The 51,277-nt window shown below is 69.7% G+C and carries 53 protein-coding genes and 2 pseudogenes (1 of these 55 running past the window's edge); 27 read left to right on the forward strand and 28 right to left on the reverse strand.

What is annotated here, in order from left to right:
- The 8 genes from VEB62_RS10710 to VEB62_RS10745 form a co-directional block, all read left to right on the forward strand.
- On the forward strand, positions 1 to 390 hold the 3' portion of the coding sequence (locus tag VEB62_RS10710) for an SRPBCC family protein (RefSeq protein WP_324799150.1). It extends 90 nt beyond the left edge of the window; the window shows 390 of its 480 coding nt (coding positions 91–480); its start codon lies beyond the left edge, outside the window; the stop codon is at positions 388 to 390.
- Positions 387 to 758 carry a hypothetical protein gene (locus VEB62_RS10715; RefSeq protein WP_324799152.1) on the forward strand — a complete coding sequence of 124 codons (372 nt, stop codon included), beginning with the start codon at positions 387 to 389 and terminating at the stop codon, positions 756 to 758. Before VEB62_RS10710 ends, VEB62_RS10715 begins: the two co-directional genes overlap by 4 nt.
- A 93-nt stretch (positions 759 to 851) precedes the next feature.
- Complete coding sequence (locus VEB62_RS10720) at positions 852 to 1,283, forward strand: VOC family protein (protein WP_324799155.1); 432 nt, start codon at positions 852 to 854, stop codon at positions 1,281 to 1,283.
- Complete coding sequence (locus VEB62_RS10725) at positions 1,280 to 1,447, forward strand: hypothetical protein (protein WP_324799157.1); 168 nt, start codon at positions 1,280 to 1,282, stop codon at positions 1,445 to 1,447. The genes VEB62_RS10720 and VEB62_RS10725 overlap by 4 nt, the downstream gene beginning before the upstream one ends.
- Positions 1,444 to 1,935, forward strand: a complete 492-nt coding sequence (locus VEB62_RS10730) for an SRPBCC family protein (RefSeq protein WP_324799160.1) — start codon at positions 1,444 to 1,446, stop codon at positions 1,933 to 1,935. Before VEB62_RS10725 ends, VEB62_RS10730 begins: the two co-directional genes overlap by 4 nt.
- A 1-nt stretch (position 1,936) precedes the next feature.
- On the forward strand, positions 1,937 to 2,350 hold the full coding sequence (locus VEB62_RS10735) for a DUF1801 domain-containing protein (protein ID WP_324799162.1): 414 nt from the start codon (positions 1,937 to 1,939) through the stop codon (positions 2,348 to 2,350).
- Positions 2,350 to 3,330, forward strand: a complete 981-nt coding sequence (locus tag VEB62_RS10740; RefSeq protein ID WP_324799165.1) for an alpha/beta fold hydrolase — start codon at positions 2,350 to 2,352, stop codon at positions 3,328 to 3,330. Before VEB62_RS10735 ends, VEB62_RS10740 begins: the two co-directional genes overlap by 1 nt.
- Positions 3,331 to 3,341: 11 nt before the next feature.
- Positions 3,342 to 4,001 (forward strand): dihydrofolate reductase family protein, encoded by a 660-nt coding sequence (locus tag VEB62_RS10745; protein ID WP_324799167.1) that lies wholly within the window; start codon positions 3,342 to 3,344, stop codon positions 3,999 to 4,001.
- A 3-nt stretch (positions 4,002 to 4,004) separates the two neighbouring features.
- On the opposite strand, the gene VEB62_RS10750 is transcribed toward VEB62_RS10745, so the two are convergent.
- The 12 genes from VEB62_RS10750 to folK form a co-directional block, all read right to left on the reverse strand.
- Entirely contained in the window at positions 4,005 to 5,231 is a 1,227-nt protein-coding gene (locus VEB62_RS10750; RefSeq protein ID WP_324799170.1) for a serine hydrolase domain-containing protein, read from the reverse strand.
- A 4-nt stretch (positions 5,232 to 5,235) separates the two neighbouring features.
- Positions 5,236 to 6,183: a GTPase Era gene (gene era / locus VEB62_RS10755; protein WP_324799173.1), complete on the reverse strand. Its 948-nt coding sequence runs from the start codon at positions 6,181 to 6,183 to the stop codon at positions 5,236 to 5,238.
- Positions 6,180 to 6,896: a ribonuclease III gene (gene rnc, locus VEB62_RS10760; protein ID WP_324799176.1), complete on the reverse strand. Its 717-nt coding sequence runs from the start codon at positions 6,894 to 6,896 to the stop codon at positions 6,180 to 6,182. The genes era and rnc overlap by 4 nt, the downstream gene beginning before the upstream one ends.
- A complete protein-coding gene (lepB, locus tag VEB62_RS10765; protein WP_324799301.1) occupies positions 6,896 to 7,612 on the reverse strand; it encodes a signal peptidase I in 717 nt (238 codons plus the stop codon). The genes rnc and lepB overlap by 1 nt, the downstream gene beginning before the upstream one ends.
- A gap of 560 nt (positions 7,613 to 8,172) precedes the next feature.
- A complete protein-coding gene (acpS, locus tag VEB62_RS10770; RefSeq protein WP_324799178.1) occupies positions 8,173 to 8,574 on the reverse strand; it encodes a holo-ACP synthase in 402 nt (133 codons plus the stop codon).
- The gene (locus tag VEB62_RS10775) at positions 8,571 to 9,308 is read right to left on the reverse strand and encodes a pyridoxine 5'-phosphate synthase (RefSeq protein WP_324799181.1); all 738 of its coding nucleotides are present in this window, start codon (positions 9,306 to 9,308) and stop codon (positions 8,571 to 8,573) included. Before VEB62_RS10775 ends, acpS begins: the two co-directional genes overlap by 4 nt.
- A gap of 11 nt (positions 9,309 to 9,319) precedes the next feature.
- Positions 9,320 to 9,904, reverse strand: a complete 585-nt coding sequence (pyrE, locus tag VEB62_RS10780) for an orotate phosphoribosyltransferase (RefSeq protein ID WP_324799184.1) — start codon at positions 9,902 to 9,904, stop codon at positions 9,320 to 9,322.
- Positions 9,901 to 10,725, reverse strand: coding sequence for an LOG family protein (locus tag VEB62_RS10785; RefSeq protein ID WP_324799187.1), 825 nt, complete (start codon positions 10,723 to 10,725; stop codon positions 9,901 to 9,903). The genes pyrE and VEB62_RS10785 overlap by 4 nt, the downstream gene beginning before the upstream one ends.
- Before the next feature lie 86 nt (positions 10,726 to 10,811).
- Entirely contained in the window at positions 10,812 to 12,968 is a 2,157-nt protein-coding gene (locus tag VEB62_RS10790; RefSeq protein WP_324799190.1) for a RelA/SpoT family protein, read from the reverse strand.
- Positions 12,969 to 13,105: 137 nt separating this feature from the next.
- Entirely contained in the window at positions 13,106 to 13,465 is a 360-nt protein-coding gene (gene rpoZ / locus VEB62_RS10795; RefSeq protein WP_324799192.1) for a DNA-directed RNA polymerase subunit omega, read from the reverse strand.
- A gap of 97 nt (positions 13,466 to 13,562) precedes the next feature.
- A complete protein-coding gene (locus tag VEB62_RS10800; RefSeq protein ID WP_324799195.1) occupies positions 13,563 to 13,994 on the reverse strand; it encodes a hypothetical protein in 432 nt (143 codons plus the stop codon).
- A gap of 56 nt (positions 13,995 to 14,050) precedes the next feature.
- On the reverse strand, positions 14,051 to 14,611 hold the full coding sequence (folK, locus tag VEB62_RS10805; RefSeq protein WP_324799197.1) for a 2-amino-4-hydroxy-6-hydroxymethyldihydropteridine diphosphokinase: 561 nt from the start codon (positions 14,609 to 14,611) through the stop codon (positions 14,051 to 14,053).
- Between folK and VEB62_RS10810 the strand changes: the two genes are divergently transcribed.
- The 3 genes from VEB62_RS10810 (at position 14,610) to VEB62_RS10820 (ending at position 16,156) form a co-directional block, all read left to right on the forward strand.
- Complete coding sequence (locus tag VEB62_RS10810) at positions 14,610 to 15,179, forward strand: LabA-like NYN domain-containing protein (RefSeq protein WP_324799199.1); 570 nt, start codon at positions 14,610 to 14,612, stop codon at positions 15,177 to 15,179. The genes folK and VEB62_RS10810 overlap by 2 nt on opposite strands.
- A complete protein-coding gene (locus tag VEB62_RS10815; RefSeq protein ID WP_324799202.1) occupies positions 15,176 to 15,817 on the forward strand; it encodes a uracil-DNA glycosylase in 642 nt (213 codons plus the stop codon). Before VEB62_RS10810 ends, VEB62_RS10815 begins: the two co-directional genes overlap by 4 nt.
- Positions 15,818 to 15,949: 132 nt before the next feature.
- Complete coding sequence (locus tag VEB62_RS10820; protein ID WP_324799204.1) at positions 15,950 to 16,156, forward strand: hypothetical protein; 207 nt, start codon at positions 15,950 to 15,952, stop codon at positions 16,154 to 16,156.
- Here VEB62_RS10820 and smpB read toward each other — a convergent pair.
- Positions 16,153 to 16,623, reverse strand: coding sequence for an SsrA-binding protein SmpB (smpB, locus tag VEB62_RS10825; protein ID WP_324799207.1), 471 nt, complete (start codon positions 16,621 to 16,623; stop codon positions 16,153 to 16,155). The two genes, VEB62_RS10820 and smpB, sit on opposite strands and share 4 nt — an antisense overlap.
- Positions 16,623 to 17,510, reverse strand: a complete 888-nt coding sequence (gene dapA / locus VEB62_RS10830) for a 4-hydroxy-tetrahydrodipicolinate synthase (RefSeq protein ID WP_324799209.1) — start codon at positions 17,508 to 17,510, stop codon at positions 16,623 to 16,625. The genes smpB and dapA overlap by 1 nt, the downstream gene beginning before the upstream one ends.
- A 111-nt stretch (positions 17,511 to 17,621) precedes the next feature.
- Between dapA and VEB62_RS10835 the strand changes: the two genes are divergently transcribed.
- Positions 17,622 to 19,691 carry a lytic transglycosylase domain-containing protein gene (locus VEB62_RS10835; protein WP_324799211.1) on the forward strand — a complete coding sequence of 690 codons (2,070 nt, stop codon included), beginning with the start codon at positions 17,622 to 17,624 and terminating at the stop codon, positions 19,689 to 19,691.
- On the opposite strand, the gene VEB62_RS10840 is transcribed toward VEB62_RS10835, so the two are convergent.
- From VEB62_RS10840 to VEB62_RS10855, 4 genes are read right to left on the reverse strand one after another with little or no spacing between them, the layout of a single operon-like run.
- Positions 19,646 to 20,440: an ABC transporter ATP-binding protein gene (locus VEB62_RS10840; protein ID WP_324799304.1), complete on the reverse strand. Its 795-nt coding sequence runs from the start codon at positions 20,438 to 20,440 to the stop codon at positions 19,646 to 19,648. The genes VEB62_RS10835 and VEB62_RS10840 overlap by 46 nt on opposite strands.
- Positions 20,437 to 21,399: a FecCD family ABC transporter permease gene (locus VEB62_RS10845; RefSeq protein WP_414642032.1), complete on the reverse strand. Its 963-nt coding sequence runs from the start codon at positions 21,397 to 21,399 to the stop codon at positions 20,437 to 20,439. Before VEB62_RS10845 ends, VEB62_RS10840 begins: the two co-directional genes overlap by 4 nt.
- Positions 21,400 to 21,425: 26 nt before the next feature.
- Complete coding sequence (locus VEB62_RS10850; protein WP_324799213.1) at positions 21,426 to 22,193, reverse strand: ABC transporter substrate-binding protein; 768 nt, start codon at positions 22,191 to 22,193, stop codon at positions 21,426 to 21,428.
- 50 nt (positions 22,194 to 22,243) lie between these two features.
- A complete protein-coding gene (locus tag VEB62_RS10855) occupies positions 22,244 to 22,876 on the reverse strand; it encodes a TetR/AcrR family transcriptional regulator (protein WP_324799217.1) in 633 nt (210 codons plus the stop codon).
- A gap of 97 nt (positions 22,877 to 22,973) precedes the next feature.
- On the opposite strand from VEB62_RS10855, the gene VEB62_RS10860 reads away from it, so the two are divergent.
- Positions 22,974 to 24,041: a glycosyltransferase gene (locus VEB62_RS10860; protein ID WP_324799220.1), complete on the forward strand. Its 1,068-nt coding sequence runs from the start codon at positions 22,974 to 22,976 to the stop codon at positions 24,039 to 24,041.
- A 182-nt stretch (positions 24,042 to 24,223) separates the two neighbouring features.
- Positions 24,224 to 24,502: pseudogene (locus VEB62_RS10865) on the forward strand (transposase); the annotation flags it as partial.
- A gap of 547 nt (positions 24,503 to 25,049) precedes the next feature.
- Here VEB62_RS10865 and VEB62_RS10870 read toward each other — a convergent pair.
- From VEB62_RS10870 to VEB62_RS16755, 3 genes and pseudogenes are all read right to left on the reverse strand, one after another.
- Positions 25,050 to 25,358 (reverse strand): hypothetical protein, encoded by a 309-nt coding sequence (locus tag VEB62_RS10870; RefSeq protein ID WP_324799224.1) that lies wholly within the window; start codon positions 25,356 to 25,358, stop codon positions 25,050 to 25,052.
- On the reverse strand, positions 25,355 to 31,168 hold the full coding sequence (locus VEB62_RS10875) for an RHS repeat domain-containing protein (protein ID WP_324799226.1): 5,814 nt from the start codon (positions 31,166 to 31,168) through the stop codon (positions 25,355 to 25,357). Before VEB62_RS10875 ends, VEB62_RS10870 begins: the two co-directional genes overlap by 4 nt.
- Positions 31,169 to 31,753: 585 nt before the next feature.
- Positions 31,754 to 32,257, reverse strand: a pseudogene (locus tag VEB62_RS16755) (transglutaminase domain-containing protein); the annotation flags it as partial.
- Positions 32,258 to 32,616: 359 nt separating this feature from the next.
- Between VEB62_RS16755 and VEB62_RS10880 the strand changes: the two are divergent.
- Positions 32,617 to 33,000, forward strand: a complete 384-nt coding sequence (locus tag VEB62_RS10880) for a hypothetical protein (RefSeq protein ID WP_324799228.1) — start codon at positions 32,617 to 32,619, stop codon at positions 32,998 to 33,000.
- Complete coding sequence (locus VEB62_RS10885; protein ID WP_324799230.1) at positions 32,997 to 33,818, forward strand: Ig-like domain-containing protein; 822 nt, start codon at positions 32,997 to 32,999, stop codon at positions 33,816 to 33,818. The genes VEB62_RS10880 and VEB62_RS10885 overlap by 4 nt, the downstream gene beginning before the upstream one ends.
- A gap of 59 nt (positions 33,819 to 33,877) precedes the next feature.
- Here VEB62_RS10885 and VEB62_RS10890 read toward each other — a convergent pair whose 3' ends face one another.
- The 3 genes from VEB62_RS10890 to gspG are packed head-to-tail and all read right to left on the reverse strand — an operon-like array spanning position 33,878 to position 37,015.
- Positions 33,878 to 34,519 (reverse strand): hypothetical protein, encoded by a 642-nt coding sequence (locus tag VEB62_RS10890; RefSeq protein ID WP_324799232.1) that lies wholly within the window; start codon positions 34,517 to 34,519, stop codon positions 33,878 to 33,880.
- 22 nt (positions 34,520 to 34,541) lie between these two features.
- Positions 34,542 to 36,560, reverse strand: a complete 2,019-nt coding sequence (gene gspD, locus VEB62_RS10895; RefSeq protein WP_324799235.1) for a type II secretion system secretin GspD — start codon at positions 36,558 to 36,560, stop codon at positions 34,542 to 34,544.
- Positions 36,557 to 37,015, reverse strand: coding sequence for a type II secretion system major pseudopilin GspG (gene gspG, locus VEB62_RS10900; RefSeq protein WP_324799238.1), 459 nt, complete (start codon positions 37,013 to 37,015; stop codon positions 36,557 to 36,559). Before gspG ends, gspD begins: the two co-directional genes overlap by 4 nt.
- A 71-nt stretch (positions 37,016 to 37,086) precedes the next feature.
- Between gspG and VEB62_RS10905 the strand changes: the two genes are divergently transcribed.
- Genes VEB62_RS10905 through VEB62_RS10940 form a run of 8 tightly spaced genes read left to right on the forward strand, consistent with a single transcriptional unit; the run spans position 37,087 to position 43,060 of the window.
- Entirely contained in the window at positions 37,087 to 38,781 is a 1,695-nt protein-coding gene (locus tag VEB62_RS10905; RefSeq protein ID WP_324799241.1) for a GspE/PulE family protein, read from the forward strand.
- Positions 38,778 to 39,968 carry a type II secretion system F family protein gene (locus VEB62_RS10910; RefSeq protein ID WP_324799244.1) on the forward strand — a complete coding sequence of 397 codons (1,191 nt, stop codon included), beginning with the start codon at positions 38,778 to 38,780 and terminating at the stop codon, positions 39,966 to 39,968. The genes VEB62_RS10905 and VEB62_RS10910 overlap by 4 nt, the downstream gene beginning before the upstream one ends.
- The gene (locus tag VEB62_RS10915) at positions 39,958 to 40,344 is read left to right on the forward strand and encodes a hypothetical protein (RefSeq protein ID WP_324799247.1); all 387 of its coding nucleotides are present in this window, start codon (positions 39,958 to 39,960) and stop codon (positions 40,342 to 40,344) included. Before VEB62_RS10910 ends, VEB62_RS10915 begins: the two co-directional genes overlap by 11 nt.
- Positions 40,344 to 40,604, forward strand: a complete 261-nt coding sequence (locus VEB62_RS10920; protein WP_324799250.1) for a hypothetical protein — start codon at positions 40,344 to 40,346, stop codon at positions 40,602 to 40,604. Before VEB62_RS10915 ends, VEB62_RS10920 begins: the two co-directional genes overlap by 1 nt.
- Positions 40,574 to 41,356 carry a hypothetical protein gene (locus tag VEB62_RS10925; RefSeq protein WP_324799253.1) on the forward strand — a complete coding sequence of 261 codons (783 nt, stop codon included), beginning with the start codon at positions 40,574 to 40,576 and terminating at the stop codon, positions 41,354 to 41,356. The genes VEB62_RS10920 and VEB62_RS10925 overlap by 31 nt, the downstream gene beginning before the upstream one ends.
- Complete coding sequence (locus tag VEB62_RS10930; RefSeq protein ID WP_324799255.1) at positions 41,353 to 41,835, forward strand: hypothetical protein; 483 nt, start codon at positions 41,353 to 41,355, stop codon at positions 41,833 to 41,835. The genes VEB62_RS10925 and VEB62_RS10930 overlap by 4 nt, the downstream gene beginning before the upstream one ends.
- On the forward strand, positions 41,832 to 42,320 hold the full coding sequence (locus tag VEB62_RS10935; RefSeq protein ID WP_324799258.1) for a hypothetical protein: 489 nt from the start codon (positions 41,832 to 41,834) through the stop codon (positions 42,318 to 42,320). The genes VEB62_RS10930 and VEB62_RS10935 overlap by 4 nt, the downstream gene beginning before the upstream one ends.
- Positions 42,317 to 43,060: a prepilin peptidase gene (locus tag VEB62_RS10940; protein ID WP_324799261.1), complete on the forward strand. Its 744-nt coding sequence runs from the start codon at positions 42,317 to 42,319 to the stop codon at positions 43,058 to 43,060. Before VEB62_RS10935 ends, VEB62_RS10940 begins: the two co-directional genes overlap by 4 nt.
- A gap of 19 nt (positions 43,061 to 43,079) precedes the next feature.
- On the opposite strand, the gene VEB62_RS10945 is transcribed toward VEB62_RS10940, so the two are convergent.
- The 3 genes from VEB62_RS10945 to VEB62_RS10955 are packed head-to-tail and all read right to left on the reverse strand — an operon-like array spanning position 43,080 to position 46,443.
- Positions 43,080 to 45,740, reverse strand: a complete 2,661-nt coding sequence (locus VEB62_RS10945) for a type IV secretory system conjugative DNA transfer family protein (protein ID WP_324799263.1) — start codon at positions 45,738 to 45,740, stop codon at positions 43,080 to 43,082.
- A 3-nt stretch (positions 45,741 to 45,743) separates the two neighbouring features.
- Positions 45,744 to 46,118, reverse strand: coding sequence for a hypothetical protein (locus tag VEB62_RS10950; RefSeq protein ID WP_324799266.1), 375 nt, complete (start codon positions 46,116 to 46,118; stop codon positions 45,744 to 45,746).
- Between the two features lie 31 nt (positions 46,119 to 46,149).
- On the reverse strand, positions 46,150 to 46,443 hold the full coding sequence (locus VEB62_RS10955) for a DUF3761 domain-containing protein (RefSeq protein WP_324799270.1): 294 nt from the start codon (positions 46,441 to 46,443) through the stop codon (positions 46,150 to 46,152).
- 707 nt (positions 46,444 to 47,150) lie between these two features.
- Here VEB62_RS10955 and VEB62_RS10960 point away from each other — a divergent pair.
- The 3 genes from VEB62_RS10960 (at position 47,151) to VEB62_RS10970 (ending at position 50,695) form a co-directional block, all read left to right on the forward strand.
- Positions 47,151 to 47,855, forward strand: a complete 705-nt coding sequence (locus VEB62_RS10960; RefSeq protein ID WP_324799273.1) for a response regulator transcription factor — start codon at positions 47,151 to 47,153, stop codon at positions 47,853 to 47,855.
- A gap of 20 nt (positions 47,856 to 47,875) precedes the next feature.
- Complete coding sequence (locus VEB62_RS10965; RefSeq protein ID WP_324799276.1) at positions 47,876 to 49,189, forward strand: sensor histidine kinase; 1,314 nt, start codon at positions 47,876 to 47,878, stop codon at positions 49,187 to 49,189.
- Between the two features lie 132 nt (positions 49,190 to 49,321).
- Entirely contained in the window at positions 49,322 to 50,695 is a 1,374-nt protein-coding gene (locus tag VEB62_RS10970; protein ID WP_324799279.1) for a serine hydrolase, read from the forward strand.
- Between the two features lie 335 nt (positions 50,696 to 51,030).
- Here the strand turns inward: VEB62_RS10970 and VEB62_RS10975 are convergent.
- Positions 51,031 to 51,277, reverse strand: a 247-nt coding sequence (locus VEB62_RS10975; protein ID WP_324799281.1) for a hypothetical protein, incomplete at its 5' end; no start/stop codon positions are given.

Raw genomic sequence — 51,277 nt, forward strand, 5'->3', positions numbered from 1 at the left:
ACGAACCCCGAGGTCATGGTGCTGTGGCTGGGTCCGGTCGAGTGGCCGGCGGTCAGCGCTTCGCAGGACCTGAGGGTCGGGGGCGAATGGCGGGCCTGTCTGCGTTCGCCCGACACCGGCCAGGATCTGTGGCAGGGCGGGGTCTATCGCGAGATCGTCCCGAACGAGCGGCTGGTCTTCACCTTCAAATGGGACGAGTCGCACGAGGACGGCCCGCCGGCCGACACCCTGGTGACCGTCCAGCTCAGCGACGCGCCCGGCGGCGGCACCCTGATGGACTTCACCCACGAGGGGCTGAAGTCGGAGGCCAGCCTGATCGGCCACAGACACGGCTGGACCAGCACCTTCGAGCGGCTGGAGGCCTTCCTCGCCAGGGATCGGGAGCCATGAGGACCTCGCCCTTCGTCTGGTCCGGCCGCGTGCTGAGCGGCGTGGTCGTGGCCTTCCTCGGTCTCGACGCAGCGCTGAAGCTGGCGGGGCGGGCCGATCTGCTGCAGGCCGGCATCGCGGTGGACGCGCCGCCGGCCTTGCTGGGCGGCGCGCTGCTGGTCGCGACCACGCTGTACGCCCTGCCCCGCACCGCCGTCTGGGGCGCGCTGGCGCTGAGCCTGGCGCTGGGCGGCTCGGCCGCCTCCCAGGCCGCCGCCGGGGATCCGGCCCAGCTGTTGTTCGCCGTCTATGTCGCGGTTCTGATGTGGATCGGCCTTATCCTGCGCAAGCCGGGCTTCGGCCCGATCCTGCTGCGCGCCGTCCGATAACCGCCCCGCAGGGAGCCGTGCGGCTCCGGGGTGAATCTGTAGTGACGCCGATGGCGTCCCGCGTTTGTTCAATCGATCACAGGAGCGACGACCATGAAAATCGTGACCAGCCTCAGCTTCCGCGGCCAGTGCCGCGAGGCGTTCGAGTTCTATGCGAAAGTGCTGGGCGGAGAGATCACCGCCGCCATGGCCTATGGCGACGCTCCGCCCGACATGCCGATCAGCGATCCCAAGTACAAGGACTGGCTGATGCATTGCTGGCTGCAGGTCGGCGACCAGGCGATCATGGGCGCCGACATGGATGTCGACTGGGCCCCGAACGTCGACAAGCCGAAGAACGGCTTCGACGTCACCCTGCACACCGACGACAAGGCGGAGGCGAAACGCTGGTTCGACGCCCTGTCCGAGGGCGGCAAGGTGGGCATGCCCTTCGCCGAGACCTTCTGGTCCCCGGGATTCGGCTCCCTGACGGACAAGTTCGGCGTGCCGTGGATGGTCAACACCAATCCGGAAATGCCGAAGTGAAGGCGTCTCCGGCCGTGTGGACGGGCCGGGTGCTGACCGGCCTGTTCACCCGCTTCATGCCCGGCGCCTCGGACTTCCCGAAGCTCGCCGGACTGTGGCTGCGCGATCCCGCCCTGCGCGCGGTCTTCCCGTTCCGACGCGGATCTGCGGAGGCGATCTCGTGACCGTCGCCGCCGCCAGCCCTGAGCAGCTGAGACGGGTCAGCATCGTCCGGAGCTTCGACGCCCCGCGCGCCCTGGTGTGGAAGATGTGGACCGATCCGGCCCACGTCGGGGTGTGGTTCAGTCCCGAGCATTTCACCACGCCGGTCGTCCGGATGGACGTGCGGCCCGGCGGGGCCATTCACATGGTGATGCGGGCGCCGGACGGGAGCGACCATCCCTTCGACGGCCGGTTCGTCGAACTGGACGAGCCCGGGCGGCTGGTCATGCGGACCTGGATCACCCTGCCGGACGGCGCGATCTGGTTCGAGGTCGAGCATACCGCCCGGTTCGAGGAGGCCGACGGCCGCACCGTCATGCAGTTCGAGGCCGTGGTTATTCAGGCCCGCGAGGACGCCATCGGCCCGCTCAGCGGCATGGAGACGGGCTGGTCGCAGAGCCTCGACAAACTGGCGGCGCATATCCGCGCCGTCACGGCCGCGGGAGGCTGAGATGCAGACGGGACCGGCCGCGGCGAATCCCGACGCCTATGTGGCCGGTCTCGACGGATGGCGGCGTGACAGGGTCGAGGCCCTGCGCGCCGCCGTGCGGGCCGTCGGCGGCCTGACGGAGGTGATCAAATGGGGTCACCTCGTCTACCTGTCGAACGGCCCCGCCCTGCTGATCCGCGCCGAAGACCGGCGTGTCCTGCTGGGCTTCTGGCGCGGCCAGCGGCTGCGCGACCTCGAGCCGCGCCTGAAGCCGGGCGGCCAGTACGAGATGGCGACCCTCAGCCTGACGGACGGCGAGGCCGTCGGCGCGGACACCGTGACCGTCCTGACCCGCGCCGCCATCGCTCTGAACGCCGAACTCGGCGACCCCACCAGGGCCCTGAAGCCAAAGGCCCCGAAGAAGGAGAAGACCTGATGACCCGACCGTCTCCCCACCGCTTCGCCATTCTGGCTGTCGCCTCTGTGCTGGCCATGGCCGCGGGTTCGCCAGCGCTTGCCCAGACCCCCGCCCCCGCCCCGGCCGCGGCGAGCGTCACGGCCCGGGCGGCTCCCCGCGCGGACGCCGCCACGGTCGAGGGCGGCGAGGTCCGCTACTTCGTCCACGGCGACCTGAACTCCGGCAAACGGCCGGTGCTGGTGCTGCACGGCGCCTTCATGTCGTCGGACTCGATGAAGCCGCTGACCGACCTGATCACCGACCGTCCCCTGATCGTCGTCGACCAGCGCGGCCATGCCCGCACCGGCGACCTGCCCGGCCCGATCACCTACGAGTCCCTCGCCGACGACGCCGCCGCCGTGCTGGCCGACGCGGGCGTCGGGAAGGCCGATGTGATCGGCTATTCGATGGGCGCGGGCGCGGCCCTGCAGCTGGCGCTGCGCCACCCGGAGCGGGTCGACCATCTCGTCATCGCCTCGGTCAGCTTCAACGAGGCGGGCAACCTGCCCGGTTTCAGCGCGATGATGGAGGGCATCACGCCCGAGATGTTCGCCGGAACGCCGATGGAGGCGGAGTTCAGGCGGTTGTCGCCCAACCCCGACGCCTTCGCCTCGGTGGTCAACAAGATCAAGGTCATGGACCAGGGCCAGGACTGGCCGGCGGAGCATATCCGCGCCCTGACCTCGCCGACCTTCATCATCGTCGGCGACCACGACATCGTGCGGCCCGAGCACGCGGTCGAGCTGTACCGGCTGCGCGGCGGCGGCGACACGGCGCGGGCGTCCCAGCCGTTCCTGACCGAGCCCCCGCCCGCACGGCTGGCCATCCTGCCCGGGGCCTCGCACGTCGATGTGTTCGGCGACCCGACCCTGCTGGCGGCGATGATCCTGCCGTTCCTGGACGACCAGACCCGCCCGCCGCCGGGAGGGTTGTTCGACGATATCCCCGGAAGCGAGTGAGGAGAGGCGCCATGCGCACGATCAGAACCGCCACCTTCGTCTCGCTGGACGGCGTCATGCAGGCCCCCGGCGGGCCCGCCGAGGACACGACCGGCGGCTTCCAGTTCGGCGGCTGGGTCTTTCCGTTCTTCGACGAGACGCTGGGCGGGCTGATGGACCGCGCCATGGGCGAGGACTACGACCTGCTGCTGGGTCGCCGCACCTACGAGATCTTCGCCGCCTACTGGCCGCACCAGGACGACGAGATCGGCCGCACCTTCAACGCCGTGAACAAATACGTCGCCGCCGGCCCGGACACGCCGCTGGACTGGGCTCACAGCCACCGGCTGGAGGGCGATCTGGCCGGGGCGGTGCGGGCGCTGAAGGCGACCGAGGGGCGAGACCTGCTGATCCAGGGGTCGAGCGAGGTCATCCACACCCTTCTGGCCCACGACCTGATCGATCAGCTGACGATCCTGACCTTCCCGATCGTGCTGGGTCGGGGCAAGCGGCTGTTCGACGACGGGTCGCGCCCGCACGCCTGGACGCGGGTGGACGGCGAGCTGACGACCAGGGGCGTCATGGTCGGGACCTACCGCCGCGACGGGGACGTGCCCACCGGCTCGTTCGGTGAGGATAGTCCGGGCGCGGCGGAACTGGAGCGCCGGGAGCGCTGGGCGCGGGATGGCTGAGCGTCAGCGCGCCATGGCGGTCGGGAACGGCCGGCCCAGCGCCTCGGCCATGCCCTGCTGGGACAGCAGGAAGACCGCTTCGCGCTGGTGGAAATTGTTCGACAGCACGATCACCGTGACGTCCCCGTCCGGCTGGTGGGCGATCAGGTTACGGAAGCCGGACCAACTGCCGGTGTGATAGATCTGGCGGTCCGGGAAGCCCGGGCTGACCCGGCGTCCGAGGCTGTTGGTGAACAGGCCGTAGCCCCAGTCGCGGCGGGGCCGGCCGCGCTCGTCCGGCGTATCGGCGGGGGCGTGGTCGCCGATCATTTGCGCATAGCTGCGCGGGCTCAGCAGGCCGCCGCCGTGCAGGGCGCGCTGCCAGACCAGCAGATCGTCCAGCGTCGAATACAGGGCGCCGGCGCCGAAGATGATGCTGACGTTATGGTCCGGCTGCGGCGTAGGACCGCCGGCCAGATTGGCGTAGCCCATGACCACGCCGGAGGCGTCGTCCTCAAAGCCGGTGTCGGCCATGCCCAGCGGCACGAAGAAGGCGTCGCGCAGATAGTCCTGAAGCGGCAGGCCGCTGGCCTTCTGGACGACGTAACCGAGCAGATTATAGCCGGCATTGTCGTAGCGAACCTTCGTTCCCGGTGGGAATTGAAGACCGTACCGCGCTGAGTCTGCTGTCAATTCTTCCGGCGTGGCGGACGTCACGCGGCGGACGCCCCAGCCGGGACGGGCCATCAGGTCGGGAATGCCCGAGGTATGGGACAACAGGTGGTGCAGCCGAACCGGCGCCCAGGCGGCGGGACACGGATCGACCCAGCGGCACACGGGGTCGTCGACCGACAGCCGGCCCTCGTCCTGCAGGCGCAGGATGGCGGCGGCGGTGAATTGCTTGCTGACCGAGGCGAGGCGGAAGCGGGAATCCAGCTCAAGCGGCTTGCCGAGGTTGCGGTCGGCGTAGCCGTAGACCTGGCGGAACAGCACCTGGTCGCCCCTGGCCACCAGCACGCCGCCGGTGAAGGCGCCGGAGCCGCCCCAGCGCTCGAGTTGTTCCGTCAGTTGCGGCAGGTCCTGAACGACCACGGCCGGCGGCCGGGGCGGCGCCGGCTCGGGGGCTGACCTCGCCGGCAGGGGCCGCACCGTCGCCCAGGCGATCAGGCCGGCGGCGAGAACGAACAGCAGGGCGAGAAACGCCGCCGCCAGTCGCGGATGACCGCCGGCATGTCTGGGAACCTGGAACACCGGCCTAGACGTCGTAGTCCAGCCCGAACTGGGCGTAGAGGGCGCGCGAATCCTGCCATTTCGGGTCGACCTTGACCGTCAGGAACAGGTGCACGGGGCGGTCCAGCAGCTCGATGAGCTCCTCGCGCGACTTCTGGCCGATCCATTTCAGGGTCTGGCCGCCCTTGCCCAGCACGATCGGCCGCTGGCTCTCGCGCTCGACGTAGATGGTCTGTTCGATACGGGCCGAGCCGTCGGGCCGGTCCTCGAAGGCGGTGGTCTCGACCGCCGCCGAATAGGGCAGTTCCTCGTGGACGCGCAGATAGACCTTCTCACGGGTGATCTCGGCGGCCAGCACGCGCATCGGGACGTCGGCGGACTGGTCCTCGGGATAGAGCCACGGTCCCGGCGGCATGGCGCGGGCCAGCCGCTGCTTGAGGTCGTCGACCCCGTCGCCGCTGAGCGCCGAGATCATATAGACCTCGGAATAGACGCCGGTTTCGAACATGGCGTGAGACAGGGCCAGCAGGGTGTCGCGGCGCATGCCGTCGATCTTGTTCAGCGCCAGGATGACCTGTTTTCCCGCGGCCTTGAGGGCCGCGATGATGGTCTCGGTGTCCTCGGCCGAGCGGCGGTCGGCCGCCTGGCCTTCCTTGCCTTCCGAGGCGATGTGCGAGGCGGCGTCAACCAGGTGGACGACCACGTCGGCGTCGTCGGCTCCGCCCCAGGCCGAGGCGACCATGGCGCGGTCCAGCCGGCGGCGCGGCGTGAAGATGCCGGGCGTGTCGACGAGCACGATCTGGGCGTCGCCCTCCATGGCGATGCCGCGCACGGGGAAGCGGGTGGTCTGGACCTTCTGGGTGACGATCGAGACCTTGGTCCCGGTCAGGCGATTGACCAGCGTCGACTTGCCGGCGTTGGGCGCGCCGATGATGGCGGCGAAGCCGGCACGCTGGTTTTGGGGTTCGGTCAAATCACGCCTTCACGCTGCAGCAGGCCGATCGCGGCCGCCTTCTCCGCGTCCTGACGCGAACGGCCCTGCGCGGTCAAGGGTGCATATCCGGCCACGCTTGCTTCAACGGTGAATGTCGGGGCGTGATCCGAGCCTGTCCGTTCGACAATGCGGTAGGTGGGGAGCGGCTTGCCCTGCCCGAGCGCCCATTCCTGCAGGGCGGATTTCGGGTTGGTCAGCGACTTGCGGGCGGGCGCGGCCAGTTCGTCGGCCCAGACGCGTTCGAACACGGCGCGGGCCGCGTCCATGCCGCCGTCCAGCCAGACCGCCGCCAGGATGGCCTCCATGGCGTCGCCGAGCATGCCCTCGCGGCGGCGGCCGCCCTGTTTGGCCTCGCCGGGCGACAGCCGGATGGCGTCGCCGACCCCCAGCGCCTCGGCGGCGCGGGCGCAGGTCGCCTTGTCGACCAGGGCGTGCAGGCGCGACGACATCTCGCCCTCGTCGGCCGTCGGCAGGTCGCGCATCAGCCGGTCGGCGACCAGAAGGCCGAGGACCCGGTCGCCGAGGAACTCCATCCGCTGGTTGTCGAGGAAGGGCCGGCCGCGGGCGTCGCGCTCCGCCCCCTCGCCCACGCTGGCGTGGGTCAGGGCCTGATCGAGCAGGGACGGGTCGCGGAAGTCATGGCCGAGTCTGGACGCAAGCGCCGCGACCGCCTCGGCCCGCCGGTCAGCCATCAGTGCAGGACGGTGAAGAACCGGCTCGGACGGACCTTCGAGAACCAGCTGACGGGGTTCCACAGGGACGCGCCCGGCGACCACGAGAACAGGATGATCTCGGCCTTGCCGATCAGGTTCTCGGCCGGAACATAGCCGACGCCCTCGGCGATATCGAAGCGGCTGTCCTGCGAGTTGTCGCGGTTGTCGCCGATCATGAAGTAGTGGCCGGCCGGCACCTCGAACACCGGCGTGTTGTCGGAGACGTTGTTCGGGCCCCAGTCCTGGACATTGAACTCCCGCCCTTCCGGCAGGGTTTCGCGCAGCTGGATCGTCGGCTGGGCGCCGTAGAGGTTCTGCACGTCCTGCCGGCTCAGTTCGACGTCCTTCACGGCCGTGCCGTTGATGAAGAGCACGTTGTTGATCATCTGGAGGCGGTCGCCGGGCAGGCCCATGAGACGCTTGATGTAATCGGTCTTGTTGTCGCGCGGCAGCTTGAACACCACGATGTCGCCGCGCTTCGGCTCCCGCGCGAACAGACGGCCCTCGAACAGCGGCGGGCTGAACGGGATGGCGTGTTTCGAATAGCCGTAGCTCCACTTCGACACGACGATGTAGTCGCCCTCGTAGAGGTTGGGCTCCATCGAGGCCGACGGAATGGTGAAGGGCTGGAACAGCAGCACCCGCAGGACGAAGGCGATCAGCAGGGCGAAGAAGATCGTCTTGATGATCTCCACGGTCTCGTTGCCGCCGCCCGACCTGCCCTTCTTGCGGCCCTTGCCGCGGGCGTAGACGGGGGTGGCGTCGACGTCCTCGAACGGGGCGTCGCCGGAATCGCTCCAGACCGGCTGTTTCGCCGACGCGGCGGCGGCGGCGCTCCCGGCGGCAACCGCCTCGGCCGGCGTCACGGGGTCATGGGCGTGGCCGTCATCGCCATGGTCGACCCCGGAGGCGGGCGCTTCATGGGCCGGCGCCGCTTCGGCGGCGGGGTGGTCGTGGCCGGCCTCGTCGTGCGCGTGCCCGTCAGCGGCCGGCGCGGCGGCGTCATGACCGTGATCATCGTGGCCATGGTCGTCATGGCCATGATCGTCATGGACCGGTTCAGGGGCGTGCGCGTGGGCGTCCGCGACGTGGAGCGCGGCCTCGTCATGAGCCGGCGCGGCGGGCGCGGGGTCGTCGTGACCGTGCCCGGCGTCGTGGCCGTGGTCGTCGTGCGGCTTGTTCTCGTCGCTCATATTGACCCTATTCCCCCAGCCGCTGTTCGCGGTCTTTCAGCGGCAAAACCGGTATAACGTGATTAAGCTATCGGCAAGGCTTCGATCACCACGAAGGCGAGTGCGTAGGGGTGTTCGTCGCTGAGCGTCAGATGTATCCGCGGTTTGTGACCGGGAGGCGTCAGCCTGGCCAGGTGTTCGGCGGCGTGGCCGGTCAGCTGCAGGGTCGGCTGGCCCGAGGGCAGGTTGGCCACCCCCATGTCGCGCCAGTAGACGTCGGCCCGCATGCCGGTGCCGAGGGCCTTGGCGCAGGCTTCCTTGGCCGCGAACCGCTTGGCGTAGCTCCAGGCGGGTTCGGGTTTGCGGTCCGAGCGCGCGCGTTCGAGGTCGGTGAAGCAGCGCGCCTTGAACCGGTCGCCGAAGCGATCCAGCGAGTTCTGGATGCGCCGGATGTCCGACAGGTCCGCGCCGACGCCGATGATCACGACGCGGCGTCCATGGCGGCGCGCATCCGGTGGATGGCGTGGGTCAGGCCGACGAACACCGCCTCGCCGATCAGGAAATGGCCGATGTTGAGCTCGCGCACCTCGGGGATGGCCAGCATGTCCGCGGCCGTCTCGTAGTCCAGCCCGTGCCCGGCGTGGACCTCCAGGCCGAGGTCGGCGGCGCGGGAGGCGGCGGCCTGGAGCCGGGCGAACTCGACGGCGCGACCGTCGCCGGACAGGTGGCAGTAGCGGCCGGTGTGGAACTCGACCACCTGGGCGCCGACGGCGTGGGCGGCCTCGACCTGCTCCAGCGCCGGCTCGATGAACAGGGAGACCCGCACGCCGGCGGCGGACAGGGCCTTCGCGACGGGCGCGATCCGGGCCTCCTGGCCGGCGACGGCGAGGCCGCCCTCGGTGGTCACCTCCTCGCGCCGCTCGGGCACCAGGCAGGCGGCGTGCGGCCGGTGGCGCAGGGCGATGGTCAACATCTCATCGGTGACCGCCATCTCGAGGTTCAGCGGCCGGCCGGCGACGGCGCACAGTTCGCTCAGCGCCTCGATATCGGTGTCGGTGATGTGGCGCCGGTCCTCGCGCAGGTGGGCGGTGATGCCGTCGGCCCCGGCCGCCAGGGCCTCGCGCGCGGCGCGGACCGGATCGGGATGGACGCCGCCCCGGGCGTTCCGGACCGTCGCCACATGGTCGATGTTGACCCCCAGACGCACCGGCGAGACCATCGTCGCTCTCCCTATTTCGCCAGCCGCCGGCTGCCCGGATCCTCGACCGGCAAGGCGGCCAGGTCGGGCGGCAGGGCGTCGGCGGGCCAGGCCGGCACGTCCAGCGTCGCCAGCGCGACCAGCGGCACGCCGACGTCGGCGCGCCCGCCGGAGCGGTCAACGATGCAGGCCGCCGCCACGACGTCGCCGCCCGCCGCCCGGATAGCGGCGATGCATTCGCGCGAGCTGAGGCCGGTGGTGACGATATCCTCGACCATGACCACCCTCTGGCCCGGCTCGACGTGGAAGCCGCGGCGCAGTCTGAACTCGCCGCCCTCGCGCTCGACGTACATCGACGGCACGCCCAGCCAGCGGGCGGTCTCGTAGCCCGGAATGATGCCGCCGACGGCGGGCGAGATGGCCACGTCGACCGGGCCGACGGCGGCGGTGATCTTCTCCGCCAGCGCCTTGCACAGACGGGCGCAGCGGGCCGCGTCCATGAACACCAGGTTCTTCTGGAGGAAGACCGGGCTGTGCAGGCCGGAGGACAGCACGAAATGGCCTTCGCGCAGGGCGCCGGCGTCGCGGAATTCGGTGAGAACGTCTTCGGAGGTCATATGTCCCGCTTAGCCGCCAGCTTGGTGTGGGACAATGCCGGCTTTTCGATACTCTCGCCCGGCTTGAGCCCGCCGGCGAGCAGCGCGGTCCACACCCCCTCGGCGTCGTCGGCGAAGGCGAACAGCTCCATGTCCGACGCCCTGACCATGCCGTGCTCGATCAGCGCATCGAAATGGATGACCGAGCGCCAGTAGGCCTCGTCAAACAGGACGATGGGAATGGCCGGCGCCTTTCCGGTCTGGCGAAGGGTCAGGATTTCAAACAGTTCGTCGAGCGTCCCAAACCCGCCCGGGAATACAATCAGGGCGTTGGCGCGCATGGCGAGGTGCATCTTGCGCATGGCGAAGTAGTGGAACTGGAAGGTCAGCTCCGGCGTCGACCATGGATTGGGAAACTGCTCGTGCGGCAGGGTGACGTTGAACCCGATCGAGGGCGCTCCGGCCTCGAACGCCCCCTGGTTGGCCGCCTGCATGATTCCGGGCCCGCCGCCGGTGGCGATGACATTGTCGCGTGGCTGGCCGACCTCGCCGCGAATGGCGCCGCCCCGCTCGGACGCCAGCTTTCCGAACTTGCGCGCCTCCTCGTACCAGTAGGCGTGCCGCCCCGCGCCGTCCGCGCCGATGCGGGCGCTGCCGAACACCACCAGGGTCGAACGCACGCCCCAAGCCTGAAGCGCGCTTTCCGTTTTTTCGTATTCCAGCAGGAAACGGACGCCGCGCAACGGTTCGCTGAGCAGGAAGTCCCGATCAAGGGCGGCGATACGGTAGGAGGGCGAGGCCAGCTGCGCCGCGTTGGCCCGTTCCTGTTCTTCGGGAGTCATCTCACGCCTTGAAACACCGCGCGATCAACCGCGCATCATGCGGATCGTTGCATCCGACGCATGCCGGGAGAATACCCGATCGACCGTCATCCCCGCGCCCGCTCGACCGTGTCGACGGAAGGGTTGGTGCGCAGGGCGGCCATGATGGCGGTGGCGTGTTTGGCGTCCTCGACCTCGAGATCGATATCGACGTCGAAGAAGTCCTGCTGCCGGTGACTCATCACCAGGTTGAGGATGTTGCCGCCGGCTTCGCCGATGATCGTGGCGACCTGGCCGAGCACGCCCGGGGCGTTCTTTATCGTGGCGCGGATACGGGCGGCGGCGACGGCCCCCTGCTCCGCCTGGGGCGTCCATTGCAGGTCCTGCCAGACCGAATCGTCGTCGGCGAATTCCTCCAGCCGCTGGCAATCGATGGTGTGCACCGTCAGGCCGGCCTCGGGCTCGAGGATGCCGACGATGCGGTCGCCCGGCACCGGAGAGCAGCAGTGGCCGAAATGTACGCTGACGCCGGGCGTCAGGCCGCCGCCGCGGACAAACAGCCGGCCCTGGTCGTCGCCGATGCGCTTGCGGTCCGGCCCGGCCTTGAGCCGCCCCTTCAGGGCCGGGAACAGGATCTCGCCGATCCTGGCGGCGGACACGCGGCCGCGGCCGATGGCTTCGTAGAGGTCGTCGTCGTGGGCGAAGCCCAGCTGCTCCAGCGCCGGGCGCAGCGTCACCTCCGCGTCCGTCTTGCCGGCCCGGGTCAGGGTCTGCTCAAGGGTGGCGCGGCCCAGTTTCTGGAACTCGCCGCGCTCGGAGGTCCGGATGTGGCGGCGGATGGCGGAGCGCGCCCGGCCCGTCACCGTCAGCGAGCGCCAGTCGACCGGAATCTCGCGTTTGGCGCCGCGGATGATCTCGACCACGTCGCCGTTCTGCAGCTGGGTCCGCATCGGCTTGAGTTCGCCATTGATCTTGGCCCCGACCGCCGTGTCGCCGACCTCGGTGTGCACGGCGTAGGCGAAGTCGAGCGGCATGCCGCCGCGCGGCAGGGTGATCAGGGCGCCCTTCGGCGTGAACACGAACACCTGGTCGAGATACATCTCGAGCTTGGCGTGCTCGACCCAGTCCTCGCCGCCCTCGCCGTGCTCGATGACCTGCACGAGGTGGCGCAGGTTCTGCAGCGGGTCCCGCCCGCCGTCCCGCTCCATGGCCTCCTTGTCGAAGCCGTAGGACTTGTTCTTGTAGGCCCAGTGCGCCGCCACGCCGTCCTCGGCGACCCGGTCCATGGCGTCGGTGCGGATCTGCATCTCGATGCGCAGGCCGGACGGGCCGACCACGGTGGTGTGCAGCGAACGGTAGTTGTTCGACTTGGGCGTCGAGATGAAGTCCTTGAACCGCTCCGGCACCATCGGCCAGGCGCGGTGGATCACGCCCAGGGCGCGGTAGCAGTCGTCCTCGGCCTCGACGATGACCCGGAAGCCGTAGATGTCGGACAGGGACGAGAAGCCGACCGACTTGCGCTGCAGCTTGCGCCAGATCGAATAGGGCGTCTTCTGCCGACCGAAAACCTTGGCGTGGACGCCCGCCTCCTCCAGCACGCGCTCGACCTCGCGGGAGACGCCGTCGATGGCGCGGCCATGCTCCAGCTTGAGCGCCTCCAGCCGTCGCTCGATGGCGGTTCGGGCGGTGGGGTTCAGGTGCTCGAAGGCCAGTTCTTCCAGCTCGGACGCGATCGAATGGATGCCGATCGAGCGCCCGAGCGGGGCGTAGACCTCCAGCGTCTCGCGGCTGATCCGCTCGCGCTTGTCCGGCTTGACGTATTTGAGTGTCCGCATGTTGTGCAGACGGTCCGCCAGCTTGACCAGCAGGACGCGCACGTCCTTCGAGATGGCGAGAATGAATTTGCGCAGGTTCTCGGCCTGGCGCGTGTGCTCGGCCTGCAACTCCAGCCGCGACAGCTTGGTGACGCCCTCGACGAGCGAGGCGATCTCCTCGCCGAACATCGCGGCGATGTCGTCACGGGTGGCCGATGTGTCCTCGACCACGTCATGCAGCAGGGCGGTGACGATGGTGGCCGTGTCCAGCCGGTAGTCGGTCAGGATGCCGGCGACCTGGATCGGGTGGGCGAAATAGGGATCGCCCGAGGCCCGCAGCTGCGAGCCATGCATCTTCATCGCATAGACGTAGGCGCGGTTGAGCAACGCCTCGTCGGCCGTCGGATCGTAGGCCCTGACCGCCTCGACCAGCTCGAATTGCCGAAGCACCCGGGCCTTCGAGGGCTCGGGCGCCTCGGCCGGCGGGCGATCGCCCTCCGGGTCGTTGAGATTGGCAGCTTTCAGAGGCGGCGCGGGCTGCGAGGTCCGCGCCGGCAGGATGGTGATACCGTTGGCGGGTTCAGCCGTCAGTACCGCTCCTCCTGCCCGCCGTCGCGATCGCTTTGCAGCGCGCGGATCAGCTCGGCTTCCGCCATGTTCATGTGCTGCGGCTCGGCCAGCAGGGCGACGACCTCGGCCTCGTCCTCGGCTTCGGTGCGCTCATCGACCCGCTGCAGGGTGACGATGATGTTTTCCTGCAGTTCGTCCGGGTTGACGGTGTCCTCCGCCAGTTCCCGCAAGGCGACGACCGGATTCTTGTCGTTGTCGCGGTCGAGCGTCAGCGCCGCGCCGTTGGCGATGGAGCGGGCGCGGTGCCCGGCCAGCAGGACCAGACCGAAACGGTTCGGCACCTTCTCGATGCAGTCTTCGACAGTGACGCGGGCCATGAAATTCCTCGAGCGCGGGGGAGAACCGCACAAAATATAGGGTTGGACGTCATTGTGCAACGCCGCATGGGCCGGAATGAGGCGGATAAGCTTCGCGTCAGGGCCGGGAGACCACGGCCTCGACGGTCAGGGTGTCGCCCGGTCGTGGGCCGCCTTCGCCGAGTTGCAGACGCATCGCCTGCACGCCGGAGCGCGCGGAACGATGGCTTAACCGGCGCGGCTCGGACTCTTCGATAACGGCGCACGCGTCCAGGGACCCGTCCGCCTCGATCGTGCAGCGAACTGAAATAGCGACCCGCCCTGACCAACGGCCCAGCGGATCTATGCGTGGAGAGGTTGTGCCCTCGACGAACCGCACCGCAGGATCCCCTACAATCCAATCCCTGGCGCCGGCCGTTTTCTGCGAGGAGCCCAGAATCGCGGCGACTGTGAGCACCGACCAGCCGAGCATTGCGTTCACCTGATCTGTTTGCGGACCGGGAAACTCGTCCGGCCCGCGTCCCGCGTCAATGACCGCCGTCTTCGACAAGGCGCGGCGGCTCGTCTGCGGCCGGAACGGCCCAGGCCGCCGAAGCGCCCGACGTGTCATCGGTCCGGGTGGGCGTCCGCGCCGATCGGGGCGACGGCGGACAGATCTCCGGCGGTGCGGTCGTCGCCGGGCAGGCGCCAGTCCGCGGCGATCTCCGCCAGGGGGCCCATGACGAATTTGCGTTGCGCCGCCCTCGGGTGAGGCAGGATCAGGCCGTCGAGATCGCCGCTCACCCGGCCGTAGGCGATCAGGTCGAGATCGAGGGTGCGCGGCGCGTTCGGAGTTCCGCGTTGACGGCCGAAGGCCTCCTCGATCCGCCCCAGCGCCGCCATCAGGGCGTGGGGATCGTGCGCCGTGCGGACGATGACCACGCCGTTCAGGAACGGCGGATCATCGGGGTCGGGCCAGGCGGCGGAGCGCCACCACGACGACCGAGCCAGCAGGTCGATCCCCTCGGCGCGGAACCGGGCCAGCGCGGCCTCGAGCGCCTCGCGGCAATCGCGCCACGCCCCCTTGTCATTGCAGCCCAGCGCGACGATGACGGCGTCGTCCAGATCGACGGCGTCGTCCATTTCGACGGCGACCGGGACGTCCATATTCTCGGAACCGATTTCCATGACGCCTTATCCGACCGAGCGCATCGCCCTGTTCATAGACGGGGCCAATCTGTATTCCGCCGCCAGGGCGCTGAACGCCGACCTCGACTTCAGCCGGCTGCTGGAGATGTATCGCGCGAAAGGCGTTCTGGTTCGCGCCTATTATTACACCGCCGTGATCGAAGGCGAAGAGTTCTCGCCGATCAAGCCGCTGGTCGACTGGCTCGACTACAACGGCTTCACCGTGGTGACGAAGCCGGTCAGGCGCTTCACCGACGCCCAGGGCCACACCCGGACCAAGGGCAATATGGACATCGAGATCGCCGTGGACATGCTGGAGTTGGCGCCGCGCGTCGATCACATGGTGCTGTTCAGCGGCGACGGCGACTTCCGGCGGCTGGTGCAGGCGGTGCAGGCCCGCGGCGTACGGGTGACGGTGGTCTCGACGATGAAGACCCAGCCGCCGCAGATCGCCGACGAGCTGAGGCGACAGGCGGACGCCTTCGTCGACCTGAACGACCTGCTGCCCGAGATCGGCAGGCCCCGCACGCCGGGCGCCGCGCCCAACAGCCGGGTGTTCGAACAATGAGCGCCTGGCCGCCCGAGGCGCCCCGCGACTGCCCGCTCTGTCCCCGACTGGTCGAATACCGCCGCGAGAACGCACGCCAGAACCCCGGCTGGTTCAACGGCGCCGCGCCGTCGTTCGGCGATCCGCAGGCCCGGCTGCTGATCGCCGGCCTCGCCCCCGGCCGCACCGGGGCCAACCGCACCGGCCGGCCGTTCACGGGCGACCACGCCGGCTGGCTGCTCTACGAGACGCTGCAGAAGACCGGCTTCGCGCGGGGCCGCTACGATCCCAACGGCGACGACGACCTGGAACTGGTCGATTGCATGATCACCAATGCGGTGCGCTGCGCCCCGCCCGGCAACAAGCCGCTGCCGGTCGAGGAGGCGACCTGCCGGCCGTTCCTGCAGGCCCGGCTGGCCGCCCTGCCCCGGCTCAGGGTCATCCTCACCCTCGGCGACGTGTCGCGACGCAACGTGCTGAAGGCGCTGGGCAAGCCGGCCAGCGCGATGGCGGCGGGGCACGGCGCGGAGGCCTCCGTCGGGCCGTACGTGCTGCTCAACAGCTACCATTGCTCCCGGCTCAACACGAACACCGGACGGCTGACCGCCGCGATGTTCGAGGAGGTCTTCCTGCGCGCGCGGGCCCTCATCGAAACGTGAACGAACATCAGTCGCCCGGGAGGCGACTGTGCTTCCCGCGCCACGCGAATCAAGGGTCGTCGGGTGTAGCCTCCAACCCGGGGAACAGCGTCGTCCAGCCCGCGTTGATCGAGCGGGACCTGGGAGGTTGTGATGCGTATCAGCGAAGGGGGACCGTTCACCCCCGAGGAACGGAAGGCGGCGGTTCTGGCGCTGCTGATCGCCGCGGGGATCGCGGTGTTCGGATTGATGGTCCAGCAATGGACCGGCCCGTCGCTGGGGCCGTGGGGCGGCGACCAGGCGGCGGCCTCGATGCCGGGCGTGCTCGACGCCCAGCCGGTAGCGTCCTCGGCCTTCTAGCCGCGCTCCTTCAGCAGCCGGGCCTTGTCGCGCTGCCAGTCGCGCTGGGCCGTGGCCTCGCGCTTGTCATGCAGTTTCTTGCCCTTGGCCAGGGCGATCTCCAGCTTCGCCTTGCCCGCCTCGTTCAGGTAGAGCTTGACCGGGATGATGGTCTGGCCGTCGCGCTGGACGGCGCCGATCAGCTTGTCGATCTGCTTGCGGTGCAGCAGCAGTTTCCGCGGCCGCCGCGGCTCGTGGTTGAAGCGGTTGGCCTGTTTGTAGGGCGGGATGTCGGCATTGATCAGCACAATCTCGCGTCCCTCCACCGCCGCATAGCTCTCGGCGATGTTGGCGCGGCCGTCGCGCAGGGCCTTGATCTCCGTGCCCAGCAGCTGGATCCCGGCCTCGGTGTAGTCCTCGAGGAAATAGTCGAACTTCGCCCGCCGGTTCTCGGCGATGACTTTGGTCTTGGGCTTTTCGCTGGCCATCAGCCCACGCCTGCTTCCGCCATGGCGCGGTCGATGGCCGGCCTGATCGCGTCGGCGGTCGGGGCCAGCGGCAGCCGCACCTCCTCGGTGCACAGGCCGAGGCGCGCAAGGGCGTATTTGGCCGGCGACGGCGAGTTGTCGAGGAACAGGCCCCTGTGCAGGCCGATCAGCCGGTCCTGCCACTCGCGCGCCGTGGCGTAGTCGCCGGCGGCCGCCGCCTCGTGCAGCGCCACCATGGCCTCAGGCGCGACGTTCGAGGTCACCGAGATCACACCGACGCCCCCATGGGCGTGGTAGCCGAGATAGCTGGGGTCGTCGCCCGAGATCAGGTCGAACTGCTGGTCGATGATGTTGGCCCGCATCCAGCTGATCCGCGCCAGATCGCCGGTGGCGTCCTTGATGCCGACGATGTTCGGATGGACCGCCAGCCGGGCCACGGTCTCGTTGGCGAGGTCGACGCCGGTGCGGGCGGGCACGTTGTAGAGCAGGATCGGCAGCTGGACCGCCTCGGCGATGGCCTCGAAATGCGCCGCCATGCCCGCCTGCGAAGGCCGGCTGTAATAGGGCGTCACGACGAGGGCCCCGTCGGCGCCGACGGTCTTGGCGTGACGGACCATTTCGATCGACTTGTCGGTGGCCGAGGAGCCCGCCCCGGCGATGACCCGGGTGCGGCCGGCGGCGACCTCGACGCACAGTTCGACGACGCGCTTGTGCTCGTCCAGGTGCAGCGAGGCGCTCTCGCCCGTGGTGCCCATCGGGACGACGCCGTGAACCCCGGCCGCGATCTGGCGTTCCAGCAGCGTCCTGAAGGCGGCTTCGTCCACCTTTCCGTCACGAAGTGGTGTGATCAGGGCGGTGATCACGCCCTTGAACAAAGGGGCGGTCATTGAAACGATGGTCCTGCGTGGGAATGGGCGACGACGCCTGAGGCGAAGCGTGGGAGGGTAGGTTGCCGGCGACGCCGCCGCAACCGTCATGGAATGGGGATTGGACACGGCATGATCGCAACCAGTCTCGCGGCCGCCCTGGCTCTGCTCGCCCCCGCGCCCGAATCGCTGGTTCCGCAGGAAACGCCGTATCCGGCCGTCGCCCCGCAGGGGACGCAGGCCAGGCTTCTCGACGATCAGGACACCGCCCTCTTCCGCCAGGGCCTGACGCAGGCCCGCGCCCGCGACATCGTCGGCGCCCGCTCCACCGCGGCCCAGATTCGCGATCCGTCCGCCCGAAAGCTGGTCGAGTGGGCGCTGCTCGACACCTCGGCCGAACAGATGCCGTACAGCGACCTCGCCGTCGCCCAGACCGCCTTCGCCGGCTGGCCCCGGGCCGAGAGCCGCCGCGCCGCCGCCGAGCGGGCGCTGGACCTCGCCTATGCCGGTCCCGACGCGGCCCTCGCCCTGTTCGCGGGCGCGCGTCCGACCACGGTCGAGGGCGCCATCGCCCTGGCCGACGCGCTGGAGCAGCGCGGCCGCCGCGACGAGGCCCGCGCCCTGATCAGCGAATGGTGGCGCACCCGCTCGTTCGACGAGCCGCAGCAGACCCGCATTCTGACCCGCTGGGGCGGCTGGCTGACCCAGGCCGATCACGAGGCGCGGCTGAATGTCCTGCTGCTGGGTCCGCACGGGCCGGCGACGCGCGCCATGACCCAGATGGTCTCGCCGGAGCGCCGCGCCGTGGCCGAGGCGGCGATGACGCTGCGTTCGGCCTACAGCCCCGACGCCGTGGTGGCCGGTCTTAGCCCGTCGCAAGCGATGGACCCGGCCGTCGCCCTGGAGCGGATCCGCATCCTGCGCTCGCAGGGCCGCCAGTCCGAGGGTTTCGCCCTGTTGGCCGCCCTGCCCGCCGCGCCGCTGCATACCGAGGGCCAGAACACGCTGTGGAGCGAGCGGCGAAACTATTTCCTCGACGCCCTCGAGCGCCGCAACTGGCAGGCCGCCTACGACGCCATGGCCGGCCACGGCTTCCCCTCGGGCGAGCGCAAGGTCGACGCGGAGTTCTTCGCCGGCTGGGTGGCGCTGACCAGGCTGAACGACCCCGCGCGGGCCGCCACCCATTTCGAGATCCTGCGCCAGGCGTCCTCGACCCCGATCACCCAGGGCCGGGCGCTGTACTGGCTCGGCCGCGCGGCCGAGGCGCAGGGCAATACCCCGTCGGCGGTGGAGTTCTATCGGGGCGGCGCCCGCCACATCCAGACCTTCTACGGCCAGCTGGCCGCCGAGAAGGCCGGGATCACCACGATCACCCTGCCCGGAGATCCGGTCCCGACCGGCGCGGACCAGGCGGCCTTCGAGGCGAATGAGGTGGTCCGCGCCCTGCGCATCCTCGGCGAGACCGGCGAGACCAGCCTGTTCCGGGTCTTTGCCTACCAGCTCGACGACGACCTGCCCGGCGCTTCCGAACTGGCCCTGCTGATGGATCTGTCGCGGGCCTACGGCGAGGGCTTCACGGCCATGATGGTCGGGCGGGCCGCCAGCCAGCGCGGCTATCTGATGCCCGAGCGCCAGTACCCGATCCGGATTCCGCCGCAGGTTCCGGGGGCCGCGCCGCTCGAGTTCACCCTCGCCATCACGCGGCAGGAATCGAGTTTCGATCCCCGTGCGCGCTCGGGGGCGGACGCGCGCGGCATGATGCAGTTCCTGCCGTCGACCGGGGCGATGGTCGCCCGTCAGCTGGGCATGCCGTTCTCGGCCGAGCGGCTGTGGGACCCGGACTACAACATGACGCTGGGCAGCTATCACCTCGGCGACCTGACCAACCGTTTCGGCGGCTCGATGCTGCTGACCACGGTAGGCTACAACGCCGGTCCGGCCCGGCCACCGCAGTGGATCGCGCGCTGCGGCGATCCGCGCGCCGGACAGGTCGACCCGGTCGATTTCATCGAGTGCGCCCCGTTCACCGAGACGCGCAACTACATGATGCGGGTGATGGAGAACATGTCGGTCTACAAGGCGCGGCTGAACGGCGGCTCGGCCCCGCTGACCCTGTCCAGCGACCTGCGCCGCGGCGCGCCGGCGGGGCCGCAGCCCTACGCCTCGGGCGGTTCCGTGACCGATCCGTCCGGGGCGGAGTGACGCCGGGCGGCTGACAGCAGGGGGCCGTCCGGCCCGTCGACCCAGCGCGCCGACAGTCCGAACACACTGCGGAGCACGCCCGGCGCCAGCGCCTCCAGCGGCAGGCCGTCGGCAACGACCCTGCCGTGGTCCAGCACCACGACCCGGTCGGCGAACCGCGCCGCCAGCGGCAGATCATGGAGGCTGGCCAGCACCGCCTGCCCCGCTTCGGCCCGCGCCCGCAGCCGCTCCAGCACCATCAGCTGCGCCTCGGGATCGAGGCCGGCGATCGGCTCGTCGACCAGCAGGGCCGCCGCCTCCGTCGCCAACGCCCGGGCCAGCAGCACCCGCGCGCGTTCACCGCCAGACATCTCGGCCACGCCGCGATCGGCCAGATGATCCGCCTCGACCTCGACCAGCGCCCGATGCGCCCGTTTCAGTGCTTCGCCCGCCGCGAGGAAGGGCGCGCCCAGCGCCGCCACCTCGACCGCCGGCAGGTTCCAGGCGACGCGCCGTTCCTGCGGCAGATAGGCGGCCAGCCCGGCCCTTTGCCGGGGCGTCAGGTCGGCGACGTCCTTGCCACCCAACCGCGCGCGGCCGCCGAATAGGGGCAACAGACCGGCCAGGGCGCGGATCACGCTCGACTTGCCAGCGCCGTTCGGCCCGACCAACGCCGTCAGTTCGCCCGGAGCCACGGCCAGCGTCACCTCGTCCAGCACCCTGCGCCCGCCCAGCCGGGCCGTGGCGGTCTCCAGCGCCAGCGCCGTCACAGCCGCCACTCCCGCGCTGCCCGCCAGGCGATCAGGGCGAACAGGGGCGCGCCGACCAGGGCCGTGAACACGCCCAGCTTCAGCTCCTGATCGGTCGGCGTCATCCGCGCCAGCAGATCCGCGACGACCAGCATCAGACCGCCGGCCAGGGCCGAGGGCAGCAGCAGCCGGGCCGGGTCGCCGCGCACCGCCCTCCGCACCAGATGCGGCGCGGCCAGGCCGACGAAGCCAATCACCCCGGCGACCGCCACCGCCGCCCCGGTCGCCAGGGCCGCCGCCAGCAGGGCCAGCAGCCTGAGGCGGGCCATGGGCAGGCCGGAGGTCCGCGCCGTCTCCTCGCCGAGACTGAGCATGCGCAGGCCGGGGGCCGCCAGCGCGGCCAGAGCCGCCGCCAGAAGCACGGCGGGCGTGACCCAGGCGACATCCACCCAGCTGCGGTTCTCGACCGAGCCGAGCAGCCAGTTCATCACCTCGGCGGTGGCGATCGGGGACGGCGACAGGTTGAAGATCAGGGCCGTGGCGGCGCCGGCGAAACTGGACACCGCCACGCCGAACAGGATCAGCGCCTCGGGGGACCGCACCCGCGCCGAGAACAGCACCAGCAGCCCGCCGGCCAGCCCGGCCCCGACCAGGGCCGTGACCTCGACCGCGCCCGGCAGCGCGGCCCAGCCCAGCACGATCGCGGCCGCCGCGCCCAGCGCCGCCAATGCCGACACGCCCAGCACGCCCGGGTCGGCCAGCGGGTTCCTCAGCAGCCCCTGCATCACCGCGCCGGACAGGCCGAGAGCGACGCCCACTATCAGCGCCGTGGCCGCGCGCGGGGCCCGCACCGCCCAAAGGACCTCCGCCGGGCCGGACGAGAGATCGGTGAAAGCCTGCGCCAGTTGCGTCCCGTCGAAGGCGCTCTCACCGAACAGCACGGCCGCCGACATCGCGACCGCGATCGAAACGGCGAGCATGATCGTCAGCCGACCGGGACCGCCGGTCACCGGCCGGCCTTCAGCATCGCCGCCGCGTCCGCCGCGAACCAGGCCGGGCAGGTCAGGGCCGCCGCCGGCAGCCGGGCCGCGACCCGGTTCCTCGCCGCCGACCGCACGACCGGGTGGCGGCCGGGTCCCCGCCAGTCGCTGCGCGTCTGATCGAAGAAGCCGAACACGAAACGGGCCGGCGGCGACAGGGCGATCCGCTCGACGCTGACCGGGGCGAACCCCCGGATGGCGGCTGCGTTCGCCAGCCCCGCCGCGCCCAGGATGGCGTCGATCAGGGTGTCGCGGCCGGCCGTGAACCCTCCCGCCGTCAGATACAGGGCCGACGGCTTCGGCGCGTCCGCCGCACGCGCCGCCCCGCGCAGCCGGGCGTCCATGCGGGCGATCAGCGCCTCTCCACGCGGCGCGGCCGCGAGGGCGCCGGAAACGCTCCGGATGTTCCGTCGCACGCCCTCGAAATCCGTGGCGTCGTCGATGGTGGCGACCCGGACGCCGTCGGCTTCCAGCCGGGCCAGCAAGCGGGCGTCGCCGCCCCAGTAGCGCACCACGACGTCGGGCCGGAACGCGATGGCCGTCTCGAGCGTCGGCCGCGTCCGCCGACGGCCCTGCGCCGCCTCGCGCATCCACGAATCCGGGTCGTCGGCGCGGGGAGAGAGGGCCAGATCCGCGTCCGGCGCCAGGGCCAGGGCGTACTGATCGCCGCACTGGTCGAGCGACATGACCCGGAGGGGCCGCGTCTCTACCGCGCCCGCGGGTGGGCCGGCCAAGGCCAGCGCCAACGCCAGACCGGCGCCCGCAAGACCCCCCGCCCGGATCCTCACGGTTTCAGAAGACCCGCGAACAGGCCGTCCAGAAGGGTGTCCACCAGCCGCTCCGGCGCGACCCAGTCGAAGTACGGCTTGGTGATCATCAGCGACACGACGCCGTGCGCGCCGGCCCACAAGGCCTGGGCCGTGGTCGCGGCGTCGCCCCTCAGCCGCCCGGCCTCCGCGGCGGCCTCGACCACCTGCTCGAACGAGCGGAACAGCTCGTGCCCGAGTTCGCGCGCGGCCGACTGCGCCCCGTCCCTCAGTTCGACCGGACGCGTCATATAAGCCAGGCGATAGGCGTTCGGATTGGCGAAGCCGAAGGCGATATAGGCCCGAAGCATCCGGTTCAGCCGGGTTTCCGGATCACCGGGCTCGGCGAGGATGGCCTCATTGGCCGCCATCAGGGTGGCGAAGGCCTGGCGGCAAATCTCATGCAGGATTTCGCCCTTCTCGGGGAAATGCATGTAGAGCGCCGTGGACGACAGGCCGACCTCGTCGGCGATCTTGCGGATCGTCGCGCCTTCGTAGCCGTGCTCGACGAAGATGCGTTCGGCGGCCGCCAGAATCTCGGCGCGACGGGCATGGCCCTCGCCCTTCGGCTTGCGCTGCGAGCGCGGATTCAGGGCGGCGGGGGCGGTCACGTGAGGCGAGACTCCGAACTCGGACCCCTGAATAGCGGCAATCCCCACGCTGCGCCAACCGCTTGCCGCCCGCGAATCGGCGCGTTAACCGTGCGCAATGGGAAGGGCGGAGATCAGCGATCTCCTCGATCGCAGGCGCGACGCCGCGCGCTACGGACCGCCGCGGGCGAGCAGCGCGGCGTGGCGCGGCCTGTCGGCCCTGCAGTGGATCGCCCTGGCCGCCGCCGTCACGGCCGTCTCCGCCCTGCTCTGGAGTCGTCCGGCCGCCGCCGCGCCCCTCGCCGTAGCCGCCGCCGCAGCGGGCTTTCTGACGGTGTCCCTGTGGCGGATGCTGCTGGTGGTGATGAGCGCCACGCCCGCAGGCCCCCGGCCCGACGCGGGCCCGGGGGACCTGCCGCCCTACACCGTCCTAGTGGCGCTGCATGACGAGACCGAGGTGGTGGAGCAACTCGTCGGGCGGCTGGCCCGGATCGACTATCCGCCCGATCGCCTGCAGGGGCTGCTGATCCTCGAAGCCCACGACCATCAGACCATAGCGGCGGCCCTGGCGGCGCGGCGGCCGGCCTGGCTGGACGTGTTCATCGCCCCGCCGGGCGCGCCCGGCACCAAGCCCCGCGCCCTGAACTGCGCCCTGCCCCATGTGACCGGCGCGCTTCTCACCGTCTATGACGCCGAGGACGAGCCCGATCCGCTCCAGTTGCGGGAGGCCGCCGCCCGCTTCGCCGGTGACGCCGGCGGACGGCTGGCCTGCCTGCAGGCGCCCTTGCGCATCCGGCCGGGCCGGCGTGGACCGGACGGGTCCCCCTTCCTCGACCGGCAGTTCGCCGCCGAATACGCCAGTCTGTTCGAAACCGCCCTGCCCGGCATGGCCCGGCTGGGCCTGCCGTTTCCGCTGGGCGGCACCAGCAACCATTTCCGCGTCGACGTGCTGCGCGCCGTCGGCGGCTGGGACGCCTTCAACGTCACCGAGGACGCCGACCTGGGCTTCCGGCTGTGGAGCCACGGGTGGCGGCTGGGCGTCATTACCCGGCCGACATGGGAGACCCCGCCGGGCGGCCTCGCCGACTGGCTGCCCCAGAGAACGAGTTGCGTTCCCTTTTCTGCATGGACAAGAGCCGGTCATTTTGCGGATCATCCGACCGGATATGGAGCGTTGGCAGGGTGATCGTCTGCCCGCTCGACTGAGACGTCGGCGCAGGACGCTCGGCCTTTCCCAAACGGAGCTGGGCGCATTGTTCTGCCGCAGCCGCACCATGGTGTTTGAATGGGAAACTGGTCGGCTCCCACCGCCAAGTGAAGTCGTGGCTTGGCTTGAACAAGTCGAGTCCGGCTAGAGAACTCGAAGAGCCGCATTTGACTCGGCGAGTCACGCGATGGGAGCACCAAGCGGTGATCGATGTCTTGCAGGCCCGGATGGCCTTGGCTCCGCAGGCCATGCGCACCCGGCGGGGGCTGGTTGAGCACCCCTTCGGAACGATCAAGGCCTAGATGGGCCACGCCCATTTCCTCACGAAGCGGCTGCCCAACGTGAAGGGCGAGATCAGCATCCACATCCTAGCCTACAACATGAAGCGGGTGATGACCGTACCCGGAACGAAGCCGCTGATGGAGGCGATTCGGGCCTGAGCCACGGGCGCTTCGCGGCTCGCCGCCAACGACGTCCCGCCTTCGTTAAGCGCGTTTTTACACGGCCTCGAGTCAGAGCGGAGGTTCCGAACGTCCGCTGCAGATCGGGCCGCCCCTTCGCCAAGGCCAGCGCGACAACGTGCGCCGAACCTGCGCCGCTTGCGAGAACAGCATCGCGGCTGCGTCCCGGTCCACCAGTTCGTTCAGGTCATCCAACGGGGCCAACCACTTCACCGAGGCAAAGCGCGGGTTGTGAGGCTGTGGTGCAAGTGGCCGTCGAGACGTGCAGCGACGGCCTCGCCAAGCTATGGATATCGAAGCTCCCGGCCGTATTCCTAGTAAGGTCCTCTTGGCCATCCTTTTGACCATCGGCCGCGTTCGTCCCGTAAGCAGTGGGGCTTGGCTAGGTGACAACCTTTTTATCTAGACGGCGGGAGGGCCCTAGTCCCTTTTTTGGATCGTCTAACTCTTCCTCAGTTAGAACGGGCCACTGCATGCGCAAGCCGAAGGATCGAAGCCGCATAGGATGTCATGCAGTAGTTCATAGTCACCGTAGTTGCATCTCTTTCACTTTTACAACCGCATCGCGCGCCGCATCAGCGATATAAGGTTCACTGATTTTCCATCGATCAATAGCAGCAAGGAGACTTTGAAGTACGACAGGGGAAGGATAAATGATCCCAAACAATATTATTGACCTCCAAGCTACCTCATCATCGTCACTCAATATCAAACTGGGAGCCAATCTCATCGCGCTTGGCGTCGGCGGAGTCCTGCCCTTAGCTCTTGAGAGCTTGTAGAGAGTATCTACTAGAGTGTCCCTGTCATTGCTTTGAAGATCGTCATACAAAGTCATTGCAGCGCCCTCCTCATGGCTTCTGCCGTCCTCGCACCAGCATTCCTTGAGGCTCGAGCGGCGGTGACCTGAGCGGCGGTTAAACGACCACTGGCGATCTCGGCATCAAGTCGTGCTATATTTGTTTCTAACCCTCGCAAACTTTGGCGCATCTCCGTTATGTGATCAAACCCAGTATCAATTCCACGTTTTTCCCTAAGAACTCCAAGAAAATCGTCCCTTTTGGCATTGTTTTTCATGATGTTTTGTATTCGGCGCATTGAGTGTTCCACGCGCGCCAATCGAGATCCAAAAACCACACCTAGCCGCGCCGTCATCGCACGCCCAAGGTAACCCCTGACCGCGTGAGCAGCCAAGCCTGCGATAATTATGTCTTCTGGTCCTGGAATAACAAGAGACGCAAAAGCCGCGAAGCTTCCAAGGCAAAGAGCTCGCGAATTGTTGCAAGCGTCGCGTCCGTCTTGATTCCATTGATCGAAGGAGCGGGTTCCTCCCCTTGCAACGTATCCAGAATACGCCGCATAGCCCGCGTGCTCGTTCCCCGTCGGGTCAACGTAGTTCACCGGATCAAGCCCGACGTACAGGTACAAATTCGGATCGTCCTTTGTCCCGATCGGATCGGCCGACAGGAACTGGCCCAGCCTAGGCGAGTAGTACCGCGCCCGATATTGGTAGAGTCCCGTCTCCGGGTCGTACTGTCGCCCGGTGTAGCCGAATGGCGATCCCAATGGTGGCGCGGAGGCCCCTCCTCCGAACTCACCGTGGGGTGAGTAGCTGGCCGTCCCCACCGTCTGTCCGGCGCTGTTCGAGGTGGCGATCACCGACCCCTGATGGTCGGTGTGCTGCCAGTAGATCGTCGGCGGCGTGTCGTTCTCGACCGTGGCCAGCCGCGCGTCCATGGTGCCTGAACCGTCCGGCACGAAGCGGCGCAGGATGGCGCCGACTGAGTTCAGTTCCGCCATCTCGTCGGCTCCGGACCACATCGTGCGCGTCATCACTCCGTTGACGGTCTTGCGGGTGCGACGGTCGTCGGAATCGTAGTCGTAGGTTGCGGTCATCCCGGCCCGGCTGGCACTGACCAACCGATGACCGAAGGTATAGACATAGGTGTTGACCCCGTCCGAGGTCATGTCGCCCGCCCCGTTGAAGGTGACGGCCGTACCAGCCTCGGAGGTGATCTGGTTCATGGCGTTGGCCGCGCCATAGGTCCGGGCATAGGCCAGGGTCGGCATCCATTCGAAGGCTGACTGGTCGATGCCGATCGATGTGGTTTTGCCCGCCGCGTCGTGGCCGTAGCTGAAGGTCACGGCGCCAGGGCCGGCCCCGGACGCGAAGGCGTGGCCCAGCGACGTGAGATCGCTGTCGTCATCATAAGCGTAGCTGGTGTCGGCGGCCGCACCGGGCCGATCGATCGCGGTGCGGCGGCTGAGCGAGTCATAACTCAGGGTCACGGTCTGGGTTCCGCCGGCGCCGGGGAAGCTGATCGTCCGGGCGCGGTTGGCCGCGTCGAAGGCGTAGCTCGCCGTCCATTGAGCCTCAGCCGCGTCCACCCAGGTCACCGAGGTCCGGTTGCCGCGGCCGTCGGCATAGCCATAAAGGAAGGCGAGCGTCGGCTTGCCGGTCCCGACTCCCTCCGGCCGCCACTGGTCCGTGGTCAGAAGGCCGGCGGTATAGCCATAGGTCCGCACGTCGCGCCGTAGCGCGTCGTCGAAGGTCGCACCGGTCGTAGTCTGGCTCGACACGTCGCGCCATATGGGTCGGCCCGCCAGATCGTAGCTGGCCCGGCTGTTGCGGCCCGTCCACGCATAGGCGGCGTTGGCCTGGGAGTGCTCGCGCACATGATAGTCCCGGCCCATGGCGTCATAGAACATGCTGGCCTGGTGGCCCGAGCGGGTCCGCAGGAACACCACCTGGCCTCGCTGGTCCTGCGCCATCCAGTCCTGCACGCCGTTCGGATAGATGGTCTTGGCCAAGCGGCCCAGACCGTCATAGACCTGCGAGGTGGTGTTGCCCCGAGCGTCGATCTCGGCGCTCTGCATTCCGGCCGCATTGTAGAGGAACCGCCGCCAGCGCTCTTCCGTCTGACCGGCAGGCAGTTCCGCGGCGGTGACGCACGAGTCCACCGCGGCGCGGCGCCAGCGCCGGATCTCGGTCGGCTGGCTGGCCGCGTTGTAAGCGGTCACGGTGGCGCGCCGCTCGCCGTCGATCGCCGTCACCGGGCGGTCGAGCGCGTCGTAGCAGGTGCGGCTCAGGTCGCCCGACGGATCGGTCACGGTGAGAACCTTGCCAGTCAGCGAATACGTCGAGCTGGTCACCCGCCACGCGCCGGCCGTGGCGTCCCAGCGCCTCTCTTCGATCAGGTCGCCGTTCGGGCCGTACTCCCATTGGGTCTGGATGCCGGTCCCGGCCGGGCCCGTCTCGCCGGTCTTGCGGCGCAGGGCATCGTAGGCGGTCGTGGTTGTGAAACCGCCGACCGTCGCGATGGTCACATTGCCGACCGTGTCGCAGCCAAAGGTCGTCACGATCGGGGTCGGGGCCGGGGCCGTGATCTGGCGCAAACACCAAGCGGGCAGGCCGCCCCCGCCCCAGATCTGGGTGGTCTGGACGCCCGTTGGATCCTCGGTCCGGGTCACACGACCGAAGGAATCATAGTCGATGTCCCACACCGGCCGGGCGTTGTTTCCCGTCAGGGCGTCGAGAACCGAGGGTCCGGTCTGGGTTTCGATCAGGCCGTGGGCGTTATAGCTGAAATCCCATGTCCGTTCCTGTGGATCCGCCGCTGTCGCCGGCAAGATAACCTTGGTCGGCTTGTTCCAGGTCGGGTGGTATTCGGCCTTCATCGTGACCGTCTGACACCACCAAGCCTGCTGTTCGGCGGTCAGGCCCGTGGCGCAGTTGGCGATCGCCGTCCGGGTGCTCTGGATGAGGTTGTCGCGCGCGTCATAGGTGAAGCTGGTCAGATCACCCCAGGCCGATTTCCGGCTGATGAGCCGCCCGCTGCCGTCGAACGTGGCGGTCGAGACCCGGCCCATCTCGTCGATGTGCCGCTGCAGCTGTCCGTCGCTAAGGGTCTCCACGGCGTAGCGGCCGCCCAACGGATCCTGGCGCTCGCCCCGGTAGCCATCGGCGATGAACATTTGGTGGGCGCCGCGCGTCGTCGGAGACTCTATCGCGATAGCGTCCCTGGCCGCCTTGATCCGTCCGAGCGAGTCGAACTCGTAGCTCAGCGCGGCGCTGGTCGCGCTCAGCGGCGCGAAGACCCGCTGGAGCGGACAGGCGTCGTGCGGTCTCTGGTCGACCGTGCGCGTCTGACTTGGTCGGAACTCGGCCTTGGTCAGGCGGTTGGCGGCGTCGCGGACCTCCAGGACGGCGGGCGGCTGGGGTGGAAGCGTGAGGAACCCGGGCGTCGATGACGCACAGCCGCCCGCCAGGGCGCTGCTGCCCGGTAAGGGCACCGCGAGCGAAAGGCCTGTGTTTGAAACGACGCCGGTGACCTGACCGCCCGGCGTGGCCCTTGTAAACGACAACTCCACGCCGAAGGGGAACCGCCACTCCTGGATGGGGAAGCCTTCGTGATAGCCCTGTTCGAAATACTGCGCGTTGGCGAGACCGCCAACGTAGGCATATTCGCGCTCGTCGCCCTGGGCGCCCCGCAGCATGATCTTGGTCCCGGAAGACCAGGTCCACTGGCGCGCCGTGGACTCCTTTTGCCAGTTTTGCGGATCCTGGCGGTTCGGATCGACCTGGGCTTCGGGAGACACCACGTTGGGTCGCACGGCCTGCCGCGATCCGGTCAGGGTAATCGTCGCCGCGCCGCCGCCGGCGGCGATGAAGCGATCACCCTCGACCCTGACAAACTGCTGCGCGTCGGCACCCTGGAATATGGTGATCAGGTTGGCCAGGACATGGTCGGCCCACCAGTCGGCCGCGAGCGCACCGGCGACTTCGCGTTCGGCCGACGGCGCCGCCTTCCACATATCCTGCATGACGACGAAGGCGACGATCGTCGGGACGGCGGCCTGCGCCCGGCTCTGCCCCATGGCTTCATAGGCCGATGACGCGATCTTGGCCTCGCCGTCCCAGTTGGAAACGATGACCGGCTCAAAGGCGGTGCTTGAGGCCGGTCGCAGGTCTCCGCCCCGGATCTCGATCCGGCGGTCGAGACTGTGCGGAAACTCCCCCTGGCCCACCGACGCTAGCGTCGGGCTTGTGAAGCGGGCCGTTCCGTCGGTCAGGTTGACTCCCAGCGCGGCGGAGCGATCGACGAATTGGTCCCTGAGCGCCTGCCCCGCGTCGTTCGGGTCGAACCGCCCGGACTGGGTCACCGACGGGCCGCCACCGCCCTTGAAGGGCGCGCCGACGCGAGTGAGCACATGGGCGATCTCAAGCGGATCGCCGCTCGCGTCATACCGGTTGGCGATCAGGGCGCCACCGCGTTGAAGCGTAGGAAGCCGGACATATCCCGTGGTGGTGATGGTGACGTCGCTGTCATCGGCTGGAATGGCGGATGCGTTGACGTACTCCCATGTCCCGGCGGCGCCTTCCGCTCCGACACATGGCCCGCCCTGCTCTGGCCCCGCGGAACCGGAAGAAGACGCCGGGTTGCGTTTGATAATGCATGCCAGGTACCTCGAATTATCGACCGTCGCGCCGCCGGTGTCATCACCCACTTGGGCGGTCCAGAGCGCATACTCGGACCCATGCCGATGGCCCGGTCCGAGGTTCGATTCCGCTGAGGCGGTCACGTCAAACCCGGCATCGGCGTAGCTCTGCACGGCGCTGGCGAGGTTGCCCTTCAACATGGTGGCGACACCGCCAGACACCGCGGGCAGACCTCCGAACGCCGTCGGCGCGCCCGTACCGTTGTCGTAGCGCACCAGGCTCGGCGCGTTGGCGGCCATGGCGGCCGACACATACCGGTGCGCCGCTCTCGCCGCGCCTTGCTCGGTCTCGCAATAGACCCCGCCGTCCGCGCAGAGCCGCTCCGGATTGTTGCCCCAGGCGAATCGGCTGGCGGTGGAGGCGGCGTCGGGCGTCTCGGTCAGTTGCTGAAGCACGCTCGCTTCCAGGGTCGCCGCCGTCGCCGCCACCGCGTGAACCGCCGCGCGCCGCGCGACGGCGTCGCTGGTCCGCGACACCAAGCCGAAGCTGGATTCCAGATCGATGACCGTAGTCTCGTCCTGCACCGCATAGCCGGCGCCGCCCAACGATCCGCCCGGCGCCCCGATCGACTCAATCGTGGGAACGGCGTTGCTGTTCGAACTCACCACGCCGAGGGTGTGCAGGTGGCTGGCGCGCGCGCCGGCCAGTTCCGCGTGCAGATCGCGGGACATGGCGAATTGCGCCAGCCAGGTCGCGCCCAGCCGGGCCCGCAGCAGATCGCCGCCGCCGAGGAAGCCCAGCGTGGCGCCCCCCTGACCGGGGACGGTATTGGCGGTCGGCGGACCCCCTTGGTAGATGACCGGCCCCTCGCGATCGACCGCCTGCTCCCGTTCCCATTTCGAACTCAACGCGGCCGACGCATGCCCCCAGCCATGGACGATCGCGGCCGGCTGCAGGTAGTCGACGACCTTGCGGACGGTGGCGTCGGCGTAATCCCCGCCTTCGGCGGCGAAGGGGTGGTTGGCGGTCAGGTCGAGGTGCAGGACCAGGTTCTGGGCTCCATACAGGCCTTGACCCTCGAAAATCGCGACACCGTCGAGCGTGAGGATCGGCGCCCAGGCGCTGGCCAGAGAAGGCCCGCCCCCGCTGCTGGTGATCTCGAGTCGCCGGCCATAGATCTCGTCGACGAAGAAGGTCGCCGCCACCATGGTCGTCGGCGTCGTTCCGGGCAGGACGGAGCTCAGTTGGAGCGTCGCCCGGAACTGGTCCGGAATGCCCACGCCGCCGCTCCAGGTCGCGCTCGGCGTAGAGGCGTACGGCAGGGAGGTCTGTTTCCAGCCCCCCACGGGCCGGGAGACCGCATGCATGACGCGCCCGCCGACAGTGTCGGCCATGTCCGCACCCCGGACATCCTCCTCCTCAAGGCGATCGAGCAAGGCGGTGGCGTAGGTGTTCAACTGGTGGTCCAGGCCGCTCCGGTTCAGGCCCGAGACGTAAGGCACCGAACTTGTGGAGCCCGAGTTCATGCCGCTCGTCGCGTCGGCGAGGGCTTCGCCGGCGGACAGACCCATGGCTTGGCGGACATCGATTCCGGTCACGTGATCATAGGTCTTGTAGGCCGGGTCGTACACGTAGGTCTGGCCGCCGATCGGGGCGGCGACCCAGACGTGGGCCAGGGTCACGTCGCTGGTTGACCCGGCGCTCGTGCATCCGCCGGACACCGTCGCCGGCACGCCGCCCGCAGCCAGCAGCGCACAGGCGGCCTTGGCCTGGGAGATTCCGGTCCAGGCCGAAAATTGCTCCGCCGTCAGCGTGATCGTGCCGTAGCGATAGTCCGCGGCGACGCCCGAGGCGCGCAAGAGTTTGACCATCAGGGAGGCTTGGTCGAAGGCCGTTCCGGACCCCTCGATGACCGCCCCGAGCGCCCCCTTGTGCGATCCGAAAATGAACTCGGTGTCGATCCGGTTTCGGACGTACTCATAGACCAGATCGACGTGCTCCTGCACGGCCGCCGCATCCTGGAGATTCAGGCCAGGACCGCCGCGGAGGGCGCGCGACAGCTCGCGCAATTCCGGCGCCAAGGGCGCGGCGCCGCCGGACCCGCCTGGGCAAAGCTCGGCCTTCGATCCGTAGTCGCGGCAGATGCCGTCCGTGTGACCGACCAAGATTCCGTAGCGGGCGTTCGCTTCCGCCGGCGAGATCAGCGCGCCCGTCAGAATCTTGACCGAGGCCGGGGCCGGCCCGGTGGAGCCACCACCGGTTTGGGCCGTGGTCGAAACCCCGACGCTGAGCGTCATGGCGAACAACAGCAGGGCGATCGCCGACCGGATCGAGGAAGAGCGGCCCGCGCCGCGAAGGCGCCGGAGACAGATATTGATGATCGCCTGCACGCGTTCCCCCGAACCTTGGCCGTATCCGAGGTAGGCATATCGCGCCCGACGTGCATAGCCCTCTTGGATGGCCGCGGGGGGCAATCGGCCTGTTCATCCCCCGAAATACTTTCCCGTTCTCATCCCAACCGGCTTCAGCCTGGGCCACTGGCGGCTCCGCCCAGCCGAGAGCGCCAGCGCACAGGTTTCTCCACCGAGAGGTGACGCGGGCCTTTACGGCGACCGGCAAGCGCTATCTAAGTCGGCTCGGGGATGCGGAGGACGCCGTGCGGGGGCCAACAGAATTGCGGGACGCCGCGCGGCGAGGTCTGGCGGCCGCCATCGAGGCTGGCCGGCGCTGTTCGGACTGGCTGACCCTTCAGGCCGCGGCCCTGGTCGATCGGGAACGCTGGGACGCCGGCCGGACCTTGGCCGATCGGGCCCAGGCCGTGTCCTGGCCGCGCGCCGCGGTTCTGTCCGGGCTCCTTACGGTCGGCGCCGCGACGATCTGGTTCGCATTCCAGCCCCACGGCCTGCGCGCCCACCCGCCCCGCCTGCCCCATGAACGGGAGTGGAAGGCCAGCCAGGCCGCGGCCCGGGCGTTTGAGGCGGGCCCCTCCCCCGCGCTCATGGCGGCCAATCAGTCCGTGACTGGAGATTCAGCGCAATGACCGGCTATCGCAAACTGTTGGCAGGGGCCGCAGCGCTATGCCTGCTCGGCGCGGCCCTGCCCGCCGCGGCGGATGTCCAGTACACCTACGACAGCGCCGGCCGCCTGATCCGCGCCGTCTATTCGAATGGCGTGACCGTCACCTACCGGTATGACGCCGCCGGAAACCGCACAGCGATCCTGGCCGAGGAGCCGCCCAACGCGGCGCCCGTGGCCGTCAATGACGCGGCGTCGGTGGCCGCTTCGTCCAGCGTCGATATCAACGTCCGCGCCAATGACAGCGATTCGGACGGCAACCCCCTGACCATATCGTCGGTGAGCTCGCCCACTGGCGGCGGAAGCGTCGCGATCCTGGGCGGCGGGACCTCCGTCCGCTACACCGCGCCCGCCACCACCGGCGCCAAGACCTTCACCTACACCATCCTCGATGGAGCCGGCGGAGCCGCGAGCGCGACCGTCACTGTCACGGTGTCCTTCACCAACAGCCCGCCGGTGGCCGCCGCCGACTCCGCCTCCGCCACGATCGACACCTTCCAGGCGATCATGGTGCTGGCAAACGACACCGACGCCAACGGCCATTCGCTCGCCGTCACCGCGGTATCCACGCCCACGGGCGGCACGGCGAGCATCGCCTCCGGTGGCGGACACGTCATCTACAATGCGCCCCACCAAGCGGGCGCCTACACCTTCACCTACACCGTCAGCGACGGAAACGGGGGAACCGCCGTCGGATCCGTTTCGGTCGGGGTGACGACGGGCGAAGCGCCTCCAGACGAGTGCGTTCCGCCGCCCGGACAAACGGAGTGCGAGATACAATAGCGCCGCCGACGGCCGCAGCCGGCCCGTCGGCCTGAGCGCTCCGTCCCGAGAGGGCTCAACTATCCGGGCCGCGCGGCGCGCGCTCGGGGGCACGCGGTCACGCCGCGCAGGAGGCGATGGTCGTGAACCTGCCAGCCCGTTTCCGAACCCGTGAAGCGCGCCCGCATCCATAGGACAGTCCGGGCGGGGTCAGCGGCCTGGATTCTGAGATCGACCTGGTCGCCGGCGCGCAAACGGGCCCCTTCAAGCCCCCGGGCGGTCATCATGGGCGCGCCGCCCCGACCGTAGGTGAAGGCCTGCCTGAGGCAGTCTTCCTGGGGGGCGCTCAGGCGATGGTGCGCGGACACCTCGGCCAAGCCGCGGGCTCTTGAGGTGAAGCTCGGATCGAGGACCAGGCCGACGGCTTTGGCGGCGGCCGCGATTGTCTCTGGCGCGTCCTCCGCCAGGTCCGCCCTGGAAGCGGGAACCATGATGGAGACCCGTTGCCCGCTCCCGTCGGAGGCCGTCTCGATCTCCGCCGTCACCGGACCGCCAGCCGCCAGGCCTCCCAGAACCGTCGCCGCCGCGCTTTCCAGGGCGATCCGCGTGCGTATGTCGCGTGCCTCCCAAGCGGACGCAGTCAGATAGGCATGCAGCCCTGCCGCCAGGGCGCCGCCGAACACCGCGAGACCGAACGTGAACGACATGGCGAGCAGGGACACATACCCCTCGCGCAGCCGGGCATCAGGGCGCCGGGGCGGGCTCAACGGGCAATCCCAGCACCTGGAGGCGTCCGACCATCTCGTTGGTGACGGCGTCAATGTCGGAGCGGGCCCGGATCACCGTCGGGCGCAGGAACATCACCAGCTCGGTCTGACGCTCGGTGGTGTCGCGCGTCCGGAACAGCGCGCCCAAGGCCGGAATGCGGCTGAGGTAGGGAACGCCCGTATCGCCCAGGCTGCGGCTGGACCGCAGCAGGCCTCCGAGCACAACCAGCTGGCCGTCCTCGACCTGGATGCGGGTGCTGAGCCGGCGCTGCTGGATGGTGGGTGAATCGATGTCGGAAGAGGTGGTGCCGGACACCTCGCTGACCTCCTGTTCGATCTGGATGAACATGCGGCCGCTCTCGGTGACCCGCGGCGTCACTGACAGCAACACGCCCGTGTCGCGGTACTGAACGCTGTTCAGAACCCGGCTGTCGTTGTTCAACCCGGTCGCCGTCTGGGTGATGATCGGCACCTGATCGCCGACCTGCAGTTCGGCGCTCTCGTTGGAGAGGACCAGGATGCGGGGCGTGGAGATCAGTTGCACGTCGGTCACGCTCGAGAGCGCGTTGAGGACCGCCCGGACGTCCACATCGAAATAGCGAAGCGAAAAGCCGGGAAAGCTGGCCGCCGCGTCCGCGTTGGAGCCCGACGAGAATCCGCCGGTCAAGTCGCCGTCGTCGAAGAACCACTGGACGCCGAACCGGACGCGGTCGTTCAGCGTCACCTCGGCGATGGTCGCCTCGATCAGCACCTGCGGCGGCGGCGCATCCAGTTCGCGCACGATGTCGAGCACGTTGCGATACTCGGCGTCGTCGGCGAGCAGAATGATGGCGTTGGTGCGGGGATCCGCGGTCAGGCGAAGCCCGCTGGCCGTGCGGGTCGCGGACACTGCGGGGCTCGCCGTCGCGGGCGCTCCGTTTTCCCCGGCGCTGGCGGGCGCAGGCGCGGACGCCGCCTCCGAACCACCCGCTCCCGTGTCGAGCAAGGACGACAGGGTCGTGACGAACTGGTCGGCCTCCAGATTGGCCAGCGGGATCGAGCGAAGCCGGCGCGCGGCGGGCGGCGGGGCGCGATCGAAGCGCTGGATCCATTCCGCCGCCCGATCGAGACCGGCCGGCGAGCGGGCGATGACCAGCAGCCCGTTCAGCCGGTCCAGTTCGATGAACTGGATCTGGCTCCCGGTCGGCCCGTCCGGGCCGCCGAAAACCTGACGGATCTCCGACGCGATGTCGGCGGGGGCGGCGTGCCGCACCGGGAAGAACTGCAGGCTCTTGCCCTGCAGCCAGTCGACGTCCAGCGAGCGGGCAGTGCGCACCAGGGCGTTCACCGTCGTCGGATCACCGGAGATGAACACCTGTTCGCGGGCGGGATCGGCGCGGACCTCGGCGCCGTCCCGGGCCAGCGGCTCAAGCAGTCGCGCGATCTCCACCGCGCCGATCGACCGGGCCTGATACACCGCCGAACCGGCGAGGACGTCGACGCCCTCCTGAGCCAGAACCGGCGGGGCGTTGAGGCGTCCGGCCTGGGCGGCGGGCACGACGGCGTAGCCCGGCCCCTCGGCGACGACGGCGGCGCCCAGGCTGCGCAGCGCCCGATCGAAACTCGACAGCGCCTGCGCCTCGCTCATCCGGCCGGTCAGGCTGAAGGTCAGGCTTCCCTGCACCGACGGATCGATGCGGAAGGAGCGTCGCAGCGACTGCCCCAGCACCGCGTCGGCGATGGCGGCGACGGGGGCCTGGTCGAAGACGATGTTGAAGGTACGCTCGGGCGAGCGTTGCGCCGCTGGGGCGGCAGGGGCGAGCGCCGGACTTTCGATGCGCCAGGACAGATCGTCGCCCTGCACCAGCTCAAGCGGGTCAGCCGCGGTGGCCGGCGCCGGCGTCGCCGGCCGGTTCCGGGGGATCACGGCCAGGTCGGCGCGAATGTCCCGCGACGTCTCGCACCCCGCCAGCAGGGCCAGCGTCGCCCACAGCGCCCCGCGCATCACGACCTTCATTGCGACGCCTGCAGCACGATGTCGCGCTTGAAGCCGTCGCCGCCCGGCGCGCCGTCGGCGCCGTAGCTGGTCAGCTTGAAACGGTCGCCCATCGCCGCCGGCGGCGTGTAGACCACGGGGCGGCCCCAGGGGTCCCTGGTCAGGGCGGCGTCGGACAGATAGGGTCCGGCCCACTCCGCGACGCCTTCGGGCGGGTCGATCAGGGCCGGGAGACCTTCCTCGCGGGTCGGGTAACGCGCCAGGTCGGCGGAATACATCTCAAGCGCCGCCGCCACGCTCTCCATCTTCAGGCGCGCCGCGCGCACCTTGGCGCGATCCATCTGCCCCAGGGTCTGGGGCACGACGATGGCGCTGATCAGACCGATGATGACCAGCACCACGAGCATTTCGGTGAGCGTATAGCCGGCCCGGCGGGCGCGCGCGGTCCGTCTCGCTCCCCTTGCTGATTTCCCCATGGTTCCCCCCGAACCAACACGCTACTCCTGTCCGACTATAGGGGGAGCGGGGCCGAGTCCACGGCGTTCACATGGTTGCATCCATCGACGAGTTCGAACTGCCGGCGCCGGTCCATGCCCGCTCGGTCCTGGCGGAGTCGCTGGGGCTGCGCGGCAGCGCCATCGAGCGCGCCCAGCGCGCCAGCGCCAGCTCGGGGCAGCCGCTGGCGGTGGCGTTAAGCCTGCTCGGCCTGGCCACCGAGGAGGCGATCGCCGAAGCCTGCAGCGCCCTGCATGACGCCCCGCGCTGGCCGGACGCCCTGCCGATCGAGCGCGTCGAAATGCCGGGGCTCAGCGTCCGCTTCCTGCAGGACCGCTACGCCGTGGCCATGGCCGGCGAGGACGGCGGCTGGTGCCTCGGCCTGGTCGATCCCGGCGACGAGACCACTCGCGATGCGTTGCGCTTCGCCCTGGGCCGCGACGTGCCGGTGCGGACGATCACGCTGAGCGCCTGGCGGCGCGTGCAGGACATCGCCGAACCGTCGCCGTCGGACGCCGCCCTCCCCTCGCCCTCGACCGCCACCTGGCTCGACGACGCCGAGCGCCTGAAGGACATCGCCCGGGATGCGCCGGTGGTGCGCGTCTGCGAACAGATCCTCGAGCGGGCCTTTCTGCTCAACGCCTCGGACGTCCACATCGAGCAGAAGATCGACCACGCCCGGGTGCGCTTCCGCATCGACGGCGACCTACAGGACCAGGAGCGGCTCGGGGTGGAGATCGGCCCGGCCCTGATCGCCCGGGTCAAGGTGCTGTCGGACCTGGACGTGGCGGAGCGCCGGGCGCCGCAGGACGGGCGGACCACGATCAACGTCCGCGGCGTGCCCGTCGACGTCCGCATTTCCACGGCGCCGACCGTGTTCGGCGAATCGCTCGTGGTGCGCCTGTTGACCCGGCGCGACGTCGACTATTCGCTCGAGCGGCTCGGCCTGCGCTCGGCGGTGGCCGCAGGGCTCGGCCAGCTCCTCACCCGCAGTCACGGGCTGTTGCTGGTCACCGGCCCGACCGGCAGCGGCAAGACCACCACCCTCTACGCCGGGCTGCGACAGCTGGCCTCGTCGCGCAACAAGATCCTGACGGTCGAGGATCCGGTCGAATATGTGTTCGAGGACATCCTGCAGAGCCAGGTCAACGAGGCGGCCGGATTCACCTTCTCGACCGCCCTGCGCTCCTTCCTGCGCCACGACCCCGACGTCATTCTGGTCGGCGAGATCCGCGATGCGGAAACCGCCCGCCTCGCCGTGCAGGCCAGCCTCACCGGCCATCTGGTGCTGGCCACGGTGCACACCAACGACGCCGCGACGACGCCCTCTCGCCTGATCGACATGGGCGTCGAACGCTATCTGCTCGGCGACGCCCTGATCGGAGTGATGGCCCAGCGCCTGGCGGCGCAGCTCTGCCCGACCTGCAAGACGACGGCGCCGTTGGACGACGATGAAGCCGCCGCCGTCCGTGACGCCGGGTTGTCGCCGCCGTCCACCCCGGTCGGCCGCGCCCAAGGCTGTTCCGCCTGCGGGCAAACCGGACGACGGGGCCGGCGCGCGGTCAGCGAGCTGATGGTCTGCACCCCGGAGCTGGGCGAACTGATCGGGTCGGGCGCGCACGCCTCGGTCCTGCGCCGGCATCTGGCGGACCAGCCCGGCTACGCCACCCTGCGCCAGGACGCCCTCGAGCAATCGGCCGACGGGCGGATCGACTGGGGCGACGCCTGGCGCGTCGCCGACCGATGAAGGCCTTTCGCTACACGGCGCTGGGCGCGGACGGGCGTCGTCACAGGAGCGTCGGCTACGCCGCGGACGCGGCCGCCCTGCGCGACCGCCTGTTGGACGCCCGTCTTCACCCCCTCGTCATCCGTCGGGCGTTGCTCCAGCAGCCGGGGCGGCTGCGGCTAACCGAGGCCGAGGCCGCGCGTCTGGGCCGCGACCTGGCCCAACTGATGACCAGCGGCATGGCCCTGGCCCAGGCGCTGGCGCTGCTGGAGACCCGCGAGACGCCGCGGATGGGCGCCATCGCCCGGGAGGTCCGGCAACGCCTGATCGCCGGGGAGCCCCTGTCCCGGGCGCTGGAGGTCGCGGATGGAACCCCGGCGCGGTTTCTGCAGGCCCTGGCCCGCGGCGGCGAGGCCTCCGGCCGCCAGAGCGAGGTTCTGGCGGCCGGGGCCCGGTCGTTGGCCGCGGCCGATCAGCTGAAGAAGCGGCTGATCACCCTGTGCCTCTATCCGGCCTTCGTCATCCTGGTCGCCTTCGGCTCGATCGCCATCTACGCCTACGCGGTGCTGCCGTCCCTGGAGCCCGCCTTCGAGGGCATGGGCGGCGACCTTCCGGCCCAGACCCGCGCCGTCCTGACCTTCGGAGTGATCGTTCGGGTGCTGATGCCGGTCCTCGGCGCGGTCGCCGGCGGCCTTGCCGTCGCCCTTGCGCTATTGCCCCCGGCGCGCCGGTTGGCCGGCGACCTCGTGGCGTGGCTGTTGATGCGCGGCAAACGCTCGCCGCTGCGCGACTTCGTCTTCGCCAACCTCGCCTCCCGCCTCGCCGTCATGCTCCAGGCCGGTGTTCCCCTGGCGCCCGCCTGGCGGCTGGCCCGGGAGCCGGTGACCATCGCCTCCCTCAGCCGCGCGCTCGCGGCGCAGGACGAACGGCTGATGGAAGGCGTCCGGCTTTCGGAGGTGCTGCGGCGCGTGGCCGTCTGTCCGCCGGACCTGATCCACTATGTGCAGATGGGCGAAACCTCCGGCCAGATCGCCGCGGCCTTGAACGACGGCTCCGCCGACCTCGCGGCCCGGGCCCAGGAAGCCATCGAGCGGGTGCTGTCGGTGCTCACCCCGCTGGTCATCATCGTGGTCGGCGGCCTGGTCGGCCTGATCACCATGATGGTGTTCCAGGGGTTGCTGGCGGTCGGTGACGCCGTTGCGATGTAGAGCGGAGCGACGGCGAGACGGCTATCTGACCATCGACGCCCTGGTCGCCCTGTCGATCACGGTGCTGGCCGTCACCGCCGCGGTGACCCTGGCCGCCAACGCCGTCTCGCGCATGGCCCAGGCGCGAGACCGCTTGACGGCGGTGCGGGTCGCCGACGATCTCTACGAACAGCTTTATACGGGCGAACGGCCCGACGGTCGCCAGTCCGGCGTCACCGAGGGACGGTCATGGACCTACGTCAGCAGCAGCGCCGCCACCGACGGGACGCCCTCGGTGGCGCGGCGGCTGCGGATCGTCGTCGATCGCCGCTTCGGCCCGGACCTGGTGATCGAGGCGGTCGTGCCGCCCGCGCCGGCTACAGCGTCCTCGAGCTGATGATCGCCATGACGGTCGCCTCGATCCTGCTGGTCGGCGTCAGCGCCGGCTATTCGGCCCTGGCCCGGGCCAGCCATCGGCTCGCCGTCTCCCAGGCGGGTCTGGCGGACCGGCCCGCCCCGCGATGCCGGCCGCCGGAGCCCGGCGGCGGCGCCCCGATCCCGAAAGGCCGCGTCCGCTACCGATGCGACCTTCCCGAACGCTGTGAATACGATACCGTCAGCCGATCATGCCGTTCGACGACCTCGCCCTCGACCTGACCCCCGCGCCGCCTTCCCGGCCCGAGCTCGAGGTGATGACGCGCGTGCTGCGCCTGCCGACCCGCTCCGTCCGGCAGGCCCGCGCCATCGTGCGGCTGCAGCTGGACCGGCTATCCCCCCTGCCCGCCGCCGACACCGTGTTCGACCTCGCGCCCCTCCGGTCGGACGCCGGCGAAACCGTCTATGCGCTCGGTGTCCTGCGGCGCTCGGCCCTGGCTGATCCGGCCCTAAGCGACCAGCGGACCGTGGTCGTGACCAAAACCGTCGAGGGCCAGGCGGTGGCCTTCCGCTTCCGCAACCCCGGGGTGATCGACGACCGGGAGGCCCGCTGGCTGAAACACGCGCCGAAGCTGGCGCTGGTCTGTCTCGGGCTCGCCGCCGTCGCCCTGGCCGGCCAGCTGCGGGCGGAGCAATGGCGCGATCGCCGCCTGCCCGAGATCGCCGCGGCGCAACGCCTGGAGACGCGCCAGGTTCGGCTCTCCGGCCAGCGCGCCGCGGCCCGGGCCGAATGGGCGTCCCTGGAAAGGACCGACGCCGCCACACGCTATCTGTGCGCGGCGGGTCGGATCGCCGCCGTCCGGCCCGGCGGCGTCGCCGTCACCGGCGTCATCGCCGATCCGCGGCGCGTCACGCTCGCCCTTGCTCCGGGGACGGAGGTCGCGCCGCTGATCGACGCCCTGGGTCTCCCCGCGCCCGCCGCGGGGTCGGCCGGACCGGCCGCCGTGGTGTTCCCGAGCGAGGTTTGCGCGTGAACCGGACCGTCTGGATCCATCGGGGGGCGGCGATCGCCAGCGTCGTCCTGATTGGCGTCGCCCTGACCTCGGCCGTCGCGGTCGGACGCGACGTCCACGCCGTAACGGGGGCGAGGAAGGCGCTCCAGCCGGCAGCTTCTCCAGCGTCGGTGACGAGGGCGTGGACGCCGGGTCCGCCCCTGTTGCGGCGCAACGGCGCGACGGCGGAGATCGCCATCGGGGAGTATCTCAACGGCCGGCTGGGGGAGCTCGGCCTGGCCGTCACCTCCGTCGAGATGGCCGAGCTGCGACCCCTGGGCGGCGGCCGGCATCTCGCCGAGGTGCGCGTGCTGGCGCGCGGCGACGCGGCCGCCTCGGCGGCGGCGGCCAACTGGGTCGCGGTCAACCGCGAAGCCGTCCGCCTCAAATCCCTGTCGCTGGGAATCGGATCGGACCAGGAGGGGACCGCCGCCCTGGTGCTGCTGATGGTGATCGCATGACGAAGCTGGCGCGCCACTGGGCGCCGGGCCTGCTCGGTCTGTGCGCCCTCGTGACCCTGCTTCTGCTGGTCTGGCCCGCTGCTGCGGCCCGCCCTGCGGCGGCGCCAGCGGCCGAACGCTACCTCGGGCCGGATCACCAGACCCGCAGGGGCGGACCGATGACCGGCTTCGCCATCCGGCTGGGATCCACCGACGCCCTTTCCGACGCGCCGGCCCCGGCCGCCGTCCCGGCCCTGGTCGGCCTCGCCGGACGGCGCGCCTGGCTGCGCAGCGCCGCCACCGGCGAGGTCGAAGGCGTCGCGGTCGGGCAGACGCTCGACGGCTGGCGGCTCGTCGCCGTCACGACGCGGACAGTCACGCTGCGCGGGCCGGAGGGCGACCGCCGGCTCGAGGTGTTCGCGGCCGGTCCCCCGCCGACCCCGGCGCCCGGAGCCGGGACGATGGCGGCTCCCGCCGCGCCGGTCCCGTCTCCAGAGGGCGGATGACGACGCCTCTGCTCGCCGCCTCGCTCGGCGTGACCGGCCTGGTGGTTGGGAGCTTCCTGGGGCTGGTCAGCCTGCGCCTTCCCGCCGGGGAAGGCGTCGTGGCGGGCCGTTCCCGGTGCCAGGGTTGCGACCGTCGCCTGGGGTGGCCGGACCTGGTTCCGGTGCTGAGCTATCTGGCCCTGCGCGGCCGTTGCCGGACCTGCCGAAGCGCCATTCCGGCGCGCTATCCGATGCTGGAGCTGGCCGCCGCCGCGGTCGGACTCTGGGCCGCGCTGGCGACCGCCACGCCGCTCGAGGCGGGCCTGACGGCGCTGCTCGGATGGCAGCTGCTGCTGATTGCCGCGGTCGATCTCGAACACCTGTGGCTGCCCGACCGGCTGACCCTTCCTCTGCTGGCGACCGGCCTGGTGGCCGCCGCCGCGGTCGAACCGGTCACCCTCCCCGACGCCTTGCTGGGCGCTGCCGCCGGGTTCGCGGCGCTCTGGCTCCTGGGGGTCGCCTACCGGCGGCTCCGCGGCCGCGACGGCCTCGGCGGCGGGGATCCCATACTGTTCGCGGCCGGCGGCGCCTGGGTCGGCTGGCAGGGCCTGCCCTTCGTCCTGCTGATCGCCTCATTGGCCGGCGTCAGCCTCGTCGTCGCGCGCCGGCTCGCCGGGAGCGAGGTGGCGTCGAACGACCGCGTGCCGTTCGCCCCTCTGCTGGGGATCGGCATCTGGCTGGTGTGGAGTCTACAGTCTTGAACGGCCAGCGGTCCGCCGCTCAGGGGTCCCGGAACAAGGAGCGGGCGACGATCCGGGTCACCGCCTCGCGGCGCGCCTTCACCTCGTCCGCCGAGGCGACGACCCGGCGGACCTTCACCCGATAGCCCTTGACGAGAGTGTCGGCGGGATCCGGCGGCGCCGACAGGCCCTGGATGTAGTCTGGCAGGGCTTCCGGCGTCAGAAACGTCACCCGCTCCTGGTCCGCCTCTTCGAGGCCGGCGAGAACAGTCTCGCGGAACCGGACGCCGGTGGCGCGCGACTTGACCAGGACGAGCGCGATCCGGTCGACCCCGGCGGCGAGGCATTTGCGAACGTTGGCCGCCTCCTGGCCGGTCGGGGTGGTGACCGAGACCTCGAAGGCGACGCGCAGGCCGTCGCGCTCGAGCAGCACGTCGACCTGCCCGCCGGCGACCGGGGCCTCGATCGTGGCGCGGAACCCCTGCTGCTGGCCGAGTTCGCCGATCAGCGACTGCAGATAGCGGTGCTGCGACCCGCCCTTGCCGGGGTGGTGCGATGGCGGATCGCGCCGCGGCCGCGACACGGGACTATCGACGAAAGGCTCCGCGGACAGGGCCGACGCCAGGGTCTCCCGGGATCGCGGCGCCGGATCGGCGAGTCCCGGCGCACCCGGCGACGCGGGCGCGGTGAAGAGCTCCACGTCCATCGGCACGCCGCAGTAGCGATCCCGGTTGGCCTCGAGCAGGCGCTCGAAGGCCTCGCCGCTGGAGGTCGGCTGCCGCTCGAGATAGCCGAGCGGCGTGGTCAGCCGCACCGCGCCGGGCGTCATGTTCTTCAGCCAGGCGGCGAACTCGGTGCGGTCGCGGCGCCGGCGCATGCTCTCGATGAACTCGGCCGTGGTGTGCAGCTCGTCGGCGAAGGCGCGGGCGTCCCGGGCCGAGACGCCGCCGGCGAACTTGAGCGAGGTGTTGGCGTGCAGCGCCGCGCGCAGCCGCGGCGACAGCTGGTCGAGGGTCTGGTGCGCCAGCGTCAGCCCGACGCGGTATTTGCGGGCCTGGTTGAGGATGGTCTCGACGTCGTCCCCGAAATACTCCTGGGCCTCGTCGACATAGACGAAGGTCGGCGTGCGCTCGTCCGCCGGGATGACCGAGCGCTCCAGCGCCGCCTGGGCGATCATGGCGATGAAGAAGCGGCCCAGCAGGGCGCTGCCGTCCGACTTGAGCAGGTCCTTGGCGGTGGAGACGAGGATGATCTTGCCGGCGTTCATGGCCGCGTAGAGATCGAGCTTGTTCTCGCGCTGCAGGAACATCCGCTCAAAGGCCGGGGTCGACAGCACGCCCCACAGCCGGCGCAGGATCTGCTTCTTGGTGGCCGCGAACGACGGAGCGAAGAACTCGGTGGCGAAGAAATGCCGCGCCGAGCCCTGCAACTGGCCCATGTACGGCTTGAACGGCGCCCCGTCCTCCATGACCTGCATCAGGGTGTGCAGGGTCGCGCCCGGAATGGTGATCATCAGCCGCGCCAGGTAGCGGAAGATCACCCCCTGCTTCTGGGTCAGCTCGGCCCCGAGCATGGCCCCGAAGAAGGTCTCATAGAGTTCGACCACGCCGTTGAGCACCCGCTCGCGGTCGACGGCCGAATAGCCTTCGGTGCGGTCCAGATGGGCGTCGAACAGGTTGAGCGCCGCCGGGAACTCGATATCGGAGGGATCGACCAGCACCAGCCGGTCGGCCAGGCTCCGTTCGGCGTCCGGCGAGAACAGCTCCAGCCGCAGCAGCTTCTGGATCAGGTCGCCCTGGCTGTCGATCACCACCACCGAGCGGCCGTCCTCGAGCGCCTTGACCAGATCGTCGTGGATCAGCCGCTGCAGCAGCTGGGTCTTGCCGTGGCCGGTGCCGCCGATGATGTGGCAGTGCTCGAAGCGCATCTCGTCCGGCACCCGGAACGGCACCGGCAGGTCGAGCAGGTCGGCGAACGGCGTGCCGCCCAGGTACAGCTCGACCAGTTCGGACGGGGTGCGGCTCTTCTGGCGCGTGGGGACGATCAGCCGCTCGGACACCGCGTGCGGATCGGCTTCCGGCGAGAAGCCCGAGGCGACGAGCATATTGGTGATCAGCCGCACCCGCAGCCGCTCGAACAGCTCCAGGCGCAGCGCGGCGTCGTCGTAGGGCAGCATGACGAAGCGCTCGACCGCCTCCGCCGGCCGGTCGAGCAGCTCGATCAGCGGCACGCCCAGGGCGTCCCCGGTCCCGGTGTCCCAGGCCGTGAAGCAGCCCTCGGGCAGATCCTTGAACAGGGCGATGAAGCCCTCGGTCAGCCGCGTCCGCACCAGACCGAACATCCCCCCGAAATCGGCGGCCCAGCGACGCCGGCGCGTGAGCAGCTTGCGCACCTCGACGGCGACCGCCGCATCGCCCTCGATCACCGGCCAGTCGGCTTCCAGGGCGATGAGGTCCTCGGCCCGCAACAGCCCCTCGGCCGCGTCGGCGGCGGCGATCAGCACCGGCAGGGCCGGCACGCGATCGCTCGCCCGGATCACGGTCTTGATCAGGTCGACGGCGAGGTCGTCGACCGGCGTCGTCGCCAGCGGCGAGGCCCGCCACAGCGCCTCGACCTCGGCCCAGCGGTCGCGGGTGTCCTGGAGCTCGCGGCCGCGGGTGCCGCCGCCGAGCCAGTGGGTCAGATCGCTCGTGCGGAACACGCGCTAGAGTTCGAGGACTTCTTCGCCGCCGAAATGCGAAGCGGCGTCGAGAACCTCCTTGAAGGTCTGGGCGGCCTGCCGGATGTGACCCTCGATCGCCAGCAGCTCGACCACGTCCTTGACCTCGACGCGCTTGCCGCCTTCCAGGTCCTTGACCGTCAGGGTCAGGGTCACGGCCTTGTACGCGAGCCGCGAGGCGACCCCGAGCAGGCCGCTGCCGCCGGTGATCTCGTGACTGGCGTAGAGCTCCGTGTCCTGGAGCTTGAATCTGCGGATGCGCTCCTTCTCGTCGGCGGACAGGTCGGCCCGCACGTCGAGCGTGAACACCACCTTGCCCAGCAGGCCCGCGCGCTGGTCGCGCCGCAACAGCAGTTTCATCGTCCCCTCCCCCTTTGGTGAAAATCTCTCGCTAGAGCCAGGCGGCGACGCCCCCGTGGCCGGAACAGGTGCCACGCCGGCTCTGGCTGAAGCTGTAGGTGCCGTCGCGGCAACGGGCGCTGGCCCCGGCCGGCGGCCGATCGTCCGGCGTCCGCGTCGGGCGGCGCACGCATCGACCCCGGCTGTTCTCGTAATAGCCGGCCGCGCATGTGGGCGCGACCGCGGCGGCGGCGATTCCGGGCACGGCCGTCATGACCAGCGCCGGTTGCGCAAGGATCAGGACTCCGGCCGCCGCCATGGCGATCCGCTTCAAACAGGCCCGCATCAAATTTCCCCGAACGACGTTCTCTATTCGCTACCATGCAGCGCGCATTCACGCCTCGCAACCTTTAAGTGATCCGGTCACGAAGACCGCGCCGCGGCGACGAGGCTGAACCCTCCCTCGCCCTATCGCTTCCGGCGGAGGCTCCAGACCAGGCCAGAGAGCGCGGTGATCAGGATCGCAAAGGCGCTGATATGTTCCGGCGTGATGGTCATGACGTTCTCCTTGCGGTCAACCAGGAGAGGACTATATTCCTAGCTTGCGTCAGAATCGGTCGTGGCGTGACGCGTTGGACCTGTACGTCTTCCCTGACGTGGCAAACCGGAATCCGGACAAGGCTGACGCCATGGGCCGGTGGCGCGCCTTCCGGGCAAACCGCCGAGGCACCGTGGCCGGCCTTTGACAACCATCCCAACCCGCCCGCCTGGCCCGCATCCAACAGCCTCTATGCGCCAGAAGCGGACAATGGCTGCTTGCCCGCGAGCCGACATTCAGATCAGGCTCGAAAGGGGGTTGGCTGGGAGGCGCGGCCTAGGGCTTTTCCGCATGACCGGCGTTCCGCAAAGGTGACCGCCGGTTCAGATCCAAGACAGCCGACAATGTGCCCGGCGATCCTACACATCCGAGGCGAGCGGAAGAACGATCTCAGCCAGGCCTCAGGGTTAGTCGGGGCGGAGACCCAACCTTAACGCCAGCTTCCCGACAGGAACGTGCGATACGCTAACGCCGTGAACGACGGCTCGCGCATTCTGTTGGTCGAAGATGACCCCGCCCTTGGGCGAGCGCTGGTCTGCGCGCTTGAGCAGGACCGCTGGCCGGTGGATCACGTGACCTCGCTCGCGGATGCGTTCGAGGCTGTTCTGCAGCGACCCTACCGGCTCATCCTCCTGGACCGGAGCCTGCCCGATGGCGACGGCGTTGCCCTGGTCGCGGTCGCCCGGTCCCGAACGCCTCGCCCCTCCATCATATTCGTCACGGCCCGTGACGACGTGGCTGACCGGATCGAGGGCCTGGACGCGGGGGCGGACGACTATCTGGTCAAGCCGTTCTCGGTGGCCGAACTGCATGCCCGCGTGCGCGCCGCATGTCGCCGGCCGATCGACCGCGGGGACAAAACCATCATAGAATCTGGCCGGCTCACCTTCGACCCGGTCAGCCGCGAGGTGCGCGTGGGGGGCAGACCGCTGCCGCTGCCCCGGCGCGAACTGGCTCTGTTCGCTGTCCTGATCTGCAAGGCCGGACGCGTGGTCCAAAGGACCCACCTGGAGTCCGAAGTCTACGGGCTGGACGAGGAGGTCTCAGGCAATGCGCTGGAGACCCAGGTCTCCCGCCTGCGCCGGCGGCTGGAGATGGAGGACGCGGGGGTCGACCTGCGGACCATACGGGGCGTGGGCTACATGCTGCGCCCATGCTGAGGTGGCCGCGATCACTGGCCTTGCGCGCGGTCGCCGCTCTGCTCGCGGTCCATGTCCTCACGATCGCGATCGTGCTCGGCTTTAGCGTGTCGGAGGGTCGAACCACGCGTCTGGGCGGCGCGAGCCTGGCGCTGGAGTTCGCCCGCGAGGAGCTCACGTTCGAGCGCCGCGGGTGGGTCATTCCAACCGACGGGGCGTTCGCGTCCCTCGCCGCGCGAAATCCCTCGCTATGGCTGATCGGCGGCGATGAGGACCGCTTCCTCGTCCTGGGCGACCCGCCGCCGCCCGCCCGGCGGCTGTTTGGTCTGCCGACAGATCCAGGAACCAACAGCGACGAAGGATTCGGCGCGCTGCTGCCCGAGGTGGCGATAGAGCGGCGCGACATCGATAGCCGCCCGATCCTCCTGGCGGTTGGCGGGGTAGACCCGGACACCGTCACCTCAGCCGACGTGCTGCGCAGCTTCTCGCTGGCGCCCATTGTGGCGGTCATTCTCGGCCTTGGAGCGCTGGGCGTGATCGCGCTGCTGCTGGCGATCCCGCTGTTGTCGCGGGCCATACGTCCGATCGTCGATGAGGCCACCTCCATCCAGCCGGATGATGTCGGCCGCCGACTGGACGAAAGCCGGGCGCCGCCCGAGCTACTGCCACTCGCGCGCGCCTTTAACGGCGCGCTTGAGCGCCTCGAAATCGAACTTGGCCGGCGAAAGCGGCTGATATCCAACGTGGCGCATGAGCTGCGCACGCCGCTGGCGGTCCTCTCGCTTCGCGTAGACACCCTGTCCAGTCCGGCCGAGGAGCGCGAGGCCCTCCGAAGAGCCGTCCTGCAAGTCTCACGCCTCGCAGAGCAAATGCTGGATCTGGAGCGGTTCTCGCTGCCAACCGGGCCTCGGGTCCCAGTCAATCTGACCGAGCTGGCGCGGGAGGTCATCTCGTCCCTGGCGCCCATGGCCATAAACGCCGGCTACGAGTTGGCGCTCGAAGCGCCGCAGGTTCCGGTTATCGTCTCCGGTAACCGCGAAGCGGTCATCCGAGCTGTCACAAACCTGATCAGCAACGCCGTTCAGCACGGCGGCGGCGGCGGCCTGATCAGCGTCGTCCTGGGCGACGGGCGGATCGAGGTGATCGACGAGGGGCCGGGTGTGCCTGAGTCCCTGCAGCAGCGGCTGTTCGAGGCCTTCGCCCGGGGCGGCGGGGAGACCGGTGGATCAGGGCTCGGCCTACATTTGACGCGCGAGGTCATGCGGGGCTTGGGCGGAGAGGTCTACTGGCGTTGCGACGGCGCAAGGACGATCTTTCGCCTGCAGTTTTCAGGGCCGGATACGGGCGCCGGCTGACCGGCGTCCCACAACTGTCCATCAACTGTCGCGCCATGCCCATGCACGACAGGCAGGCGTCAGCCGCGCGGGCTAGGTGTCCATCATGCCGCCCACCGGCAGAACCTGATGTCCTGACACACGGAACCTGGCATGCCGCTGAAATTCTCCCGTCTCGCCGCCGTCAGCCTAACGGCCCTCATTGTCGCCAGCGGGTTGCCCGCGGCTTCTATCGCCCAAACCGCGGGCTCGGCAGAGAGCAGCCCTCGATCCCAGGCCCGCTTTGAGGCGGTGCGCAGGGTTATTCAGCAGACGCTGCAGGAGGCCAACGTGCCGTCCATCGCTGTGGCCGTCGTTCAGGATGGGCAGATCGTCTGGGAGGAAGCCTTCGGCTACTCCGATCGCGAGCGGCAGATTCCCGCCACCGCCCACACGCCCTACTCACTCGCCTCGATGACAAAGCCGATCACCGCAACCGCGGTCATGCAGCTTCAGGAAGCCGGCCGGCTCGACATCGACGCTCCGATCGAGCGCTACCTCGGCGGCGTCAGGCTCGCCGGCTATGCGTTCGACGCCGACCAGGTGACCGCCCGCCGCATCATGTCCCACTCGGCCGGGCTGCCCCAGTACGGCAACTTCTATCTGGACGGCTCAGCGCCGGCCGGGTCGGAGCAAACCATCTCCCGGTTCGGGATGGTGGTCTTCCCGCCGAATACCCGCTTCGAATACTCGAATATCGGCATGAAGATCCTGGACGCCGCGATCGCCCGGGCGTCCGGCCTGTCCTATGGCGAGTACCTGCAGCGCGAGGTGTTCGGCCCGCTGGGCATGAGCCACAGCGCGGTTGGCCTGCCCGTCGGCGTCGAAGCGGCGGTCCGGTACGACAACGATCGTAACCCCATGCGGCTCTACATGACGGATCATCCGGGCTCCGGCGACGTCTGGGCCAGCGCCCACGATATGGCGCGCTTCCTCGCCTTCCACATGGGCACGCCCTTGTCCGATCAGGAGCCGATCCTCAGCCCCGAGACGCGAGTGGCGATGCAGCGCCCGGCCAGCGCCTATCCGATGCCGACGCCGCCCGATGCTCCGCGCAGGGATATTGGAGCCCAACTGGATTGTGACGACGAGCAACGGTCACCCGCAGATCTGGCATTCCGGGGGCCAGCCGGGCGTCAGCAGCGTCATGGCCTTTTTCCCGGACCAGAAGATCGCCTTCGTGCTTCTCGCGAACGCCTCTGCGCCGCTCGGCAGGATTGGGCAGGCGATCCGCGAGGCGATCGCGCCGGAGCTTCTGGAACCGGCCTCCGAACCGGTCCCGCCCGCTCCCGAGCCCATTCCCTTCCGCGGTCGATGGGTCGGCGCCGTGACCAGCCATGCCGGCGAGCAGCCCATCACCCTGAGCTTCCAGGAAAACGGCGAGGTCACCGTGCAACTGGGGGCCCAGGCGAGCACGACGCTCGCTCAGCCCGCCTACGAGAACGGCGCCCTCACCGGACGGTTCTCCGGGTCCAGCAACATCCCTGAAGCGGCCCGGGCGTCGCATAATCTGTCGCTCAAGGTCGTGCCCGTCGACGGAGAACTGGCGGGTCAGCTGGTAGCCCAAGGCATGGACGCGAACGCCGCTTTCATGCTGCCCAGCTTCGTTCGTCTCCGGCCCTTGGGAGAGGAGCGCTGAGGCGAGACAAGGGAAACACCTATCAGCAGCCGGCATGCGCCAGGAGCGGACATTGGCTGCTTGCCCGCGAGCCGACGCCAAGGGCATGGGTTGCTTGCCGCGGGGCCATTCTTTCGCCCCACCATCATCCCGGCCTGGTGATGCCGCCGAGCCTCACGGAGGCGGGGGCCCGGTCGATTCCTGGTCACCCCATCCAGTCGTCGCTGCGCAGGTCCGCGTCGCCGAGGAGCCGGCCCTGGTCGTCGATGAGGGCCATCCAGCCGCCGGCGGGGGCGACGCGGGCCTCGAGGGCGAGGAACAGCGGCGTGTCCCCGGTCCCCGGCAGCACCAGCGGCTCGTCGGCGAGCTTGATCGCCGCGACGCCGGGCAGGACCAGCGGCTCGCCGTCGGCGAGGGCCGGCGGCACGAAGGCGTCGTCGTCGAGGTCCGCC

The sequence above is a fragment of the Brevundimonas sp. genome (genome assembly GCF_035626975.1).
GTDB lineage: Bacteria > Pseudomonadota > Alphaproteobacteria > Caulobacterales > Caulobacteraceae > Brevundimonas.

Bases quoted from the DNA above. Each gene is read 5' to 3' on its own strand.
- VEB62_RS10715 (WP_324799152.1), top strand. From the start codon at position 387: ATGAGGACCTCGCCCTTCGTCTGGTCCGGCCGCGTGCTGAGCGGCGTG.
- VEB62_RS10720 (WP_324799155.1), top strand. From the start codon at position 852: ATGAAAATCGTGACCAGCCTCAGCTTCCGCGGCCAGTGCCGCGAGGCG.
- VEB62_RS10735 (WP_324799162.1), top strand. From the start codon at position 1,937: ATGCAGACGGGACCGGCCGCGGCGAATCCCGACGCCTATGTGGCCGGT.
- VEB62_RS10740 (WP_324799165.1), top strand. From the start codon at position 2,350: ATGACCCGACCGTCTCCCCACCGCTTCGCCATTCTGGCTGTCGCCTCT.
- VEB62_RS10745 (WP_324799167.1), top strand. From the start codon at position 3,342: ATGCGCACGATCAGAACCGCCACCTTCGTCTCGCTGGACGGCGTCATG.
- rnc (WP_324799176.1), bottom strand. From the start codon at position 6,896: ATGGCTGACCGGCGGGCCGAGGCGGTCGCGGCGCTTGCGTCCAGACTC.
- VEB62_RS10775 (WP_324799181.1), bottom strand. From the start codon at position 9,308: ATGGTCTCGCCGGTGCGTCTGGGGGTCAACATCGACCATGTGGCGACG.
- pyrE (WP_324799184.1), bottom strand. From the start codon at position 9,904: ATGACCTCCGAAGACGTTCTCACCGAATTCCGCGACGCCGGCGCCCTG.
- VEB62_RS10785 (WP_324799187.1), bottom strand. From the start codon at position 10,725: ATGACTCCCGAAGAACAGGAACGGGCCAACGCGGCGCAGCTGGCCTCG.
- rpoZ (WP_324799192.1), bottom strand. From the start codon at position 13,465: ATGGCCCGCGTCACTGTCGAAGACTGCATCGAGAAGGTGCCGAACCGT.
- VEB62_RS10810 (WP_324799199.1), top strand. From the start codon at position 14,610: ATGACGCCTTATCCGACCGAGCGCATCGCCCTGTTCATAGACGGGGCC.
- folK (WP_324799197.1), bottom strand. From the start codon at position 14,611: ATGGAAATCGGTTCCGAGAATATGGACGTCCCGGTCGCCGTCGAAATG.
- VEB62_RS10815 (WP_324799202.1), top strand. From the start codon at position 15,176: ATGAGCGCCTGGCCGCCCGAGGCGCCCCGCGACTGCCCGCTCTGTCCC.
- VEB62_RS10820 (WP_324799204.1), top strand. From the start codon at position 15,950: ATGCGTATCAGCGAAGGGGGACCGTTCACCCCCGAGGAACGGAAGGCG.
- smpB (WP_324799207.1), bottom strand. From the start codon at position 16,623: ATGGCCAGCGAAAAGCCCAAGACCAAAGTCATCGCCGAGAACCGGCGG.
- dapA (WP_324799209.1), bottom strand. From the start codon at position 17,510: ATGACCGCCCCTTTGTTCAAGGGCGTGATCACCGCCCTGATCACACCA.
- VEB62_RS10835 (WP_324799211.1), top strand. From the start codon at position 17,622: ATGATCGCAACCAGTCTCGCGGCCGCCCTGGCTCTGCTCGCCCCCGCG.
- VEB62_RS10845 (WP_414642032.1), bottom strand. From the start codon at position 21,399: ATGCTCGCCGTTTCGATCGCGGTCGCGATGTCGGCGGCCGTGCTGTTC.
- VEB62_RS10860 (WP_324799220.1), top strand. From the start codon at position 22,974: ATGGGAAGGGCGGAGATCAGCGATCTCCTCGATCGCAGGCGCGACGCC.
- VEB62_RS10870 (WP_324799224.1), bottom strand. From the start codon at position 25,358: ATGACTTTGTATGACGATCTTCAAAGCAATGACAGGGACACTCTAGTA.
- VEB62_RS10875 (WP_324799226.1), bottom strand. From the start codon at position 31,168: ATGGTGGCGGCGACCTTCTTCGTCGACGAGATCTATGGCCGGCGACTC.
- VEB62_RS10885 (WP_324799230.1), top strand. From the start codon at position 32,997: ATGACCGGCTATCGCAAACTGTTGGCAGGGGCCGCAGCGCTATGCCTG.
- gspD (WP_324799235.1), bottom strand. From the start codon at position 36,560: ATGAAGGTCGTGATGCGCGGGGCGCTGTGGGCGACGCTGGCCCTGCTG.
- gspG (WP_324799238.1), bottom strand. From the start codon at position 37,015: ATGGGGAAATCAGCAAGGGGAGCGAGACGGACCGCGCGCGCCCGCCGG.
- VEB62_RS10905 (WP_324799241.1), top strand. From the start codon at position 37,087: ATGGTTGCATCCATCGACGAGTTCGAACTGCCGGCGCCGGTCCATGCC.
- VEB62_RS10910 (WP_324799244.1), top strand. From the start codon at position 38,778: ATGAAGGCCTTTCGCTACACGGCGCTGGGCGCGGACGGGCGTCGTCAC.
- VEB62_RS10920 (WP_324799250.1), top strand. From the start codon at position 40,344: ATGATCGCCATGACGGTCGCCTCGATCCTGCTGGTCGGCGTCAGCGCC.
- VEB62_RS10925 (WP_324799253.1), top strand. From the start codon at position 40,574: ATGCCGTTCGACGACCTCGCCCTCGACCTGACCCCCGCGCCGCCTTCC.
- VEB62_RS10935 (WP_324799258.1), top strand. From the start codon at position 41,832: ATGACGAAGCTGGCGCGCCACTGGGCGCCGGGCCTGCTCGGTCTGTGC.
- VEB62_RS10940 (WP_324799261.1), top strand. From the start codon at position 42,317: ATGACGACGCCTCTGCTCGCCGCCTCGCTCGGCGTGACCGGCCTGGTG.
- VEB62_RS10950 (WP_324799266.1), bottom strand. From the start codon at position 46,118: ATGAAACTGCTGTTGCGGCGCGACCAGCGCGCGGGCCTGCTGGGCAAG.
- VEB62_RS10955 (WP_324799270.1), bottom strand. From the start codon at position 46,443: ATGCGGGCCTGTTTGAAGCGGATCGCCATGGCGGCGGCCGGAGTCCTG.
- VEB62_RS10970 (WP_324799279.1), top strand. From the start codon at position 49,322: ATGCCGCTGAAATTCTCCCGTCTCGCCGCCGTCAGCCTAACGGCCCTC.